The following is a 45,314-nucleotide window of genomic DNA, read 5'->3' as shown; positions in this document are numbered from 1 at the left end:
GCCGCAGCGGGGAAGGCCGCGGCGAGCGCGCCCGCGGCGGCGGCCGCCGCGAGGGTTCGGCGGCTGAATCTCGGTGGGTTCCAAGGGGTCACGCGAGGCTCCTTCGACTCGGGGTGAGCATCGTCAACGGGCAGTCTAAGCAGGTCGATCGATTACGGTCAATGGATTGCCGTAATCTCGGACCAATTTTTTTCATGACTTGACATAACCTCGTTTCCGGTCGTAACCTGAGCGCCCAACCATCGAGTCCGATCGATACGCCGGACACGGGTGTCCGCGTGAAGGGACTGCAAGCGTGACCACTGAACAACCCCCTCGGCAGGCGGTCAGCCGCCGCAACCTCATGAAGGCCGGCGGCCTCGGCCTGGCCGCCGCGCCCGCCCTCGCCGCCTGCGGCCGCGGCTTCGGCGGCGGCGGAGACGACGACTCCGGCGACGGCGTCACCCTCAACATGGTCTGGTGGGGCGACGCCACCCGGGCCGAGAAGACCCAGGCCGCCCTCGACCTCTTCAGGGAGCAGAACGAAGGCGTCACGATCGAGGTCGAATACCAGGACTCCGGCCCCTACCAGGACAAACTCGCCACCCGTTTCGCCGCCGGCGACCCGCCCGACCTCATGGCCATGCGCATGGACTCCCTCCGCGAGTACGCCGACCGCGACGCCCTCCTCGACCTCAACGAGTACGCCGACGACCTCGACCTCTCCGGGCTCAGCGACAACGCCGCGACCATCGCCGAGGTCGGCGAGAGCGTCTACGGCGTCCCCGCCGGCCTCAACACCGTCGGCTTCGTCGTCCGCCAGGACTTCGCCGACCAGTACGGCGTCCCGATCCCCGACGGGAACACCTGGTCCTGGGACGACCTGGCCGCCTTCGCGAAAGCGATCAGCGACGCCAGCGGCGGCGAGGTCTACGGCACCGGCTTCGAAGCCCAGACCCTCGCCAACATCCTCGTCTTCACCCGCCAGCGGGGCGAGAACTTCTTCACCGAGGACGACCAGCTCGGCGTCACCGCCGCCACCGTCCAGGCCTGGTTCGAACTCATCAACGGCATGCGGGACGACGGCGGCTTCCCGCCCGCGGGCTTCTTCGAGAACATCGGCGGCTCGCCCGACCAGTCCTACATCGCGCAGGGCAAACTCGCCTCGCAGATCATCCCCACCAACAACTTCCTCGGCTACAACGAGGCCTGCGGCGGCACCCTCGTCCTGCTGCGCATGCCCGGCGAGACCCAGGGGGTGCGCCGCGGACAGTCCGTCGACTGCCCCCACCTGTGGTCGGTCGCCGCGGCCTCCAAGCACCCCGAAGAGGCCCTGAAGCTCCTCGACTTCCTGCTCAACGACCCCGAGGCGTCCCTCGCCACGGGCACCACCCGCGGCGTCCCCGCCAATGCCGAAGTGGCAGAGGAGATCAAGGCCTCGCTGGAACCGGACGACCAGGCCGCCACCGACTTCCTCATCGCGCTCCAGGGCGAGGACCTGCCGCGCTCGCTCCTGTACCCGCCCGGCGGCAGCGCCGTCTTCGACTTCCTCGACGCGCTCGCCGTCGAGGTCGAGTTCGGGCGCATCAGCCCGGCCGACGCCGCGGCGCAGTTCATCGAGCAGGCCGAAGGGGCCATCGCAGAGTGAGCACCGAGACCGCCGTCATGCCGGAGGCGGACGTGCCGCCGGCCCCGGAGCAAGGGCGCCTCTCCGCGGGGCGCTCCCGGGGCCGGCGGGCGCGGCGAGACCGCGCCGGCTACCTGTTCCTGCTGCCGTGGTTCATCGGCATGCTGTTCACCGTCGTCCCGTTCTTCGCGTCGCTGTACCTGGCGTTCACGGACTACAACCTCCTGAATCCTCCGAAGTGGATCGGGTTCGAGAACTTCACGGCCATGTTCCGGGATTCCGTGCTGCTCAAGTCGTTGCAGGTCACGTTCGTCTACACGTTCGTATCGGTGCCGCTGTCACTGGCGGCGGCGCTGGGCGTGGCGATGATCCTGAACAAGGGCATCAGGGCGCTCCCGGTCTACCGGGCCGTGTTCTACCTGCCCTCGCTGCTCGGCGCGAGCGTCGCGGTCGTCCTGCTGTGGCGCTACGTGTTCGGACTGGACGGGATCGTGAACGCGTTCCTCGGCTGGTTCGGCGTGCCTGCGATCGCGTGGACTTCGGACCCCGACTACGCGCTGACGACGCTGATCATCCTGCACGTTTGGACGTTCGGCTCGCCCATGGTCATCTTCCTTGCGGGCCTTCGGCAGATCCCGGTCATGTACTACGAGGCGGCCGCGGTCGACGGGGCCTCGCGCTGGCGCCGGTTCCGCTCGATCACGCTGCCGCTCTTGAGCCCGATCATCTTCTTCAACCTGATCCAGTCGCTCATCGCCTCGTTCCAGACGTTCACTCAGGGCTTCGTGATGAACGACGGCGGCGGCGGTCCGGCGAACTCCACATTGTTCTACAACCTGTACCTCTACCAGCAGGGATTCAACCAGTTCAACATGGGCTACGCCTCGGCGATGGCCTGGACCCTCCTGGTGATCATCGCCGCGTTCACCGCCCTGACGTTCTTCTCCGCGAAGTACTGGGTCAACTACGACAACTGAGGCCGCATAGATGTCAACGACCTTGCAATCGACGAAGGCGCGGCGCACCGACGACGACGCGCTGATCGAGCGGTTCGGTTCGAGCCGCAAGAGCCGCTTCGCCAGGCACCTCGTGCTGTGCGTCATCGGCCTGTTCCTGATGTACCCGCTGCTGTGGCTGGTGTCGAGCTCGCTCAAGCCGAACGGGCTGATCTTCTCGGACCTGGCGCTGTGGCCGGCCGAGTGGAGCCCGCAGAACTACTCCGGCGGCTGGACGGCCCTGGAGTACGACTTCGGGATCTACTTCTCGAACTCCATCGTGATCGTGGTGCTCAGCATCGTCGGGAACCTGTTCTCGTGCTCCCTTGCGGCGTACGGGTTCGCGCGGCTGAACTTCACCGGGCGCAAGCTCTTCTTCGCGCTCATGCTCGGGACGATGATGCTGCCGGGGCACGTGCTGCTCATCCCGCAGTACATCCTGTTCGCGAAGCTCGGCTGGCTCAACACCTACTACCCGCTGCTGGTGCCGAACTTCCTGGCCACCAACGCGTTCTACATCTTCCTGATGGTCCAGTTCATGCGCCAGCTCCCGCAGGAGCTCGACGACGCGGCCCGGATCGACGGGTGCGGGCCGTTCCGCACGTTCTGGAGCATCATCCTGCCGCTGTGCCGCCCGGCGTTCGCGACGACCGCGATCTTCACGTTCATCTCGGTGTGGAACGAGTTCTTCGGGCCGCTGCTCTACCTGACCGACCCCGAGCTGTACACGGTTCCCTTGGCGCTGCGGCAGTTCGTGGACTCCGAGGGGCAGTCGCAGTGGGGGCAGATGTTCGCGATGTCGGTCCTGTCGCTCGCCCCGATCATCGGGTTCTTCATCGCCGGACAGAAATACCTGGTCAAGGGCATCGCCACGACCGGGCTCAAATAGAGGGAACGCCTTGAACCACCCGACCCGCGCTCGCGTTGGCGCCCATCCGTTCCGGCTCGCCGACAACGGCGACGGCACGTACCGCAACCCGGTCCTCAACGCGGACTGGTCCGACCCGGACTGCGTTCGGGTCGGGGACGACTTCTACCTGACCGCTTCGAGTTTCCACCGGGTGCCGGGCCTGCCGGTCCTGCACAGCCGGGACCTCGTGAACTGGACGGTCATCGGGCACGCGCTCACGAGGCTCGTGCCGGAGCAGGACTTCCGGACCCCGCAACGCGGCGGCGGCGTGTGGGCACCTGCCTTGCGCCACCACGCGGGCCGCTTCTGGATCGTCTACCCCGATCCCGACCGCGGCCTGTTCGTCACGAGCGCGGAAGACCCGGCGGGGAAGTGGACCGAGCCGCTGCTGCTGAAGGGCGGCAAGGGACTCATCGATCCTTGTCCTTTGTGGGACGAGGACGGTTCGGCGTATTTGGTCCACGGCTGGGCGAAGAGCCGCGCCGGGATCAACAACCGGCTCACGGTGCACCGCATGAGCGCCGATGCGACGGAGCTCTTGGACGAGGGCACGGTCGTCATCGACGGCGATGAGCTTGAGGGGTACCGGACCCTCGAAGGCCCGAAGTTCTACCGGCGCGACGGCTGGTACTGGATCTTCGCGCCTGCGGGCGGGGTCTCGGAGGGCTGGCAGTCGGCGTTCCGGTCGCGGGACCCGTTCGGGCCCTATGAGGGTCGGATCGTGCTCGCACAGGGGGCGACGGAGATCAACGGCCCGCACCAGGGCGCCTGGGTCGACACCCCGGACGGCGCGGACTGGTTCCTGCACTTCCAGGACAAGGGATTCCTGGGGCGGGTCGTCCATCTCCAGCCGATGAGCTGGAGCGAAGACGGCTGGCCGGTGATCGGGGAGGGTGGCGAGCCGGTTCTGGAGCACGCCAAGCCGATCGGGAGTGTGGTGGTTGCGGCGCCGGCGACGAGTGACGACTTCGCAGAGGGCTTCGGACACCAGTGGGCCTGGCAGGCGAACCCGAAACCGCATTGGATTGATGATGTCGGCGCGGGCGCGGATGTGGATGCCGATCCGGCTTTCGGTGGCGGCTTGCGGCTCAACTGCGTGCCCGGCCCGCAGGATCTTCGGTTCCTGCCGAACCTGCTCGGGCAACGACTCCCCTCCGACGACTTCCGCGCCGAAGTCACGATGCGGCTCGACGGCGCCGAGCTCGGCGACCGCGCCGGTCTTGCGGTCGTCGGCGATACCTACGCGTGGATCGGCCTGGAGCGTAACGAGATCGGGACCGCACTCGTGTATCGGACCGCCGAAGACGGCGCCGAGACCGAAGCGGCCGAACCGGTAGCGATCGAGGGCCCGGTGACGCTTACAGTCGAGGTCGAGCCCGGCGGCTTGTGCCGCTTCACCGCCGCGCAGCACGGAGGCGACTCCGAACGCGCGGGAAGGCGGATTCAAAACCCGTACAGTGTGGGTTCGAATCCCACCCGGGCTACCGACGCAGTCCGCAGCGAGCCGTTCCAGGCTACCGCGGGGCGCTGGGTCGGAGCCGCACTCGGATTGTTCGCGAGCAGTGGAGGCGCAACAGTGGTCGGCGCGCCGACCACGGGCGCGACCGTGCCCTCTGGCGTCTCCGTGAGCGCTGGCGCTCCCGGCACGCCTTCGACCTCGCCAATCGGCTCTGCTGTGTTCGGGCCCTTCATCGTTGAGGCGCGATCGGGTGACCATGGATGAGCAGCTCACACTTGTCCAGACGCACCCGCTGAGCCTCGGGGGGCGGACTGTTGCCGAGTACGTGTGGCGACCGCACCTGCCGAGCCTGTTGTCGCCGCGTCCATACCTGCACCCGGTGCGGACTTTGGCCGGGACCGAGGTCACCGAGGCCATGCCTCCCGACCACCTCCACCACCTGGGCGCGAGCCTGGCCGTCCCGGATGTCGGGGGTGTCAACTTCTGGGGTGGGCGAACCTACGTGCGCGGCAAGGGTTCCGTGCCGCTTCCGAACCATGGCGTGCAGCGTCACCACCGGTGGGAGGCGCGGACCGATGCGGTCCTGGCGCAGGAGCTCCACTGGGTCGGGCCCGATGGCGCGGTGGTCCTTCGCGAGCGGCGTCGGATCGCCGCGCGGCCGGTGGACGACCGGGCGTGGGCGTTGGACTTCCGGTTCGCGTTGCACAGCGCCGCGGCCGGGCCGTTGGAGTTTTCGAGTCCGGGGGCGAAGGGCCGCAGCGGGGCCGGGTACGGGGGGTTCTTCTGGCGGGCGCGGCGGGGGCTGCGGAGTGTGCGCATTCTCGGGCCCGGTGCCGAGGGCGCGGCGGGGCTGCACGGGTCGCGGGGGCGGTGGGTCGCGTTGAGTGCGAGCGGGCCCGATCCGTGGACGCTCGTGTTCATCGACGTTGCGGCGCAGGGTGATCCGTGGTTCGTGCGCGGCGACGACTATGTCGGTGTGGGTGCGTCGCTGGCGTGGTCGGAGGGGTTCGCGGTCGCGCCGGGGGAGGGGCCGCGGCGTCGGATCGTCACCGTGGTCGCGGACGGCGCGCTCGGGCCCGGTGAGGCCGGGGACCTGGCGGCGGCGGTGACCGCGGGGTCTACGGAGCGCGGCCATGGATCGTAGGTCCCATAAGATTGGTGATCTTCGATCCGGTGGCGCGCGAGCGGCGCCGGGACCGGCCGTTCTATCGGGAGGCGCAATGGAGCACTCCGGCACCGCCACGGTCGCCGAGCGGCCCGAGGCCCTGCTGTTGCAGGTCGACGGCCGCGAGGTCGCCAGCTACGTGTGGCGCTCGCGCCTGCCCGCCTCGACCGCGCCGCGGCCGTTCCTGCACCCGGTGCGCACCCTCGCCGGCACCCTCGTGACCGATGCGCGCCCGCACTCGCACACCCATCAGCTGGGCATCAGCATCGCCGCTCCCGACATCGGCGGCCGCAACTTCTGGGGCGGCCGCACGTTCGTCGCCGGGCACGGGCCCGCCTGGCTCGACGATCACGGTGCGCAGCGCCACCGCCGCTGGCTGCGGCACACCGAGTCCGAGCTCGCGCACACCCTCAACTGGGTCGACCGGGACGGTTCGGCGCTCCTGGCCGAGCGCCGGGTCATCTCATGCGGCCCCCTCTCCCCTGAAGCCTGGGTACTCCAGGTGCGGACGAGGCTACAGAACGCCACCGACAATCCGCTCCAGATCCGCAGCCCCGCGGCGCTGGGCCGGGTCGGGGCCGGGTACGGCGGGTTCTTCTGGCGCGGGCCCGCCCGGACCGAGCGGGTGCGGGTGCTCAGTCCCGGCGGCACCGGGGTGCGGGCCGTGCACGGGACGACCGCGGCGTGGGTCGCCGTCGCGGGGGCCGACGCCGAAGGCCGGGACTGGACCGTCGTGTTCGCGCCCGCCGACGCGGAGACCGCCGGCGACCGCTGGTTCGTGCGCGCCCGCGACTACCTCGGCGTGGGCTCGTCGCTCACCTGGGACCGTCCACTGGTGCTGGAGCCGGGCGAGTCCCTGGCCCGGCATATCCTCGCTGTCGTGGCAGACGGAACCCTCACCGAAGACGCGGCCGCCGCGCTCGCCGACCGAGCCCGGCCCGCGCCGTGACCGGGGATCCGGCCCGGCAGGAGCGCCTGCGCGAACTCAACCTTGGCCTGGTGTTCCGGCAGGTCCTCGCCGCAGAGGGCCCCGTCTCGCGCACCGAGCTCGCCGCCGCCACCGGCCTGACGCGGCCCACGATCACCCGCATCGTCGAAGAGCTCATCGCCGGGCGCCTCGTCGCCGAGACCGGCGCGACCCCCGACGGGCGGGCCGGGCGGCCCCGCGTCGGACTCACCTTGTCGCGCACCGGACCCGCGGGCCTGGGCCTGGACATCCGCACCGACGGCCTGGCCGCGTGCGTGGTCGACCTGGCCGGGACGGTCCGCCACCTCGCGTTCGCGCCGCTCGCCGACGCCGACGCGCCCGCGGTCCTCGACCGGTTGGCGCTCATGGCGACCGAGGCCGTCGCCGCCGCCAAGGCCGAGGGCCTCTCGGTCGTGACCGCGACGCTCGCCGTCCCCGGGCCGGTCGACGGCGGCATCGTGCGCACCGCGCCCGCGCTCGGCTGGCGCGGCGTCGACGCCGGGGCGCTGCTGCGCGAGCGCATCGAGGGCCTCGCCACCGCCGTCGACAACGAGGCGAACCTCGCCGCCCGCGCCGAACTCCATGCCTCCCGTTCCGTCCCCGAGCACTTCGTTTATGTCTCAGGCGGACTCGACATCGGGGCCGGGCTCATCATCGGCGGCCGGCTCATGCGCGGCTCCCACGGCTGGGGCGGCGAGCTCGGGCACGTCACCGTCGACCCCGAGGGCAAGCCGTGCCGGTGCGGGTCGCGCGGGTGCCTCCAGACCTACGCGAGCCTCGCCGCGATCCTCGGCGACGAACCCGTCCCCGCCGACCTCACCGCCGACGCCGCGGTCCTGGCCTGGGCCGACGCCGGCCGACCCGAGACCCTCGCGGCCCTCGACGCCGCCGCGAGCGCCCTCGGCGTCGCGCTCTCGGGCACGCTCAACCTCCTCGACATCGACACCGTGCTTCTCGGCGGCAGCTTCGCGCTGCTCTCGTCGTGGCTCGTTTCGGGCGTGGAAGCCGAACTGGCGCAACGGGTCCTGTCCGCCGCCTGGGCGCCGATCACGGTGCGCCCGGCGACCCTCGGTCCCGACGCGGCCGCGATCGGCGCGGCCCTCGCCGTCGTCGACCGCGTCAGCGCCGACCCCGCCGCCTGGATCGCCGCCAACCGCTAGAGCGCGCTCAGGCCGCGCCCTTGAACGGCCCTTCCATTGCGGCCCACTGGAGGAGCATCACGGTCTTCGCGTCCGAGATCTGCCCGGTGCGGACCATCTCGAGCGCCTCGGTGAACGGCAGCTCGACGACGATGATGTCCTCGCCCTCCTCGGCGACGCCCGCCCGGTCGGCGAGGGTCGCCGAGCCGTCGTACGGGGCCGCGAAGCAGTGCAGGCGCTCGGTCACCGACCCCGGGCTCATGTACGAGGCGAACACGAGGTGCGGCTCGCCGATGTCGAGGCCGGTCTCCTCGGCGGCCTCGCGGCGGATCGCCTCCTCGGGCGCGTCGCCGTCGAGCAGGCCCGCGGGGACTTCGAGGAGCATCCCGTCGGGGTGCTCGTTCACGTACGCGGGCAGGCGGAACTGCTGCGTGAGCACGACCGTGCCGCGGTCGGCGTCGTAGAGGAGGACGGCCGCGCCGTCGCCGCGGTCGTAGGTCTCGCGCGACTCGCGGGTCCAGCGGCCGTTCGCGTGGCGGTAGTCGAAGGTGGTCTTGCGCAGGACGTACCAGTCGCTGGAGAGCAGCTCGACGTCGACGATGCGCACGTCGGGGTTGCCGGTCAGGTCGCGTCCCTGCCGGTCGAGCCCGGTGCGGCCGCGCCCGTCCGGGGTGTCGATCCCTGCGGTCATCTCGGCTCCTCGATATGTTCGAGTTTGTCAATACATGTTCGATAATGATGATATCATGGCCCGCTGAAAACGGCGCCCGCGAAGCCTCGGCCGGCCCGCGGATCGCCGCGAACGGACCTCCCGGCAGGCCCCGAAACCCGCTACCATCAGCCGAAACCGAAGGAGGTGGTGCAATGGCGCACCGACCCGACCCTGCGATCGACGGCCCCGGACACGGCACCCTCTCGATCGCGAGCATCCTCGCCGAGACTGCGCGTCGCCGACCCGACGCCCCCGCCCTCCACTTCATGGGCCAGGCCATTCCCTATGGGCCCCTTTGGGAGCAGACCCGCGCGTACGCGGGCGCGCTGGCCGCCCGCGGGATCGGGCCCGGCTCGCGGGTGGCGATCGGCATCCCGAACGTCCCGGACTTCCCCCGCGTCTACTACGCCGCGCTCGCGCTCGGCGCGGTCGTCGTCCCGATCCACCTGCTGTTCAAGGCCGACGAGATCGCGTTCGTGCTCGAAGACAGCGGCGCCGACCTGTACGTGGCCGCCGCGCCGCTCCTCGCCGAGGCCGCCCCGGCGGCCGCGCGAGCGGGCGTCCCGCTCGTCACCGTGCTCGCCCCCGAGGGCCTCGAAGCCGGAGGCTCCCCGGTCGCCCGGCTCGAAGCCGAAGCGGCGCAAGCCGAACCGATCGAGCGCCACACCCCGGTGAACCCGCTCGCCGCCGCGACCATCCTCTACACCTCGGGCACCACCGGCACCCCGAAGGGCGCGGTCGGCTCCCACCTGGCGATCGTCGAGCAGGTCCACACGCTGCTGCTCGACTCGCTCGACGTGCGGCCCGACGACGTCATCTACGGCGGCCTCCCGTTCTTCCACACCTTCGGGCAGACCGTGGTCCTCAACCTCGCGTTCCGGCGCGGCGCCTCGATCATCCTGCTGCCGCGCTTCGACCCCGACGAGGCGCTCGCGCTCCTGGTGCGCCACAAGGGGACCGTGTTCGCCGCCGTCCCGACCAACTACGCCGCGCTGCTGGAGGCCGCGGGCCGCTCGCCCGAGCGCCCGCCGCTGCGCTGGGCGGTCTCCGGCGGCGCCCCGCTGCCGGGCGCGCTGCTCGAAGCGTTCGAGGGGACCTTCGGCGCGCCGGTCCTGGAGGGCTACGGGCTGACCGAGACGTCGCCGGTCGCGACCATCGGCCGGTTCGGCGACCCCGTCAGGCCCGGCACCGTCGGGCCCGCGCTGTGGGGCGCGGACGTCGCCGTCGCCGACCCTGAGGTGGACGACCGGACGGTGCTCCTGCCCGAGCCGGGGGCGCTCGGCGAGATCGTCGTCCGCGGCCACAACCTCATGAAGGGCTACCTCGGCCGCCCCGACGCCACGGAGGCGGCCGTCGTCGAGGGGTGGTTCCGCACCGGCGACCTCGGCACGGTCGACGCCGAGGGCGTCGCGCGGATCGTGGACCGCAAGAAGGACATGATCATCCGCAACGGCTACAACGTGTACCCGACCGAGGTCGAGGCCGTGCTCGCACGCTACCCGGGCGTGTCGGTCGCGGCGGTCTTCGGCGTCCCGCACGACCTGCACGGCCAGGAGGTGCACGCCTGCGTCGTCGCGACCGAGGGCGCCGACATCGACGCGGCCGCGGTGGTCGCGTTCATGAAGGAGAAGGTCGCGGCCTTCAAGTACCCGCGGTTCGTGCACGTGGTGGACGCACTCCCGCTCGGCCCGAGCGGGAAGGTGCTCAAGCGCGAACTCGTGCAGCGGTACGCGCCTTAGGGAACGGGCTTGATGGCGGCGCGGGTCCTGTCGGCTTGCGCCGCTTCGGCGTTCATTCGGGGACGTAGAGGGTGATGGTCTCGGCGACGAGCGCGGGCTTGGCGGCGCCCTCGATCTCGACGGTCACGCGGTACCCGGCGCGCACGCCGCGCGCGGTCGCCTCGGCGGAGGCGAGTTCGACGACGGCCCGGACGCGGGCGCCGACGGGGACCGGCTGGAGGAACCGGAGCCGGTCGAGGCCGTAGTTGACGGACATCGCCAGGCCGTCGATCGCGATGAGGCCCTTGATGAGCGAGGGCAGGAGCGACAGGGTCAGGAACCCGTGCGCGATGGGCCCGCCGAACGGCCCGGCGGCCGCGCGCTCAGGGTCGGTGTGGATCCACTGGCGGTCGCCGGTGACCTCGGCGAACGCGTCGACGCGGGCTTGGTCGATCTCCAGCCACTCGCCGGTCGCCTTGGCGCCCAGCGAGTTCGCCAGATCGCTCGGCGAAGCCGCCTCGATCCGTCCGCCCGCGCCGTCCGTCCCGGTGATGTCCACGCGACCTCCTCGTCGTCCCGCCCGCTCGGCCGGACCCAGCGTACCGACTGTGGGAAGTTCCACAGAAGGATGCACTCAGTGCATCGTTGCATTTAGTGTAGGCGGCATGGCCCCAGCCACCGGACCCGTCGACCGCCGCGCCGCCCTCAAGGCGAAGAGCCGCCGCGCCATCCTCGACGCCGCCGCCGACCTCATGACCAGGCGACGCAGCGCCGGCTTCTCCGTCGACGAACTCGCCGCCGCCGCCGACGTCTCCCGCCGCACCGTCTTCAACCACTTCGCCACCCTCGAAGACGTCGTCACCGAAGTCTCCGGGCACATGCTCGTCGAAGTCGTCGACCGCATGTCCGCCCAGGCTGCCAGCGCCGACCGCGAACCCGACACCGTCCTCGCCGACCTCGTCGCCACCTCCTCCGGCGACCGCCTCGTCCCCGTCGTCGTCGAACTCTTCGAGATCCTCGGCGGCGGCGGCCCCCAGCCGAGCAACCGCGAAGCCGTCCTCATGCAGCGCGCCTTCAACCTCTTCACCGAGCGCATGACCGCCGCCATGACCGGCCGCCACCCCGAGGTCGACCCCCTCGCCGTCCGGCTCCTCGTCGCCGCGTTCTGCGGCGGCCTCCTCGGCTTCGTCCACCTGTGGATCGAGGAGACCGGCGCCGCCGACACCCCCGCCTCCCGGCGGGTCTGGGACCGCTTCGTCGCCCGCGTCACCGACGTCCTGCGCGAACCGCGCACCTGAGCTCCGAACACCCGTCACCACGACCAGGAGACCACCATGGCCGAATTCCTCTACCGCGTCGGGCGCTGGTGCGCCCGCCGCGCCAAGACCGTCATCGCCGCATGGATACTCGTGCTCGCGGCCGCCGCGGCCGCATTCATCCTCTTCGGAGGGACACTGGCGAGCACGGTCTCCATCCCCGGCACCGCGACCGAGGAGGTCACCGACCACCTCGCCGACTCGCTCCCCGACGCCTCGGGCGGCACCGGCAGCATCGTGGTCGCCACTGAGAACGGCGAGGCCTTCACCGCCGAGCAGCAGGCCGCGATCTCGGCCCTGATCGCCGAAGCAGACGACGTCGACGGCGTCGCCGCGGTCGTCGACCCCTTCGCCACCGAGGCGCAGCGCGCCGACCAGCAGGCCCAGATCGACGAGGGCCGCACCCAGATCGAGACCGGGCTCGCCCAGGCCGACCAGGGCCGCACCGGGATCGAGGCCGCGCGCGCCGAGCTCGACGCGTCCCAAGCGCAGCTCGACGCCGCCCGCGAGCAGTTCGGCGAGTCGGCCGACCTCGCCGCCCAGCAGGCGCAACTCGACGCCGGGTACGCCGAACTCGACGCGCAGCAGGCCGAACTCGAAGCCGGCGCGGCCGAGCTCGCCGTCCAGTCCCTCGCCCTCGAAGAGGGCGCGACGCTCCTCGAACTCGCCGCCGACGCGCGGCTCGTCTCCTCCGACGGCTCCGCCGCCATCGTCACCGTCTCCTTCGAGGAGACCCAGATGGAGGTCACGCCGGAGACCAAGGAAGACGTCCGCCAGATCTTCGAGGACTCCCCTGTAGACGGAGTCGAGGTCGACTACTCCTCCGAGATGCAGGACTCCGTCCCCGCCATCGCGGGCGTCAGCGAGGTCATCGGCCTCGTCGTCGCCGCCGTCGTTCTCGTCCTCATCCTCGGCACGTTCCTCGGTGCCGTCCTGCCGCTGGCGACCGCCCTGGTCGCCGTCGGCATCGGCGCGCTCGCCAGCATGGCCCTGTCGGGCGCGGTCGAGATGACCTCGGTGACCCCGATCCTCGGCCTCATGCTCGGCCTCGCCGTCGGCATCGACTACTCGCTGTTCATCGTCAACCGCCACCGCCGCCAGCTCAAGGACGGCTACGAGGTCGACGAGTCGATCGCGCTGGCGACCGGCACGTCGGGCAACGCGGTCGTCTTCGCCGGTGCGACCGTGCTGATCGCCTTGGTGGCGTTGAACATCACCGGGATCCCGTTCCTCGGGCTCATGGGCTCGATCGGCGCGTTCTGCATCGCGATCGCGGTGCTGGTGGCGATCACGTTCATCCCGGCGCTGCTGCGCCTGGTCGGCCTGAAGATCCTCTCCAGGCGCGAGCGGACCGCCCGCGAATCGCACGGTACGGCCGAGCGCAAGCCGGACCCGCAGCCGATGCACACCGGCCGCGCCGTGCTGCGCGTCCTCCTCGGCATCGGCGCCCTTGTCGCCGTTGCCGTTCCGGCGATGGACCTGCGGCTCAACCTGCCCGACGGGTCGTCGGAGCAGCACGACACCACGCAGTACCAGGCGTACGCGACGATCGCCGACCGCTTCGGCGAGGGCCAGAACGGCTCCCTGCTCGTGGTCGCCGACCTCGCCGACGCCCCCGACGACGCGGGCTCGCTCGCGGCGCAGGTCGCGGTCGCCGAAGCCGTCGCGGGCGAGGACGACGTGGTCGCCGTGGCGCCCATCGGGACCTCCGAGGACGGCAAGACCATGGCGTTCCAGGTGATCCCGGAGGAGGGCCCGACGAGCGAGTCCACTGAGGACCTCGTGCACGCACTGCGCGGCCTGTCGGTGGACGGCATCGAGGAGATCGGCGTCGCGGGCTCGGCCAGCGGCAACATCGACATCTCCGAGATCCTCGCCGACGCGCTCCCGATCTACCTCGCGGTGGTCGTGGGCCTGTCGCTGATCATCCTCATCCTGGTGTTCCGCTCGATCCTCGTCCCGGTCCTCGCGACGCTGGGCTTCATCCTCAGCTACTTCGCGGCCCTCGGCGGGGTCGTGGCGATCTACCAGTGGGGCTGGCTCGCCGACGTCTTCGGCGTCGACACCCCGGGCCCGATCCTGAACTTCCTGCCGACGCTCCTGGTCGGCATCCTGTTCGGGCTCGCGATGGACTACATGCTGTTCATCGGCTCGGGCATGCGCGAGGCGTACGCGCACGGCGCCCCGGCGCGCCAGTCGGTGGTGCTCGGCGTCCGCGCCGGCCGCTCGGTGGTCACGGCCGCCGCGATCATCATGATGGCGGTCTTCGGCGGGTTCGTGTTCTCCCACTCGACGATGATCCGGCCCATCGGCTTCGCGCTCGCCTTCGGCGTGCTCGTCGACGCGTTCCTGGTCCGGATGCTCATCATCCCCGCGCTCATGCACATCGTGGGCGACAAGGCGTGGTGGCTTCCGAAGTGGCTCGACCGTATCCTCCCCGACGTCGACGTGGAAGGCGCCGCCCTGGAGCGGCGCCACCCCCACGTCGAGAAAGCGGAGGACTAGCTCCCTGCGGCCCCCTCGCCTTCGGGCGAGGGGGCTTTCCAGTCCGGGTTCCGCCCGAGCACCGCCAGCAGCTGCTCCATGGGCCCGGAGTCGGCCACCGGCATGACGGCGGGAGCGAAGGGCGCGTACGGCCCGCTCCGGGCCGGCCCGGTCAAGGGCACCTCGAAGGCCAAGGGCAGCACGGCCTCCAGCAACTCCGCGTCGAATCGAGGCGGCCGCCCGATGGTGATGCCGACGTCCCACGAATGCACCACGTAGTCGATGAAGTGGAACCCCAGCGCGGTCGCCCCGGGCACCCGCACCTCCTGATCGGCCCCGGCCAGCAGCGACCACTCCCGCTCAGTGGCCCCTTCGGACGCGAACGCCGCCACGACCTGCGCCGCGGACTCCGCGAACGCCGAAGCAGTGGAAGGCACTTCCTCCCAGACCCGCAGCGCGAACGCCTCCCCGCGGGCCGCCGAAGCGAACCCCAGGTTCTGCGCGGTCATGTGGGCGAGCAGCCGGTCGAGGTCCCACCCCGCGCACGGCGTGGGGAGGTCGAAGCGCTCGACCCGGTCGACGAGGTCCACGGCGGTCGCCATGGCCGTGCGGTGAAATGCGAGGAGTCCGGTCATGATCGGGATCATAGGGCCTCCGCGCCGGGCCCGATATGATGCCGGGCGGCGCCCCGTCCCGACGGGCGGGACGCCGAGCACCTGAAGGAGTCCGATATCAGTTCCGAGACCGACCGCCTGGTCGCGTTCAGCACCCAACTACGTACTGTCCACCAAAGCCTCCGCCGGGCCCTCGACCTGGCCCGCCGCTCGATCGACGGCGAATTCGACGAGGTCGGCCAAGACCTCCTCATCTACTGCCGCGGCTTCTGCGCCGCCCTCAGCGGCCACCACCAGAGCGAGGACCGCGGCCTCTTCCCCGAGATCACCGCCGCCCACCCCGAGCTCGCCCCCGTGATCGCCAACCTCGTCCGCGACCACAACATGCTCGAACACCTCCTGGGTGGCTTCGCCGCCGCCATCGACACCGGCGCCGACGACGACACCCTCCACCGCCACCTCGACGGCATCAGCGCGGTCATGGAGACCCACTTCGGCTACGAAGAGCGCCAACTCCTCACCGTCCTCGACACCCTCGCCCTCGGCGACGACCCGAAGACCCTGCTGGGGGACCTGGCCTAGCCGGCTGGGTGGGGCCGTGGGCTCCGAAAATCGGGAGGGCCCGGTGGGCCCGCGGGTCCGATCGTTGGGCGGCCCCGGTCATCCCCGGGGCCTGTGTGTTGTTGCGGGCGGCCGGCCTCGTCAGGTCGGCCGCCCGCGTGCTCCGCGCGGAGCGGGTGCTGTCGGCGGGGACCCGGTGCGCGGGTGGCTTCCCGTGCTCGGGCCTCGGTATGGCGACGTTCGCGAAATCCCCTCTGTCGCCGCCATCCCGCCGATAGCGGATGACGTTTTTGCTATCTACTACAACAGGTAGGGGTCCCAAGTGTCGAATGCGAAGAATCTACTTGTGGATAACTTTTCAGAATGCCTGGTCATCGCCGGGTTAGCCGAAGGTGGTGGCCAGGGCTGCCCAGATTATGGGGTTGTCTTTGGGGTGGCCTTTGGATTCCCAGGCGGCGGCTTTGGTTCGTTGCCAGGCGTTGAGGGCGGCGACGGGGTCGGGGGAGTCGTGGGCGGTGTTGACGGCGGCGATGGCTTCGGGGAGGAGCGGGGGTGTGGGGGTGGGGGAGAAGCGGCGGAGGCCTTCGTCGGTGGGGAGGGTCCAGCGGGTGGCAGTGACGTAGCGGGCGCCGGCGTGGAGGGCGGCCGCGACCAGGCCGACCGGTTCGGCGAAGCGGACCTCGCCGCCGCTTTCGCAGGCGATGAGGGCGACTCGGTTGGGCATCGACCAGCCGTTGACGGCACCGGGGCGGTGGCCCAGGAGGATGTCTGCCGCAGTGAGGGGGCGGTGGCCGTTCACTACTGCGGCGCGGCCAGTCGTCGTCGGGCCGCAGCTCAGGTGGAGGCGGGCGTCGAGGCCGTGTTTTGCGATGGTCACGTGGCCCACGTAGAGGAAGCGCGCGGCGTCGGTGAGGAGGGGTTCTATCTTGTCTCGGTCTAGGTCGGTTCTTCTGAATGCCTCTCCATTGAAGGGGAGGCGGTCTTTTAGGGAATCGATCAGTCTTGACAGATCTGAGTCAGGAATGGCCTCGTCGAGGACCGCGCCTAGGTCTCGGCCTGCTCCCGGGACCTTCGGGTCGAGGACTGCGACCACGGGGCCGGCGGGGTTCCACTCGGACTTGCGGCGTTCAGGGGCGTTGCGGACCGTCGCCGGGGGGAGGATCGAGACGTCGGCGTTGGTCACGAAGCGCTCGCCCTCGTCGACTCGCAATGACTCCCAAGGGACTTGGGAGGTTGATGGAGAGGGCTGGATTCGGACGTGCGGGCGCAGTCCCTGTTCCAGGAGGGCGTTCAGTTCCATCGCCAGTTGGTAGGGGATCAGGGATCGTGCGAGTGCTGTCGAGAGGCCCGCTTCGCGTTCGGGGTCCGCGAAGGGGCCGGTCAGCGAGCGTTCAAGGGCCTGGTCGACCGTCTCGCCCGGCAGGGGTGTCGGGAGCGCCTCGGCGAGTGCGTCGAGCGCCGGCTGGACCCGGCCCGCCTCCACCATGATGTTCTGGATCGCCCCGAGGTCGTGCTCCCACCGCCACGAGTAGAACAGCCCGTCGGCGTCGACCAGTTTGAGCTGCACGGTCGGTCGGTTCACCATGTGTCGATCACCTTGTCGGATCGGATCGGGAAACCGTAGCGCCGTTCGGTCTCCTGGATCCACGGTTCCAGTTGGGGCTCGCGGTATGGGTTGACCCGGAGTCTTGGCGGCAGCGCGAAGCGCGCCGCTGGGAAGTCTCCCGACGTGCCGGTTACCAGGGCGGATGCGGTGAAGGAGAGCATTTCTCCTTCGCTGGGCTCCAGCATGAACGGTTCGGGGTCGTCGGGCAGCGGGTCGAAGTCGAGGGGTGAAGCCGAGTGGAGGGAGACGGTCGCGCTCATGTGCTCCAGAAGTTCGGAGACCAGCGCGCCATCACGCAGCGCCGCCGCCAGACTCAGCGCGTGGGCCATCGCCGGGATCGCCACGGTTGCCGCCCAGCGCTCGCGGGCCCGGCCGGGCGCGAAGCCGTGGCGGATCGCGTCGGTCGCGAGGGCGGAAGGGAGCGAGAGGTCGAAGGCCCGGCGCAGGAGCTTCTGCCGCTTGCCCTCGGTCCGCGCCGCCGCAGCCTGGTCGGCCACCGCGAACGACCTGCGCATGTCGATGCGCGCCAGGTGATATCGCGCCCCGGTCGCCTCGTAGATCTGCCACGCTTCCAGATACGTCCGCTCGGCCTGCGCATAGTCGCCTGCGGCAGCTTGCAGGTCGCCTTGGACCGCAAGGGCTTCCGCCAGCATCGTCACGTGGCCCGCCCGACGCAGCGCCTCGATCGCCGGTCCGAGGAGGTCCCGGGTCAGGTCGAGTTCGCCCGCTTGGAACGCCGCGTGCGCGCGGCTGTAGCGCAGCTCCGCGGCCCGCAACGGCTGCTCGTTGCGGTCGAGGGCCTCCTCAGCAGCGGCGAGGAGGCGCCGGCCCTCGTCGACGTCGCCCGCGCGCATCGCGGCCCGGCCCTGGTTCGCGACCGCGAGCGCGGCCGAGACCGCGTCGCCCGAGGCGGTGTGGATCTGCTCGGCGAGGCGCAGGTACGTCATCGCAGTCTCGTGGTCGTTGAGCGCCTGGGCGATCAGCGCGAGATTCGAGTACGGGTGCCCGGTCAGCCGCGGGTCGCGCGCGGCGGCCAGGTCCAGGGTGCGCTTCGCCGCGACCTCGGCCTCCTCCCAGCGTTCGAGGCCGATGAACAGCACGCTGCGGGAGTTGTGCAGCGACACCGCGAGCAGCCCCTCGTCGCCCTCGTCGCCCTCGACGGGGTCGCCGATGATCGCCAGCGCCCCGTCGAGGTCGGCCAGGGCGTCGTCGAGGCGGCCGAGGAGTTGGAGCGTCTGGGCGCGGTTGACGAGGACCGACGCGCGGACCGCGACCGTCCCGAACCGGTCGCCCGCTTCCCCCTCCGCCGCAATGCAAGCGGCGAGCGCCTGCTCGGCGAGTTGCAGCGCCGCGGCGGTGTCGCCCTGGCCCTCGGCGATCGACGCGAGGTTGCCGAGCGCCCGCGCCCGGCAGTCCAGCCCGGCCGCATCGACGTCGTCGGCGTACGTCTCCGGCAGCGCCTCATGCAGTAGCGCAACCGCTTCGGCGTTCCGCCCCTCGCTCGCAAAGCGGGCCGCCTGGTTGTTCAACTCGCGGAAGCGGGCCCAGCGGGGGCCGCTGGACTCCTTGCCGCGCACGCCGATCACGTCGTCGTTCATGCCGCGGCCCTCTCAGTGAGCGTCGCATCGGGGGCCGACAGGCGGTCCCTTGCGAACGCGATGATCGCCTCGCGGTCCTCGTCGGGGGAGTCGCCCGGGACCGCGAACCTCGGTGCGTACACCCTGACCTGGCCGCGAAGGCGCATCGCGAAGTCCGGCGGGGCCGGGGCCTCGCCGGTGAACGCGCCCGCGCCGCGGTCGAGGTGGAGTGGGATCTCGACGGTGTCGAACAGGCCGATCAGCGGCACGGGCTCGGCACCGGGCGCCGCCGGGGCGGTCACCGTGATCACCCATGCGCCGGAACGCTGCCCGAACTGCCAGGTCGCCTCGCCCGCCGCGTCGAGCAGGCCGTGCGGGACCAGGGCCCAGTCGATCGGGTCGCTGCCGCTCGCGACGGCCAGGTCGGGGGCCTCGCCTCCGGCCGCCAGCGCCCAGTCCTCGGGCCGGGTCCGCACATTGGCGTGGAGCTCGACGCCGAAGGTCTCGGCCAGATCGGTGAGTCTTTCCTGGAGCGTCGCTACTGATTCGGCTAGGGCCGGATCGGTTCCCAGTACCGGCAGGTCGCCCAGGTCGAGCCCGGCGAGGGCCCTTTCCACGGCGTCCTCGTCGTCCAAGAGGTGGTCGAGTGCGGCCGTGCGCCAAGCGGTCTCGGCCCGCAGGAGCCCGCCCGGGAGGGCCGGGACGGCCGCCGCGTGCGAACCGGGCCACCACGCTCCGGCCCAGTGCAGGTGCGCCAGGTCGCGGGCGGCGTCGAGGACGGGCGACTCCCATTCGGTCGCAACCGATTCCGCGTCGCCGAGGATCGCGGCCGCCGTGTCGGGCCCGTAGACCTCCCACAGCCAGTCGGCGGCCCGCGCGTCGAAGATCTCAGCGGCCGGGTGGGCGTGCCGGTCGAGGACGTCCCAGAACAGCAGGGCCCCACGGGCTTCGACGAGCGCGGTCCGCTCCGGGCGCGGCGGGCGCGCGCCGACCCGGATCGCAGTGGCGGTCCGTTCGACCGCGAAGCCGGTCATGTCCGGTCCTCCTCGCGCTCAAGGGAACGCTTGAGCCGGTCGCGCTGGTCCATGACGACCGAGCGCAGCGCCCCGTCGAGCAGGTCCCACACCTCGTCGGCCCCGGTCGCCTCGCCGCGCAGCTCGCGGCCGTGCAACCGGACCCACAGACGCCGCAGGTAGGCGCCCCGGGTGCCGCGCACCTCGACGCTGATCGCGGTCGCGTCGGGCAGGCGCAGAACACGGTGCACATAGGACTCGCGGCGCCACCGGTTGAGCAGGCGCGCGTTGGCGTCCGTGCCCGATTCGGCCGCCTCGGCGCCGAGTCCGGCGCTGGCGTCGCGGCCCAGGGCCATCGCGACGCGGCTCGGCTCCTCGGCGAGCTGCCAAGGGGCCGCCGAGCGCTTGATCTCGCCGGTGACCAGGGACGGGATGTCGTTCATCGACTCGCGCTGGAACCAGGTCGTGAACGCCGCGAACAGACGCTCCATGATGGACCGGTCGAAGGGCTTGGGGAGACCGCGCTTCGAGGCCCGCTCGCCCAGTTCGGGGGCCGCAGGGCGCTCCCGGGAGGTGAGCCCGTAGTCGTGGGCGACGCCGGGACTGTCGAGGCCGGCGGCCTCGGCGGTGCCGACCGCCGTGTCCGCCAAGGCCTTCCACAGGCGCGGGTCGGGGGCGGTCGCGCAGTCGTCGAGGAACGCGACCAGGCCCGGGTTCGGCCCCGGCTGGGGAGCCTCGGGCCGGTGCGACCAGGCGTCGTGCAGCAGCCCGGAGAGCTCGGCGGTGCGGGCCGGGTCGGTGAGGAAGCGGCGCAGGCGGTCCACCGACACCTCGCCGCGCTCGGCGTGGACGTCGCCGACCGCGGCGGCCGCGATGTCGGCCGCGTCCGCCAGCGGGGCGGGGTCGCCGTGGAGGTGCGCGAGTTCGAAGCAGCGCTGGAAGTACAGGTCCTGCGGGTGGCCCTCGGTGATGCCGGCGCGGCGGCGGGCGCGCTTGACGAGCTGGAACCAGGCGGCGGTCGCGGCGAGCGCCGGGCCGGCGTCGAGGATCGCCTGGCGGAGGGCGTCGACGTGCTCGATGGCGACGACGCCGCCGGAGAACCGCGGGTTCTGGGCCGGGCGGAGCACGAGCGGGTCGAGCAGGAGCTTCACGGTGCGCGCGAGGGGCCGCCCGGAGGCGTTGCTCAAGGGCGCCACGGCATCGCCGAGCTGGGACCAGGCGTCGGCGACGAGCATGCCCCGCGGGACGGCCGCCGAGGCCGCGAGGCCATGGACCATGCCGCGAAGTGTAGTCGAGCCGTACGAATTCCGGCGAAACCTGTGATCGGTAGGGGCCCGCGCGGGGCGACGCTGACTGCGTCGCCCACCCAGCACAAGGAGGCCCCGATGTTCCAAGACTTCCGCGCGGCCAACCCGCTCCCGGCCCACTCGCAGCTGGTCAGCTCCCCGTACGGCACCCCTGACCACCCGCTCGTCCCCAAGCGCCGCGGTCGCGGCCGCGGCTTCGGCATGTTCTTCGGGATGGTCGCGCTCACCGCGGGCGTCTTCGCGGTCGCGAACCTCGGGGAGTTCCTCACCTCGTCCGGCCCGGACGTCGTGCTGCGCGGCGGCATCGCGTTCTCGGCCGACGGTCTCGCGCTGGTGCCGTACGAGCGGACCGGCTCCGGCGGGCTCATCGACGAGATGCGCAGCGACATGTTCGAGGCCCGCCTCGCCGCCGTCGACCTCGCCTCCGGCGAGACGCGCTGGGACGTCAAGCTCGCCGGCGAACTCGAATGGGACGCCGCCGCCCTCGCCGCGGGCGCCGAGTACGCGTACCTCGCGACCGAGGACGGCCTCCAGATCCGCGACCTCGACGACGGCGCCCTCGTCACCGACGACGTCCCCGGGCTCGAATACGCCGGTTCCGGCACGGCCGCATACGGATTCGACCCCGCGGCGGGCATTATCGCGCTCGACGTCGACGGCGGCTTCCACTCCATCGCCCTCGACACGCTCGAAGCGGTCCCCGCCGACCCGGCCGTCGCCGAGGCCTGGACCGGCCGCCTCTTCGCCGAAGGCGCCTACCCCGAGTTCGGGGGCATGACCTCCACCAGCGCCTCGATCGGCGAGGAGCGCACCCTGAACGTCGAGCAGGCCGCCGCGGCCGGACTCGGCAGCACGCTCGCGGTCGAGGACGGCGGGGACCGGCGCGCCCTCGGCACCCGCGTCTACTACGAGGCCGGGATCGTCCTCGACCAGACGACCGTATCCGACGCGTGGGACATCGACGTCGACCAGCTGATCTCCGGGATGCTCAGCGACCCGGAGTCGGCCGCCGAACTCGCGTTCCCCGCCGCCCCGGCCGCGGGCGCCGCGAGCGGCCACGCGCTCATCGAGCACCGGACCGCACCCGGCGGCGAGGACTTCACGCTCACCGTCGTCGACCTCGACACCGGCCAGGCCACCGCCTCGCTCGCCACCGCGGACCACTTGGGCCGCAGCATGACCGGCCCCGGCGGCTACACCGTCGTCATCGCCGCCCCCGCCGAGGGGATCTTCCAGAGCGACCTCGTCATCGTCGCCCCCGACGGCTCGGTCGACCGCGCCGTCTTCGGCGAGTTCGACCTCCTCGGCGAACCCGACCTCGACTGAAACCTGTGATCGGTAGCCGCCGGTCCGACCCGAGACTGAATGCACAGTCCCCCAGAAAGGAACACCGCAATGTTCAAGGCCATCAACGTCATCGTCATCATCGCCGGCCTCATCGCCACCGCGGTCTACGTCCTCGTCGGCCTCACCGGCCAGGGCCCCGTCCCGTGGGTCAACGGCTGGATGGCCGGCCCGATCCTCCTCCTGTCGATCCTCCCGTTCACCGCCACGCTCGGCCGCCTCGCCGACGGACCGCTGCGCGAGCTGAAGGGCATGGTGCCCAAGGGCTTCGAGAACACCCCGGTCGCGATCGGCACCGTCGTCCAGGTCTCCCGCACCGGCCTGTCGGTCAACGACCAGCCGCAGCTGGAGATCCTCTTCGACGTCGACACCATGGACGGCCAGTCGTTCCGGGCCGTCGCCCGCAGCCTCGTCGACATCACCGAGCTCGCCGCCGTCGTCCCCGGCGCGATGCTCCCGGTCCGCTACCGGCCCGGCAGCACCGACGGCCGCGTCGTCATCGCCGTCGACGCCCCGCAGGCCGAGATGCAGGCCGCGTTCGACCGGGTCCGGCTCGCGAAGGGCCTGGTCACGCCCCGCCAGCTCCAGATCGCCGAGCAGGGCGTCGAGGGCCGCGCGGTCGTCCTCGGCCTCACCCCCACCGGCGACATCCAGGGCGACCGGGCCGTCATGGACATCGACCTGCGCATCACCCGCCCCGACGGGTCCGTGTTCGACCTCAAGCAGCGCAAGCCGATGGACGCCAGCGCCGTCCCCCAGGTCCAGCCGGGCATGGTCGTGCGGGTCCGGTACCTGCCGCACGACGAGTCCGAAGTGGTCATCCTGACCGCGCTCGCGCCCTGAACCGCCCCGCCGGACCCGGCCCCCGCAGCCGGGTCCGGTACGGGCGGAAACGCCCCTTACCTGCGTCTCAGCCTTCGCACCGGCACGGCCGCACCACGGCCCGTGTCAGTCCCGCCGGGTATCCTCGCGGGAGTCCCGCGCCCCATCGCGGCCCCATCCCCCCACAGCCCCGATCGAGTGAGTAGGACCCGTGCACGCTCCCGTTTGGCTCGCCGTCGACCTCGGCACCACCCACACAGTCGCCGTCATCGGCCGCGGCGGGCAGGAACCCCGCTCACTGCTGTTCGACGGCTCCCCGCTCCTCGCCTCCGGCGTGTTCCTCGACGCCGACGGGGCCCTCCACACCGGCCGCGACGCCCAGCGCCTCGCCGCCGCCGACCCCGGACGGTTCGAGCCGCATCCCAAGCGCCGCATCGACGACGGCACCGTCCTCCTCGGCGACCGCGAACTGCCCGTCGAGGAGGTCCTCGCCACCGGCCTGCGCCGCGTCGCCGAAGAGGCCGCCGCCTCCGGCATGCGCCCCACCGACACCGTCCTCACCTACCCCGCTGACTGGGGCCCGGTCCGCCGCGCCCGCCTCGAAGCGGCCGCCGACCTCGCCGGGATGGGCCGGGTCCGGCTCCTGCCCGAGCCGATCGCCGCCGCCACCTACTGCGCCGAGGTCCTCGGCCAGGAGGTCCCGCTCGGCGGCACCGTCGCGATCTTCGACTTCGGCGGCGGCACCTTCGACGTCGCCGTCGTCCGCCGCGACGAGCAGGGGCTGCGCACCCTCGCGTTCGGCGGCCTCGACGACCTCGGCGGGCTCGACATCGACATGGCGCTCGCCGCCCACCTCGGCCGCGTCATCGCCGGGCGCGACCCGCAGCTGTGGAAGCGCCTCAGCGAGCCCGAGACGACCGCCGATCTGCGTGACCGCCTCGCGTTCTGGGGCGAGGTGCGCGCCGCCAAGGAGATGCTCTCGCGCACCTCTACTGCGCCCGTGGGACTCCCGGGCCACAACCCGATGGGCCTGCACCTCACGCGCGACGAGCTGACCAGCCTCGCCGACCCGCTCGTCGCCCGCGCGGTCGACGAGACCCGCCGCACCGTCGAACGCGCCGGCGTCGACCCCGCCCAGCTCAGCGCGCTCCTGCTCGTCGGCGGCTCCAGCCGCATGCCCCTGGTCGCGACCCGCCTCCACTCCCGGCTCGGCATCGCCCCGTCCGTGCCCGAGCAGCCCGAACTCCCGGTCGCCTTCGGCGCTCTGCAGCACGCCACGACCGCGCCCGAGATCACCACGCCGCCCGCGACCACCCCGGTGACGCAGGTCGGCTACGCGCCCTACCCGGTCCCGAGCCCCGCCGGAAGTCTGCCGCCGCAACCGGTCACGTCGCAGCCGCGCCCGCAGTTCGGGCCCTCGCAGCCGACCCCGGCCGGGCCCTACCCGCCGCCGGCCGGGACCCCGCATAGTCTCCCGTTCCGCCCGACCATCCACACTGGACCATTGCCGACCGCGGGCTCCATCCAGAAGCAGGCGCGGCGGTGGGTCGCCGCCTCGATCACCTCCTCGGTCGTCATGGCGGTCGTGATCATCCTCGTCATCGCGATGTCCCGCGGGGACGTGCCGGGCCTGTTCGAGGACCTCACCTCCGGCGACCTGCTCGACGGGATCACCGGCGACGCCGCCACCGACGGCACCGCGCTCGAAGTCGTCCACGAGCAGTCGCTCACCAGCGCCGGAGCCGCCGCGGTGGCGGTCGGCGGCGGGATCGCCGTCGTCACCGACGTCGTCGGCGGCAAGCTCCTGGCCAACGCCTACGACTCGGCCGGGACAGCACTGTGGACGAACGAGTACGAGCTGGAGCCGGCCGAGACGTTCCTCATGATCGTCGGGAACGTCCTCGTCATCGACGCCAAGGGATCGGCCGTCGACGAGGGCCAGGACATGCGCGCCGCGGTCAGCCTCGACACCGGCGAGTTCCTGTGGAAGCAGCCGTGGACGATCGACCGCAACGACCTCGCGTTCTACGGCACCGACGTGCTGGTCGAGGAGCGCACCGGCATGGACGACAACGCCGTCATCCGCATCGACCTCACCACCGGCGACGAGGTGTGGAAGAAGACGGGCCCCAGCGGCCTGTTCATGATCGACGAGTACCGCATCCGCGCCGAGACCGTCTGGAACGACGGCGGCGAGTACGCGGGCGCGGTCTCGCCGAACTCGTACTCGCTGTACGACAACCTCGCCGCCGCGAACCGCGTCGTCGACCTCGACCCGTACGAGGGCACCGCCGTGGTCCGCGACGCGAGTGACGGCGGGTCGATCACCTCCGGCGACCTGCCCATCGACTCCGAGAAGTGGACCGCCTTCGACGGCCTCGCGGTCGGCAAGGTCTCCGAGGAGGCCTCCCCGGGCCGCGCCGTCCTCGCCGGATACTCCCTTGAGGACCTCGGCGAGGTGTGGAGCCTCCCGTTCGAAGCGGGCGACACCATCACGCAGGTCAAGCCGTGCGGGCAGCACCTCGTCTGCGCCGCGATCGAGAACTCCACGGCCGAGACGTACGAGACCGTCGCCGTCGACACGCAGAGCGGCACTGAGGCGTGGACGCTGCCCTCGATCGACTGGGCCGTCGAGGAGAACTGGTACACCTCGCCCACCGGGATCGTCCACGGCGACCAGACCTTCGACACCGTCTCCGAAGCGAGAGTCGTCGACTTCGAAGGGAAGATCACCCAGGGCGAGGACCAGCCGTACTCGGCCGTCCTCGCCGCCAAGGGCGGCCGCGCCGTGGTCGAGAACGTCGGCTACGACGGCATGAGCACCGACTGGGAGGTCTTCGTCCTCGACCTCGCCACCGGCGACCGCACCCCGGTGCAGGGCACCGGAGCCGAACTGTTCGAGCACGCCGTGATCGACGGCGACCTCGTCGCCGTCCACACCGGCGACGGCCGCGCGCTCATCCTCGCCGCATCCGGGCTCGGGTGATCACTCCCGCGGCGGGTCACTCCCGCGGGGCGACAAGGACTTTCGGGGACTTCGACTGGAGCTCCTCCAGTCGCGGGGCCGGGATGTCCGGGTCGACGATGACCGCGTCGAAGGCCGCCACCGGCGCGAGCTGGTAGAGGCCGCGGCGCTGGAACTTGGTGTGGTCCACCAGGAGCACCCGCTTGTCGCAGGCCTCCATCAAGGCGCGCTTGACCGCCACGGTCTCCGGCGACTGGTGGTAGCAGCTGCCGCGCGTGATCGCCGTCGTCGAGGCGAACAGCACGTCCGCGTGCAGGCTCGAAACCGAGTCCACAGTGCGCAGACCGAGGAACGCGTCGTACGCCGGGTAGTACGTGCCGCCCAAGGAGATCAGCTCGATCCCCGGGCTCCCGGCCAGGGTCTGGATCACCGGCCCGAAGTACGTGATCACCGTGAGCGGCGCGCGCTCGGGCAGCAGCTCGGCGAGGGCGAGCGCGGTCGTGCTCTCGTCCAAGAGGATCGACTGCCCCGGTTTGACCAGGCGCAGCGCCGCCCGTGCGATCGTCTCCTTCGCTTCGGCCATGGCGCCCATGCGGTGCCGCACGTCGCCGTGGAACGCCGTCGACGGCTGCGCGGTCGCCCCGCCGCGCACTTTCCGCAGCCAGCCCTCGCGCTGGAGGTAGTCGAGGTCGCGGCGGATCGTCATGGTCGTGACGCCGAGGTCGGCGGCGAGCTGCTCGATGCGGACGAAGCCCTCGTCGACCACCCTGGTCCTGATCAGTTCGCGCCGGGCGCGCGGGGCGCGGCCCCCCTCGCCTGCGGGATCGGGTTCCGGCGCCATCTCGACCTCTGTTCGTTCCGTGTGAAGTGAACAATCCCCGCCGTCGCGGCGGACGGCGGGACCGGGCCGCGTGAGCAGCGTTTCCCGGTATCCCGCGTGACGGGGATCGACCTTCGTGGTGTGCGACTGGAGACCTTCTTAACACATCAATGCGTTCCCTTTCAACACCGGGAGTGTTCGATTCTCGCGCGGTAGTGACATCCGGGGCGGTGCGGGTTTACGGTCACGCTTGTCACAGCAACCCCTCCCGCTAGGGAACCGACAAAGGAGTCGTCGATGAAGAGACTCGCAGCCGCCCTCACCGGCGTGCTCGCCCTGGCCGCCCTCGCGGCCTGCGCCGAGGAGCCCGGCGACGCCGGGGGAGACGGCGGCGCCGGCACGGTCGCCTTCCTCATGCCCGACCTCGCCTCGACCCGCTACGAGCAGTACGACGCCCCGCTCTTCGAGCAGAAGATGGCCGAGCTCTGCGCCGACTGCGAGGTCATCTACCAGAACGCCGACTCCGACGCCGCTCTCCAGCAGCAGCAGGCGAACTCGGCGATCGCGCAAGGAGCCGAGGTGCTCGTGATCGACCCGGTCGACTCCACGGCCGCGGCCACGATCGTGCAGACCGCGCAGTCCCAGGGCGTCAAGGTCGTCGCCTACGACCGTCCCATCCCCGACAAGCCCGCCGACTTCTACATCTCCTTCGACAACGAGGCCATCGGGGAGGCGATCGGGCAGTCGCTCGTCGACCACCTCGACGCCACGGGCGCCGAAGGCGGCATCCTCCAGGTCAACGGCTCGCCGACCGACGCCGCGGCCGGACTCATCAAGCAGGGCATCCACAACGCGGTCGACGACTCCGGGTACGAGCTGCTCGCCGAGTACGACACCCCCGACTGGGCGCCCGAGGACGCGCAGCAGTGGGTCAGCGGCCAGATCGCCCAGTTCGACGGGCAGATCGCGGGCGTCGTCGCCGCGAACGACGGCACCGGCGGCGGCGCGATCGCCGCGTTCAAGGCCGCCGACGCCGACGTCCCGCCGGTCACCGGGAACGACGCCGAGCTGGCCGCGATCCAGCGGATCGTCGCCGGCGACCAGTACAACACCATCTCCAAGCCGATCCGGATCGTCGCCGAGGCCGCCGCCGAGGTCGCGTACCAGCTCATGCAGGGCGAGGAGCCCGAGGCGACGCACGACCTGTTCGACACCCCGTCGCAGCTGTTCGAGCCGACCGTGGTCACCCAGGAGAACCTCGCCGAGGTGATCTTCGGCCCCGACGGCGTGCTCGCGCCCGAGGACGTCTGCACGACCGAGTACGCCGACGCCTGCGCCGCGCTCGGCATCTCGTAACCGCTTGTCGCTGAAGGAATCCGACCATGACTGATCCAGAGTCCCCGGTGCTGTCGCTGCGGGGGATCTCCAAGAGCTTCGGTGCGGTCGCCGCCCTCGCCGACGTCGACCTCGACGTCGGCGAGGGGGAGGTCGTCGCGATCGTCGGCGACAACGGCGCCGGGAAGTCCACGCTCGTGAAGGTCCTCGCGGGCGTCCACCCGCCCGACGCCGGCGCGATCCGCTTCGAGGGCAGGGAAGTGCGGCTCGAATCGCCGACGCAGGTCCACGCCCTCGGCATCGCGACCGTGTTCCAGGACCTCGCGCTGTGCGAGAACCTCGACGTGAAGGCGAACCTGTTCCTCGGCCGCGAGCTGCGGCCGTTCCTCCTCGACGACGTCGCGATGGAGAAGCGCTCCTGGGAGCTGCTGCGCCAGCTCTCCGCGAAGATCCCGACCCTGAGCGTGCCGATCGCGTCCCTCTCGGGCGGGCAGCGCCAGACCGTCGCGATCGCGCGCTCGCTCCTGGGCGACCCGAAGGTCGTCATCCTCGACGAGCCGACCGCGGCCCTCGGCGTGGCCCAGACCGCCGAAGTGCTCAACCTCGTGGAACGTTTGCGGGACAAGGGACTCGGCGTGGTCATGATCAGCCACAACATGGAGGACGTGCGGGCCGTCGCCGACCGCGTCGCCGTCCTGCGCCTGGGCCGCAACAACGGCGTCTTCGACGCCCGCACCGTATCCACTGAGGACATCATCGCGGCGATCACGGGCGCCGCCGACAACGTGGTGGCGCAGCGGGCCTCCCGCACCGCGTCCAAGGAGGCCCGATGAACGCCCCGACCCCGACCCTCGACCTCCAGGACGAGCGGCTCGTCGCCCCGCAGACCCTCGGCGACTCCGTCCGCGCCGCCGTCCGCCGCGTCCGCGACGGCGACCTGGGGATGCTCCCGGTGTTCGGCGGCATCGTCGTCATCTGGACGGTCTTCCAGCTCCTCAACCGCACGTTCCTGTCCAGCACGAACCTGGTCAACCTGTCGTTCGACATCGTGCCGGTCGGGTTCCTCGCCCTCGGCATCGTGTGCGTGCTGCTCGTCGGCCAGATCGACCTGTCGGTCGGCTCGGTCAGCGGCGTCGCCGCCGCCGTCACGGCCCTCGTCATGGTCACCTACGAGCAGCCGGTGTGGCTCGCGATCCTCGCGGCCGTCGCCAGCGGGTGCCTCATCGGCTTCGTGTACGCGCAGGGCTTCAACCGGTTCGCCGTGCCCAGCTTCGTGATGACCCTCGCCGGGCTCCTCGCGTTCCTCGGCGTCCAGCTGTGGCTCCTGCGCGGGCAGAACGCCATCAACCTGCCGTACGACTCCGACCTGGTGCAGTTCGCGCAGCTGTGGTTCATGCCCGCGTGGATGTCGTACCTCTTCGCTACCGTTGCCGCCGCGGGGTTCTTCGCGACGAGCCTGGTCGGGGCGAGGACGCGCAAGCGGGCCGGACTGTCCGCCCCGGCGACGGGCCTGCTCGTCTTCCGCGCGGCCCTGGTCCTCGCGGCGCTCGGGTTCACCGTGTACTACCTCAACCGCACCCGCGGCGTCGCCTGGATGTTCGTGCTGTTCGTCGTCGTGGTCCTGGTGATGCACTACGTGCTGTCGCGCACCAAGTTCGGGCGCTCCATCTACGCGGTCGGCGGGAACCCCGAGGCCGCGCGCCGCGCCGGCATCAATGTGAAGTCGGTGTACGCGTGGACGTTCGTGATGTGCTCGACCCTCGCGGCGATCGGCGGCGTACTCGCCGCCGCCCGCCTCGCGGCGGCCACGCAGAGCACCGGCACCGGCGACGTCAACCTGAACGCGATCGCAGCGGCCGTCATCGGCGGCACCAGCCTCTTCGGCGGGCGCGGCTCGGCGTTCTCGGCGCTCCTGGGCATCGTCGTCATCCAGTCGATCTCCAGCGGCCTGACGCTGCTCAACCTCGACTCGTCGTACCGGTTCATGATCACCGGCGCGGTCCTGGTCCTCGCCGTCGCGCTCGACTCCTTCGCGCGGCGCTCGCGCCAAGCCCACGGGAGAGGATGACGCCATGACCGCCATCTCGATCGACGCGGGCACCACCGCGATCAAGGCCGTCGCCCACGCCGGCGACGGCACCGAACTCGCCGTCGCCCGCCGCTCCGTCGCCGTCGAACGCCCCCGGCCCGGCTGGGCCGAGCAGGACATGGCCGACGTCTGGCGCGCCACCGCCGAAGCGGTCCGCGACGTGGCCGCGGCCCTTCCCGAACCGCCGCAGCGCATCGCGCTCACCGCGCAGGGCGACGGCTGCTGGCTCGTCGACGCCCAGGGCGAACCGACCGGCCCGGCCGTCCTGTGGTCCGACGGCCGCGCCGCCGACATCGTGGACCGCTGGCGGGACGAGGGACGACTCGCCGAGGCGTTCCGCGCCAACGGGTCGCTGACGTTCCCGGGCCTGCCGAACGCGGTCCTCGCCTGGCTCGACGCGCACGACCCCGACCGACTCGACCGCTCGCACGCCGCGCTCACCTGCGGCGGATGGGTGTTCCACAACCTGACGGGCCTGTTCGCGGCCGACGAGTCCGACGCCTCCGCGCCGTTCCTCGACCCCGCGACCCGCGACTACTCGCCGCGCCTCGTCGAGCTGTTCGGCCTCTCCCGGGCCGCCCGCCTCCTCCCGCAGGTCCTCGGCGACGGCCGACGCGCCGCCGCACTCCGCCCCGAGGCCGCCGCCGCGCTCGGACTCCCGGCCGGACTCCCGGTCGTCATGGCGCCCTACGACGTCGCGTCCACCGCGATCGGCGCCGGAGCCGCCACGGCGGGCACGGGCTGCGCGATCCTCGGGACCACCCTGTGCACCGAGATCGTACGCGCGGGGACCGACACTTCCGGCGAACCCGCAGGTCTGACGGTCGCGCTCGACTCGGCCGGGCAGTGGCTCCGCGTCTACCCGACCCTCGCCGGGACCGAGGTGATCGACTGGGCCACCGCGATGCTCGGCCTCGACTCCCCGGAGGCCCTCGGCGACCTCGCCGCGCAGGCGCCGCCAGGCGCCGGCGGCCTCGTCTTCCTCCCGTACCTCTCCCCGGCCGGCGAGCGGGCCCCGTTCCTCGACACCGCCGCCCGCGGCACGTTCTGGGGCCTCACCCTCGAACACGGCCGCGAGCACCTCGCCCGCGCCGTCTTCGAGGGCCTGACCCTCACCATCAAGGACTGCCTCGCCGCCTCCGGCGCCGACGTCGGCGAACTGCGCGTGTGCGGCGGCGGCGCCTCCAGCGACTTCTGGTGCCGGATGATCGCCGACGCCACCGGCGTCCCGGTCGCCCGCACCGCCGACACCGAGATCGGCGCGAAGGGCGCGTTCCTGTCCGGGCTCGTCGCCACCGGCGATGAACCCGACTTGGCGACCGCCGCCGCGAAGTACGTGCGCACCGGCGACCGGTTCGAACCCGAAGGCCCCGAACCGTATTCGCGCCTGTACGGCGAATTCCTGGACCTGCGCGAGATCGCGCGGGCCGGCTGGCGGCGGCAGCGTGGCTGACCGGATCTGGATCGGCGCCGACCTGGGCACGCAGAGCGTCCGGGTCCTCGCCGTCGACGGCGCCGGGACCGTCCTCGGCCGCGGCACCTGCCCGCTCACCGGGAGGCGCAATCGCGCCGGCCACGAGCAGGACCCCGAGGAATGGTGGACCGCGTTCACCGCCGCCTCGCGAGCCGCCACCGAAGGGCTCGACGCGACCCGCATCGGCGGCGTCGCGATCGACGGCACCTCCGGCACGGTCCTCCTCGCCGACGCCGAAGGCCGCCCGCTCACGCCCGGCCTCATGTACGACGACGCCCGCGCGACCGCGGAAGCATTGCGCGTCAACGAGACCGGCGCCGCCGTGTGGGACCGTCTCGGCTACCGGCGCATGCAGCCGGGCTGGGCCCTCCCCAAGGTCCTCCGGCTGGCGGAGCGGACGACGATTCCGGGCGGAACCAGGCTGCTCCACCAGCCGGACCTCATCACCTGGCGCCTCGCGGGCCGCCAACTCGCTTCAGACGCGAGCCACGCGCTCAAGACAGGGTACGACCTCGTCGAAGAGCGCTGGCCCGAGGACGTCCTCGCGCAACTGGGAATCCCCTTGGCGCTCATGCCGGACGTGGTCCGCCCCGGCACCGTCCTCGGCGAAGTCGGCACCGCGGGAGCGGCGGCCTCCGGCATCCCCGCCGGGACGCCGATCGTCGCGGGCATGACCGACGGCTGCGCGGCCCAGCTCGCGGGCGGCGCCCTGAGCCCCGGCTCCTGGAACGCCGTCCTCGGCACCACGCTCGTCCTCAAAGGCGTCTCGGAGCACCTGGTCCGCGACCCGGGCGGCGTCGTCTACTGCCACCGCGGCCCCGCCGGGACCTGGCTGCCCGGCGGCGCGTCCTCCAGCGGCGCGGGGGCGCTCACACGCCTCCTGCCCGGCGCCGACCTCGACAAGCTCACCGCCGAAGCCGCCACGCGCGAACCCGGCCCGGTCGTCTACCCGCTCGCGGGAGAACGCGGCGAGCGGTTCCCTTTCGCCGCAGCCGATCTCGAACCGTTCACGCTCGGCGAGGCCCGCGACGACGCCGACGTGTTCCACGGCGTCCTCACCGGCCTCGCCTGCGTCGAGCGCCTCTGCTTCGACTACCTCGACCACCTCGGCGCCCCCACCGGCGGCACCCTCGCCTTCACCGGCGGCGGCTCCGCCAACCGGTACTGGTCGCAGCTGCGCGCCGACCTCCTCGGACGCCCCGCCGTCCTCCCCGAGCACGCCGAATCCGCGGTCGGCATGGCCGTCCTCGCCGCCGCCACCGAGTCGTCCCCAGTGGACGCCGCGGCCGCGATGGTGCGCACCGGGACCGAGATCGAACCGGACCCGTCCCGGCACCGCGCGCTCACCGGGCTCTACCTCGACTTCATCGACCATCTCCATGAGCGGGGCCGGATCGACCGGCCGTTCGCCGCCCATGTCCACCGGAGGGCCGAACACTGACCGACATCGTGATGGTGCGCCACGGCGAGACCGTCTGGCACGCCGAGAACCGGTACACCGGGACTACCGACGTGGCCCTCACCGACCGCGGCCGCGACCAGGCCCGCAGCCTCGCCGGATGGGCCGCGACCGCCGGCCTCGCCGCCGTCTGGTCCTCGGACCTGACGCGCGCCGTCGAGACCCTCGCGCCCGCCGCCGCCTCCGCGGACCTCGTTCCGCGCCAGGACGACCGGCTCCGCGAGGTCGCCTTCGGCGACGGCGAGGGCCTCACCGGCGCCGAGATGCGCGAGCGGTTCCCCGCGCAGTACGCGGCCTTCGAACGCGACCCGGTCGGCGCCCACCTGCCCGGCGGCGAGCACCCCGCCGACGCCGTCGCCCGCGCGAGCGCGTGCCTCGACGAGATCGCCGCCGCCCACGAGGGCGGCCGCGTCCTCGTCGTGTGGCACTCGACGCTCATGCGGCTGGTGCTGTGCGACTGGCTCGGCATCCCGCTGTCGGAGTACCGGCGGCGACTCCCCATGGTGCGCAACGTCGGCCTCACCGAAGTGCGCGTCGGCGGCGGGCGCCGCTCGCTGCTCCAGTTCAACACCCCCGTCTGGACCGATGAGGAGGACCACCGATGACAGTGAACGTACTCGCGGCGGGCGACAATTTCGTCCTGCCCGGCCTGCTCGCCGCCGCACTGCGCGAGCACGTCGACGCCGACCTCGACATCACCGAGCTCGCCCTGGACTGGCCCGACGTCCCGTTCGGGCCCGTCGCCGAGGTCATCGAGGCCTCCGGGACCGAGGACGCGATCATCGAAGCGCTGCAAGGCGTCCGGATCTGCCTCACCCAGATGGCCCCGATCACCGCACGCGTCCTCGACGCCTGTCCCGACCTCGAATTCGTCGCCGTCGGCCGCGGCGGCCCCGTCAACGTCAACCTCGAAGCCGCCGCGAAGCACGGCGTCGCCGTCTCCAGCGCGCCCGGCCGCAACGCCACCGCGACCGCCGAGCACACCATCGCGCTCATGCTCGCCGCGATGCGCCGCATCCCGCAGGTCCACGGCGACCTCGCCGCGGGGAAGTGGCGCGGCGACTACTACCGCTACGACTCGGTCGGCCTCGAACTCGAAGGCCGCACCGTCGGCCTCATCGGCTACGGCGCCATCGGCAACCGCGTCGCCCGCATCGCCGGTGGCTTCGGCGCCCGCGTCGCCGTCCACGACCCGTACGTCGACCCCGCCGCCTTCGCCGGGATCGCCGAACCGCTCGACCTGCCCGACCTCCTCGCGCAGGCCGACGTCCTGTCGCTCCACGCCAGGCTCACCCCCGACACGCAGGGCATGATCGGCGCCGCCCAGATCGCCGCGATGCCGCAAGGGTCGGTCCTCGTCAACTGCGCCCGCGGCGGCCTCGTCGACTACGACGCCGTCTGCGACGCCCTCGACACCGGCCGCCTCTTCGCCGCCGCCTTCGACGTCTACCCCGAAGAACCCATCCCCGCCGGCTCCCGCCTGCTCCGCACCGAAGGCATCGTCATGACCCCGCACCTCGCGGGCGCCAGCCGCGAGACCGCCCACAACGCCGCCCGCATCACCGCCGCCGAGACCGCCCGCTTCCTGAAAGGCGAACCGCTCCTGCACCGACAGAACTGAGCGGCGGCTGACCGGATCGTTCCGGTCGCCGCCGGGATCGTGCCTGTCGCCCGAGGCTTTCGGGCGACAGAATCGACTCATGCAGAACGCGCTGATCGTCATCGACGTCCAAGAGTCCTTCCGGCAGCGGCCCAACTGGGCCGTCACCTCCGACCCCGACGTCGCCCAGAAGGTGGCCCGCCTCGTCGACCACGCCCGCGCCGCGGGCGACCTGGTCGTGTGGGTCCTCCACCACGAGCCCGGCACCGGCAACGTCTTCGACCCCGCGCTCGGGTACTGCACCTACATCGAGGGCCTCGAACCCGAAGCGGGCGAACCCGAACTCGCCAAGACCTCGCACAACGCGTTCACCACGACGAATCTGCACCAGATCCTCACCCAGCGCGGCGTCGGCCTGGTCCGCATCAGCGGCATCCGCACCGAGCAGTGCTGCGAGACCACCGCCCGGGTCGCCTCCGACCTCGGCTTCGACGTTGAATTCGTCATCGACGCGACCGCGACCCACCCGATCCCGCACTGGCAGGGCGACTACGACCGGCCGGTCGAGGAGATCCTCGCCGACCCGCTCACCCTCCAGACCGCCGACGTGATCGCCAGGACCGAGTACGCGCTGGCGGGCCGCTTCGCGACGATCGTTACGGTGGACGAAGTGACCGCGCGCTGACCGGATCGGGAGGCCCTGCATGACCCGCGTCGTCTTCCTGCTGGTGCAGCAGCTGCACCTGCTCGACCTGGCCGGCCCGGCCCAGGTCTTCTCGACCGCCGCCGACCTCGGCCTGGGCTACCGGTCCAGCTACGTCGCCGACCGCGAGGACGTCACGACCGCGCAGGGCCTCCCGCTGCGCGCGAGCACCGACTGGCCCGACCTCGGGCCCGGGGACCTGCTGCTCGTCCCCGGCTGGCGCTCCCCGAAGACCGCGGGCGGCCCGCGCCTCACCGAAGCCCAAGTGGCCCAGGTGATCGCGCACCACGAGCGGGGCGGCACCGTCGGCAGCGTCTGCTCGGGCGCGTTCGCGCTCGGCCAGGCCGGGCTCCTCGAAGGCCGCCGCTGCACCACCCACCACGAGCTGCAAGACGAACTGGCGCAGCGCCATCCGGGCGCGTTCGTCGAGCGTGACCGCCTCTTCGTCACCGACGACCGGGTCGTCACCTCCGCGGGGATCGCCAGCGGCATCGACCTCGCGCTGCACCTGGTCGCCGTCCGCCACGGCCCCGCCGTCGCCGCGCGCATCGCCCGCAGCATGGTCGTCTACGCCCGCCGCGGCGGCGACGCCGCCCAGGACAGCGCCATGCTCCGCCACCGCTCGCACCTCTCGGACGCCGTCCACCAGGTCCAGGACCTCATCGACGTGCGCTTCGCCGAGCCGCTGCGCCTCGCCGACCTCGCCTCCGCGGCAGGCGTCAGCGAACGCACCCTCACCCGCCGCTTCGTCGACGCGACCGGCATGACGCCCCTGCGCTACCAGTCGACGCTCCGCCTCGAACGCGCCGAACACCTGATAGCCCAAGGCAGTCCGGCCGAGTCCGCGGCCCACGCGGTCGGCTTCAGCGACGCGCGGATGCTGCGGCGCCTGCGGGCGGGCGCGGCGTGAGACAGCGACAGCGTCCCGGGACCCCTCAGCCCGGGACGCTGTCGCCCCCTCTCGGAATGAAGCCTTTAGGGCACCGTGTACCCGGCGGTGCGGAGCAGCTCGTACCACTCGGGCCGCGTCAGCGGCACGTCCGAGCCGAGCGCCGACGCCGCCACCCGCTCCGGGTTGGTGGTGCCGATGACGACCTGCATGTTCGCCGGGTGGCGGGTGATCCACGCGACCGCGATCGCGATCGGCGGGACCCCGTACTTCGCGGCGAGGCGCTCGATCGAGGCGTTCAGCTCCGGGTACTTCGCGGAGCCGAGGAACGGCCCGTCGAAGAACCCGGCCTGGAACGGCGACCACGCCTGGAGCGTGATGTCGTGCAGGCGGCAGTAGTCCACGATGCCGTCGTCGCGTGCCACCGACTGGTCGAGGCCCTGCATGTTCGCGGCCACGCCCTGCGCGATGAGCGGCGCGTGCGTGACCGACAGCTGCACCTGGTTCGCCACGATCGGCCGGTTCACGTACTTGCGCAGCAGGGCGAGCTGCCCGGCCGTGTGGTTCGAGACGCCGAACGCGCGGACCTTCCCGGCCGCGGCGAGGTCGTCGAACGCGCGGGCGACCTCCTCGGGCTCGACGAGCGCGTCGGGCCGGTGCAGCAGCAGGATGTCGAGGTAGTCGGTGTCCAGCGCGGCAAGGGACTCGTCGACCGACTCGACGATGTGCTCGTACGAGAAGTCGAAGTACGGTCCGGGGTGCATGATCCCGGTCTTGGTCTGGATGACCAGGCGCTCCCGCTCGGACGGCCTGAGGCGCATGGCCTCCGCGAAGCGGCGCTCGCAGCCGTGGCGGCCGGACCCGTACAGGTCGGCGTGGTCCACGAAGGTGATCCCGGCGTCGATCGCGGCGCCGACGAGGGCGCGCACCTCCTCGTCGGTCTTCTCCTGGATGCGCATGAGGCCGAGCACCACGTTCGGGGCGGTGATGTCGGTGCCGGGCATGGTGAAGGTCTTCATCGGTGTCTCCTCGGCGTGGGTCAGGCGGCGGACAGGCGGGCGACCTGGTCCTCGTTCAGCACGAGATCGGCCGCGCCGGCCGAGTCGCGGATGCTCTCGGGGCGCGAGGCGCCCGGGATGGGGACGACGACGGGCGCGAGCGCGAGCTGCCACGCCAGGACCACCCGGTAGACGCTGGTGCCGGTCTCGTTCGCGACCTCGTTGAACACGGCGTGGCGGCTGCCGAGCTCGGGGGCGCTCTTGATGCCGCCCAAGGGGCTCCACGGCAGGAACGCGACGCCGATCTTCGCGCAGTGCTCCAGTTCGCCCTCGCTGGAGCGGAACCGCGGCGAGAACTGGTTCTGCACCGACGCGAGGCGCCCGCCGAGGATCTCGTTCGCCTCGTCGATCTGCGCGACGCTCGCGTTCGAGATGCCCGCGAGTTCGATGACGCCCTCGTCGAGCAGGTCGCGGATCGCGCCGACGGAGTCGGCGTACGGGACCTGCGGGTCGGGGCGGTGGAACTGGTAGAGGCCGATGGCCTCGACGCCGAGGCGCTGCGCGGAGGCCTTCACGGCCTCCTTCAGGTACTCGGGGCGGCCGTCCTGGGTCCAGGAGCCGTCGCCGGGGCGCAGGTGCCCGCCCTTGGTCGCGACCAGGACGTCGGCGGCGCCGGGCCCGTACTCCTTGAGCGCCTTGGCGATCAGGGTCTCGTTGTGGCCGACCTCGTTCGCGTCGCGGTGGTAGGCGTCGGCGGTGTCGATGAGCGTCACGCCCGAGTCGAGGGCCGCGTGGATCGCCGCGATCGACCGGGCCTCATCGGGCCGCCCTTCGATCGACATCGGCATCCCGCCGAGCCCGATGGCCGAGACCTGCCGGTTCCCGATGGTGCGCTGCTGCATTGGTGCACTCCTTGCGGCTGGGCGGGACGCGGCGCCGCGCGCCCGCCGGCTGGCGGATGTCCAGGTCGATGCTAGGGAGCGCTAATCTAGAAGTCCAACAACTGACGCTTCTGAGATTGAGAACCCGAGGGAATGATTCATGGACCTGCGGCAGATGGAGTACCTGGTCGCGCTCGCCGATGAGAGGCACTTCACACGCGCGGCGGAGCTGACCGGGATCTCGCAGTCCGGATTGTCGGCGGCCATCCGCAGTCTTGAGGACGAGCTCGGCACGGCCCTGTTCACGCGCACCACGCGCCGGGTCGAGCCCACCGAGGCCGGGTTCGCGCTGCTGCCGTACGCGCGCATGATGCTGGAGCAGGCCGCGGGCGCCCGCGACGCCGTCGTCAAGGCCAGCCGCGCCGTCTCCGGGTCCCTGTCGATCGGCGCGGAGCAGTGCCTCGGCCTGGTCGACGTCAACTCCCTGCTCGACCGCTTCCACCGCCGCCACCCGCGCGTCGAGACCATGTTCACGCAGTGCGGCTCGCACGACCTGCTCGGCATGCTCCGCGCCGGCGAACTCGACGTCGCGTTCGTCGCCACCGACCGGCACCTGAGCACCCTGCCGCACCGCGAGATCGGCCGCGAGCCGCTCGTGGTCGTCACCCCGCCCGACCACCCTCTCGCCGCGCGCGCCACCGGTTCTCGTGGTGCCGTCCCGTGGGAGGCCCTCGACGACCAGGACTTCGTCGACTTCGGCGCGGCCTGGGGCGTGCGCACCCTGAACGAGTCGGTGTTCGCCGCGCGCGGCTCCCGGCGGCGCGTGCGCTGCACCGTCAACGACGTGCACACCCTTCTCGACCTCGTCAACCGGGGCCTCGGCATCGCCGTCGTCCCGCGCCACGTCGCCGCCAAGCCGCAGGCCGCCGCGCTGCGCGTCCTGCCGCTCGCCGACGAGGACGTGCCGCAGTGGACCGTCTCGGTCGTCTCCACCGCGTGGGACCAGGCCGACTCCCCGGCCGCCCACCTCCTCGAACTCCTCAACCCCCTCCCCAACGCGGCGCCGGCCGAACCCGTCCGGCTCCCCGCCTGAAAAATCTCCTGCGAATTTCCGCCGAGGATGTCGAAACCCGCCGCCCGGCTCCGTCGTCCCGGGTGAAGATCCGGAAGAGCCGGACCCGCGACCAGGAGGTCACCGTGAAGTACGTCATCCTCATCCACTCCAACCCGCAGCCGTGGGGCCACCCGTCCGGGGACTTCATCCCCGAGAACCAGGCGCTTCCCGCCGAGGTGCGCGAGCACCTCAACGCCGAGTTCGAGCGGCTGCTCACCGAGATGAGCGAGAACGGCGAACTCGTCCACGGCGAGGCCCTCGCCGACCCGAGCACGTCGACGCTCTACCGCTGGAGCGGCGGCGAACCGCTCGCCACCGACGGCCCGTACTCGGAGTACAAGGAGCACCTCGCCGGGTTCTTCCTCATCGACGTCTCCGGACCCGAACGCGCCCAGGAGATCGCGCGCGCCTTCTCCGGCCCCGGCGAGACCGTCGAACTGCGACCGGCGATGTGGCCCGGCGGCGAGGAGCACTGATGGACTCCGGTCTTGAGGACGTGTGGAGGCGCGAGTCGCCGCACGTCCTCGGGGCGCTGGTGCGCCGCTACGGCCACTTCGACGCCTGCGAGGACGCCGTCCAGGAAGCCCTCCTCTCCGCCGCGATCCACTGGCCCCGCGAGGGCCTGCCCGCCAACCCCCGCGGCTGGCTGATCCGCGCCGCCTCCCGCCGCCTCGTCGACGCCCTGCGCTCCGACCACGCCAGGGCCGACCGCGAGACCGCCGCGAACCGACCTGACCCAAGTGAACCACCGGCCACCGACAGTGACGATTCGCTGCATGTCCTCCTCCTGTGCTGCCACCCGTCCCTGACCCCCGCCTCCCAAGTGGCCCTGACCCTCCGGGCCGTCGGCGGCCTCACCACCGAGCAGATCGCCGCGGCGTTCCTCGTCCCCCTCGCCACCATGGGCCAGCGCATCAGCCGCGCCAAGGCCCGGCTCCAGGCCGCGGGCGCCCGCCTCGGCGACGTCACCCGCGCCGACCTCCCCGCCCGCGTCGAATCGGCCCGGCAGGTCCTCTACCTGGTCTTCAACGAGGGCTACACGGCCACCGGCGGCACCGACCTCCTCGACGTCCCGCTCACGACCGAGGCGATCCGCCTCGCCCGCGACCTCCACGGCCGCCTCCCCAGCGACACCGAGACCGCCGGCCTCCTCGCCCTCATGCTCCTGACCGAGGCCCGCCGCCCCGCCCGCACCGACGCCCGCGGCGACCTGGTCCCGCTCGCCGACCAGGACCGGACCCGCTGGGACGCCGCGCTCATCGCCGAAGGCGTGCGCCTGATCGAGCGTGCCCTCCCGTCAGGTCCGGTGGGGCCCTTCCAACTCCAGGCCGCGATCGCCGCCGTCCACGACGAGGCCGCGGCCTACGCCGACACCGACTGGCCCCAGATCGCCGAGCTCTACCGGATGCTCGACGCCCTCGCGCCCGGCCCGGTCGTCACCATGAACCGCGCCGTCGCGGTCGCGATGACCGAGGGCCCCGCCGCCGCCCTGGCGATGCTCGACCCGCTCCTGAAGGATCCCGCCCTCGCGCGGGCCCACCGCCTCCGCGCCGTCAGGGCCCACCTCCTCGAACGGGCCGGGCGCCTCCCGGAGGCGCGCGACGCCTTCGGCGAGGCCGCCCGCCTCGCCACCAGCACGCCGGAGCAGCGGTACCTGCGCCGGAAGGCCGCCGCGATCAAAGAGTGACCGCACGGCGACCGTTCGTCGCTCGTTCGGCGCACCATCGAAGCCGTCCGGCGCAACCGCCTTGCCCCACAGGCCAGTTAAATCGACAATATTCAATGTCTAAGCATCGTTCCATCGTCCCCCTCATGACGACCACGGCCCTCACTCCGGGAACCGTCGACGCCGACTGATGCGCCGCACCGCATCCCAAGGAGGGCAGCATGCCCGGCATCCGCCGCCGCATCCGACCGCTCATCGCCACCCTGTCCGCACTCGCCGTCGCCGCCGCGACCGCCGTCGCGCTCCTGGTCGCCAGTCCCGCGTACGCCCAGACCTGCAACGGCTACGTCGGACTGACCTTCGACGACGGCCCGAACCCCGGCACCACGACCAGCCTGCTCAACGCGCTCACCTCGAACGGCCTGCGCGCCACCATGTTCAACACCGGCCAGCGGGCCGCGTCCAACCCCGGGCTCGTCGCGGCCCAGGTCAGCGCGGGCATGTGGGTCGCGAACCACTCCTACACCCACCCGCACATGACCCAGATGTCCTCGTCCCAGATGGCCCAGGAGATCTCCAGCACCCAGCAGGCGATCCAGCAGGCCGGCGGCGGCACCCCGGTCCTGTTCCGCCCGCCCTACGGGGAGACCAACTCCACCCTGAGATCCGTTGAGGCGCAGTACGGCCTGACCGAGGTCCTGTGGTCCGTCGACTCCCAGGACTGGAACGGCGCCAGCACCGCCCAGATCGTCGCGGCCGCGAACAACCTCCAGAACGGCGGCGTCATCCTCATGCACGACGCCTACCAGAACACCATCAACGCCATCCCGCAGATCGCCGCCAACCTGCGCGCCCGCGGCCTGTGCGCGGGGATGATCTCCCCGGCCACCGGCCAGGCCGTCGCCCCCGGCTCCTCGGGCGGCGGTGGCGGCGGTGGCGGCACCGGCACCGACCTGCTCCGCTCCAACTCCGCCGGCAAGTGCATCGACGTGCCCAGCGGCAACACCGCCAACGGCACCCGCGTCCAGCTCTACACCTGCTACGAGGGTGCGAACCAGCAGTTCACGGTCACCTCCGCGCAGGAGCTCCGCGTCCTCGGCAAGTGCCTGGAGCCCTCCGGCACCGCCAACGGCGCGCTCGCGCAGATCAGCACCTGTTCTGGTGCGAGCAACCAGAAGTGGACCTTCGGCTCCGACGGCACGGTCCGCAACACCGGCACCGGCCTCTGCCTCGACGTCTACAGCAGCGCCAACGGCGCCGCCGTCCAGCTCTACTCCTGCTGGACCGGCGCCAACCAGAAGTGGACCCGCGTCTAACCCCCTACCCCCGGTCCCGCGGCCCCGCCGCGGGACCGGCTCGCGTTCCGACTGGAGGGAACCAAGAAATCCGGGTGCCCGATCCGGTACGAAACGGGTGTGAGGTTGTGGGGTCCCCACAGTTCGCATCCGTTTCGTCCCATTCCTGGTTTGACAGCGCCCCGACACTCGACCTATGCACCCGCAACCCTCCGAGGCCCCCGGCTTCGCGCACCGGCCCGACCGCAAGGGCGGCAAGGTGCTCGCCGTCGTCCTGAGCACGGTCGGCTGGTTCGTGTGCTCGCTCGGCCTGGTCGTGTGGCACTTCTTCGCGAGCTTCTGCCTCGACTACGAGACCTGCCAAGAGGTCGACGACGGGGGACGGCGGACGCAGATCGTCTTCATCGTGATCCTGGCGACGCTCGCCGCGCTCGTGCTGCTCCCGTTCCTCCTCGGCATGCCGAAGACGGGCCTGGTCTACGCGGTCGTCGCCGTCGCGTTCGTGGTCTGCCTGTCGCGGCTCGACTTCGCCCGCGAGATCGCCGGCGACGTCCTGCACGACGATCCGCCGACCTACGAACTCGACCCGAACCAGTGCATCCCGCGCAGCGGCGGCGACTCCGAGTGCCCCGGCGGCTGACTCACCCCGCCCGGCCGCCGCGCATGACGCGCAGCAGCGCCGGCAGCCCGAGCGCCAGGCCCTCGCGCTCCTTCGCCGTCATCGCCCCGGCCCACGTCTCGTACCGCCCGTGCAGGACGTCGGCCGCGCCCCGGTGGAGCCGCCTGCCGGCGGCGGTGATCTCCAGGCGGTAGAGGCGCCGGTTGTCCGGGTCGCGCTCGCGCGTCAGCAGCCCCTCCGATTCGAGGTCGGCGACCAGGCGGCTGACGCTGCTCTTCTCCAGGCCGAGGCGCTCGGCGAGCTCGCGCTGCGACATCCCGTCGCGGTGGTCGAGCTCGTGGAGCGCGAGCAGCTGCGACATCGACAGCGCCCGGCCGGGCACCACGTGCTCCATGAGCGCGAACTCGGCGGTCCGCACGACGTCCATCAGCAGGTGGTGCAGGTGCTCCGCGCCGTGTCCCATCCTCGCCCCGATCTCAGAGTTGTGTCTTGCAACTATGTATCGTAGACTCACCAGAAAGTTGTAGAGTACAACTATTGGAGTCGAGTCATGCCGCACCAGCACCACCACGGCGCCATCGAGGGCCGCCACAGCCGCACCTACAACCGCCTGGCGCGCCTCTTCGCGAAGGCCCAGTACCGCCGCATCGCCGCCGACATCGCGGCCGCCGCCCCGGACGGCGCCGCGGTCCTCGACGTCGGCACCGGCCCGGGCCTGCTCCTGCGCAACCTCGCCGAACTCCGCCCCGACCTCCGCCTCGCCGGCGTCGACCTCTCGGCCGACATGATCGCCCACGCCGAGCGCAACCTCGCCGACCTCCCCGCCGCGCCCGACCTCCGCGCCGCCGACGTCGCCGCCCTCCCCTTCGACGACGCCGCCTTCGACCTCGTCGTCACCACCTACAGCTCCCACCACTGGTCCGACCCCGCCGCCGGCGCCGCCGAGATCACCCGCGCCCTCCGCCCCGGCGGCCGCCTCCTCAACTACGACTTCCCAAGGGCCCCATTCGAAGCCTTCAACACCCTCACCACTCCGCGCCGCACCCCCTTCCGCTCCCCGTGGACCCTCTTCATGAAGACGACCCGCCTCGAAGCCGCCAAGCCCTGACCGCAAACCAGGTGCAGCGGGCACCGAGGGTGTGCCACAGTCATTTGACCTGCACACGAACGGAACCGCGCGATGACCGACTCGAAGACGCTGACCCTGTGGCGCCCCTGCGGCCCCGCCGAGCTCGAACTCGTCCGCGCATCCGGTTGGAAGGCCTGGCCGCCGCGCCTGCCCGACCAGCCGATCTTCTACCCGGTCCTCAACGAGGACTACGCGGTGAAGATCGCGCGCGACTGGAACGCCCCGCGCGACGGCGTCGGCTACGTGACCCGCTTCGAGGTCGACCGGGACTTCGCCGAGCGCTACCCGGTCCAGCAGGCCGGCGGCCGCACCATCCTCGAACTCTGGGTCCCCGCCGAGGAACTCGACGAGTTCAACCGCCACATCGTCGGCAAGATCGAGGTCGTATCCGAGTTCCGCGCGAACGCGGCCTGAACGCGAAGGGGCCCAGACCATCTGGTCTGGGCCCCTTGCGTTTGCGCGGCTAGAGGAATTTCACGCCCTGGGCGAGGGGGAGCTGGCCGGAGTAGTTGACGGTGTTGGTGGCGCGGCGCATGTAGGCCTGCCAGGCGTCGGTGCCGGATTCGCGGCCGCCGCCGGTCTCCTTCTCTCCGCCGAAGGCGCCGCCGATCTCGGCGCCGGAGGTGCCGATGTTGACGTTGGCGATGCCGCAGTCGGAGCCGCTCGCGGAGAGGAAGCGCTCGGCCTCGGCCTGGTCCTGCGTGAAGATCGAGGACGAGAGCCCTTGGGGGACACCGTTCTGGAGGGCGATCGCCTCGTCGAGGTCGTCGTAGGCGAGGACGTAGAGGATCGGCGCGAACGTCTCCTCCTGGACCACGCCGGACTGGTCCGGCATCCGGACCACGGCGGGCTGCACATAGAACGCGTCGGGCGCCTCGTCGGCCAGGACGCGCGCGCCGCCCGCAACGACCTCGCCGCCCTCCGCGGCGGCCCGCGTCAGGGCCCGCTGCTGGGCTTCGAAAC

General features: G+C 71.8%; 42 protein-coding genes (1 of these 42 running past the window's edge). 30 read left to right on the top strand and 12 right to left on the bottom strand.

From position 1 onward, the window contains the following. Positions 1-295 precede the first annotated feature (295 nt). From DI269_RS03795 to DI269_RS03765, 7 genes are all read left to right on the top strand, one after another. Positions 296-1,627 (top strand): ABC transporter substrate-binding protein, encoded by a 1,332-nt coding sequence (locus DI269_RS03795; protein WP_198667116.1) that lies wholly within the window; start codon positions 296-298, stop codon positions 1,625-1,627. A gap of 17 nt (positions 1,628-1,644) precedes the next feature. Continuing rightward, positions 1,645-2,583, top strand: a complete 939-nt coding sequence (locus DI269_RS03790; protein WP_112133801.1) for a carbohydrate ABC transporter permease — start codon at positions 1,645-1,647, stop codon at positions 2,581-2,583. Positions 2,584-2,593: 10 nt separating this feature from the next. Beyond that, positions 2,594-3,490 carry a carbohydrate ABC transporter permease gene (locus DI269_RS03785; RefSeq protein ID WP_112133790.1) on the top strand — a complete coding sequence of 299 codons (897 nt, stop codon included), beginning with the start codon at positions 2,594-2,596 and terminating at the stop codon, positions 3,488-3,490. Between the two features lie 10 nt (positions 3,491-3,500). Next, positions 3,501-5,234 carry a glycoside hydrolase family 43 protein gene (locus tag DI269_RS03780; protein WP_112133789.1) on the top strand — a complete coding sequence of 578 codons (1,734 nt, stop codon included), beginning with the start codon at positions 3,501-3,503 and terminating at the stop codon, positions 5,232-5,234. Beyond that, positions 5,227-6,114, top strand: a complete 888-nt coding sequence (locus DI269_RS03775) for a DUF6807 domain-containing protein (protein ID WP_112133800.1) — start codon at positions 5,227-5,229, stop codon at positions 6,112-6,114. Before DI269_RS03780 ends, DI269_RS03775 begins: the two co-directional genes overlap by 8 nt. A 76-nt stretch (positions 6,115-6,190) precedes the next feature. Next, the gene (locus DI269_RS03770) at positions 6,191-7,084 is read left to right on the top strand and encodes a DUF6807 domain-containing protein (RefSeq protein ID WP_112133788.1); all 894 of its coding nucleotides are present in this window, start codon (positions 6,191-6,193) and stop codon (positions 7,082-7,084) included. Next, the gene (locus DI269_RS03765; RefSeq protein WP_112133787.1) at positions 7,081-8,262 is read left to right on the top strand and encodes an ROK family transcriptional regulator; all 1,182 of its coding nucleotides are present in this window, start codon (positions 7,081-7,083) and stop codon (positions 8,260-8,262) included. Before DI269_RS03770 ends, DI269_RS03765 begins: the two co-directional genes overlap by 4 nt. A 7-nt stretch (positions 8,263-8,269) precedes the next feature. On the opposite strand, the gene DI269_RS03760 is transcribed toward DI269_RS03765, so the two are convergent. Continuing rightward, positions 8,270-8,932 carry an NUDIX domain-containing protein gene (locus tag DI269_RS03760; RefSeq protein WP_112133786.1) on the bottom strand — a complete coding sequence of 221 codons (663 nt, stop codon included), beginning with the start codon at positions 8,930-8,932 and terminating at the stop codon, positions 8,270-8,272. Between the two features lie 173 nt (positions 8,933-9,105). Between DI269_RS03760 and DI269_RS03755 the strand changes: the two genes are divergently transcribed. Continuing rightward, positions 9,106-10,692 (top strand): AMP-binding protein, encoded by a 1,587-nt coding sequence (locus DI269_RS03755; RefSeq protein WP_112133785.1) that lies wholly within the window; start codon positions 9,106-9,108, stop codon positions 10,690-10,692. A 52-nt stretch (positions 10,693-10,744) separates the two neighbouring features. On the opposite strand, the gene DI269_RS03750 is transcribed toward DI269_RS03755, so the two are convergent. Continuing rightward, a complete protein-coding gene (locus tag DI269_RS03750; RefSeq protein ID WP_408612261.1) occupies positions 10,745-11,224 on the bottom strand; it encodes a MaoC family dehydratase in 480 nt (159 codons plus the stop codon). A 112-nt stretch (positions 11,225-11,336) separates the two neighbouring features. On the opposite strand from DI269_RS03750, the gene DI269_RS26765 reads away from it, so the two are divergent. Both DI269_RS26765 and DI269_RS03740 read left to right on the top strand, forming a co-directional pair. Further along, positions 11,337-11,969, top strand: coding sequence for a TetR/AcrR family transcriptional regulator (locus tag DI269_RS26765; protein ID WP_198667113.1), 633 nt, complete (start codon positions 11,337-11,339; stop codon positions 11,967-11,969). A 36-nt stretch (positions 11,970-12,005) separates the two neighbouring features. Next, positions 12,006-14,492, top strand: coding sequence for an MMPL family transporter (locus DI269_RS03740; protein ID WP_112133784.1), 2,487 nt, complete (start codon positions 12,006-12,008; stop codon positions 14,490-14,492). Here DI269_RS03740 and DI269_RS03735 read toward each other — a convergent pair. After that, complete coding sequence (locus DI269_RS03735) at positions 14,489-15,106, bottom strand: TIGR03086 family metal-binding protein (protein ID WP_157974746.1); 618 nt, start codon at positions 15,104-15,106, stop codon at positions 14,489-14,491. The genes DI269_RS03740 and DI269_RS03735 overlap by 4 nt on opposite strands. A gap of 81 nt (positions 15,107-15,187) precedes the next feature. Between DI269_RS03735 and DI269_RS03730 the strand changes: the two genes are divergently transcribed. Next, complete coding sequence (locus DI269_RS03730; RefSeq protein WP_198667118.1) at positions 15,188-15,667, top strand: hemerythrin domain-containing protein; 480 nt, start codon at positions 15,188-15,190, stop codon at positions 15,665-15,667. A 361-nt stretch (positions 15,668-16,028) separates the two neighbouring features. Here the strand turns inward: DI269_RS03730 and DI269_RS03725 are convergent, their stop codons facing one another. The 4 genes from DI269_RS03725 to DI269_RS03710 are packed head-to-tail and all read right to left on the bottom strand — an operon-like array spanning position 16,029 to position 21,119. Beyond that, positions 16,029-17,231: a CHAT domain-containing protein gene (locus DI269_RS03725; protein WP_112133781.1), complete on the bottom strand. Its 1,203-nt coding sequence runs from the start codon at positions 17,229-17,231 to the stop codon at positions 16,029-16,031. Then, the gene (locus DI269_RS03720; RefSeq protein WP_112133780.1) at positions 17,225-18,850 is read right to left on the bottom strand and encodes a tetratricopeptide repeat protein; all 1,626 of its coding nucleotides are present in this window, start codon (positions 18,848-18,850) and stop codon (positions 17,225-17,227) included. Before DI269_RS03720 ends, DI269_RS03725 begins: the two co-directional genes overlap by 7 nt. Further along, positions 18,847-19,863 (bottom strand): hypothetical protein, encoded by a 1,017-nt coding sequence (locus tag DI269_RS03715; RefSeq protein WP_112133779.1) that lies wholly within the window; start codon positions 19,861-19,863, stop codon positions 18,847-18,849. Before DI269_RS03715 ends, DI269_RS03720 begins: the two co-directional genes overlap by 4 nt. Further along, complete coding sequence (locus tag DI269_RS03710) at positions 19,860-21,119, bottom strand: hypothetical protein (protein WP_112133778.1); 1,260 nt, start codon at positions 21,117-21,119, stop codon at positions 19,860-19,862. The genes DI269_RS03715 and DI269_RS03710 overlap by 4 nt, the downstream gene beginning before the upstream one ends. Before the next feature lie 108 nt (positions 21,120-21,227). On the opposite strand from DI269_RS03710, the gene DI269_RS03705 reads away from it, so the two are divergent. The 3 genes from DI269_RS03705 to DI269_RS03695 all read left to right on the top strand — a co-directional run bounded on the left by DI269_RS03705 (position 21,228) and on the right by DI269_RS03695 (position 26,301). Continuing rightward, the gene (locus tag DI269_RS03705; protein ID WP_112133777.1) at positions 21,228-22,475 is read left to right on the top strand and encodes a PA2928 family protein; all 1,248 of its coding nucleotides are present in this window, start codon (positions 21,228-21,230) and stop codon (positions 22,473-22,475) included. Between the two features lie 69 nt (positions 22,476-22,544). Next, positions 22,545-23,336: a hypothetical protein gene (locus tag DI269_RS03700; protein ID WP_112133776.1), complete on the top strand. Its 792-nt coding sequence runs from the start codon at positions 22,545-22,547 to the stop codon at positions 23,334-23,336. Between the two features lie 190 nt (positions 23,337-23,526). Next, positions 23,527-26,301, top strand: a complete 2,775-nt coding sequence (locus DI269_RS03695; protein ID WP_112133775.1) for an Hsp70 family protein — start codon at positions 23,527-23,529, stop codon at positions 26,299-26,301. 16 nt (positions 26,302-26,317) lie between these two features. Here the strand turns inward: DI269_RS03695 and DI269_RS03690 are convergent, their stop codons facing one another. Next, positions 26,318-27,121: a DeoR/GlpR family DNA-binding transcription regulator gene (locus DI269_RS03690; protein ID WP_112133774.1), complete on the bottom strand. Its 804-nt coding sequence runs from the start codon at positions 27,119-27,121 to the stop codon at positions 26,318-26,320. Positions 27,122-27,397: 276 nt separating this feature from the next. Between DI269_RS03690 and DI269_RS03685 the strand changes: the two genes are divergently transcribed. The 9 genes from DI269_RS03685 to DI269_RS03645 all read left to right on the top strand — a co-directional run bounded on the left by DI269_RS03685 (position 27,398) and on the right by DI269_RS03645 (position 36,670). After that, the gene (locus tag DI269_RS03685; protein ID WP_112133773.1) at positions 27,398-28,456 is read left to right on the top strand and encodes a substrate-binding domain-containing protein; all 1,059 of its coding nucleotides are present in this window, start codon (positions 27,398-27,400) and stop codon (positions 28,454-28,456) included. 26 nt (positions 28,457-28,482) lie between these two features. Then, the gene (locus DI269_RS03680; protein ID WP_112133772.1) at positions 28,483-29,268 is read left to right on the top strand and encodes an ATP-binding cassette domain-containing protein; all 786 of its coding nucleotides are present in this window, start codon (positions 28,483-28,485) and stop codon (positions 29,266-29,268) included. After that, on the top strand, positions 29,265-30,503 hold the full coding sequence (locus tag DI269_RS03675; RefSeq protein WP_112133771.1) for a sugar ABC transporter permease: 1,239 nt from the start codon (positions 29,265-29,267) through the stop codon (positions 30,501-30,503). The genes DI269_RS03680 and DI269_RS03675 overlap by 4 nt, the downstream gene beginning before the upstream one ends. A 4-nt stretch (positions 30,504-30,507) precedes the next feature. Continuing rightward, positions 30,508-31,977 (top strand): FGGY family carbohydrate kinase, encoded by a 1,470-nt coding sequence (locus tag DI269_RS03670; protein ID WP_112133770.1) that lies wholly within the window; start codon positions 30,508-30,510, stop codon positions 31,975-31,977. Next, positions 31,970-33,439: an FGGY-family carbohydrate kinase gene (locus tag DI269_RS03665; RefSeq protein ID WP_112133769.1), complete on the top strand. Its 1,470-nt coding sequence runs from the start codon at positions 31,970-31,972 to the stop codon at positions 33,437-33,439. Before DI269_RS03670 ends, DI269_RS03665 begins: the two co-directional genes overlap by 8 nt. A gap of 11 nt (positions 33,440-33,450) precedes the next feature. Then, positions 33,451-34,062, top strand: coding sequence for a histidine phosphatase family protein (locus DI269_RS03660; RefSeq protein ID WP_112133768.1), 612 nt, complete (start codon positions 33,451-33,453; stop codon positions 34,060-34,062). Continuing rightward, positions 34,059-35,078, top strand: coding sequence for a 2-hydroxyacid dehydrogenase (locus DI269_RS03655; RefSeq protein WP_112133767.1), 1,020 nt, complete (start codon positions 34,059-34,061; stop codon positions 35,076-35,078). The genes DI269_RS03660 and DI269_RS03655 overlap by 4 nt, the downstream gene beginning before the upstream one ends. Before the next feature lie 79 nt (positions 35,079-35,157). After that, the gene (locus tag DI269_RS03650; RefSeq protein WP_112133766.1) at positions 35,158-35,742 is read left to right on the top strand and encodes a cysteine hydrolase family protein; all 585 of its coding nucleotides are present in this window, start codon (positions 35,158-35,160) and stop codon (positions 35,740-35,742) included. Between the two features lie 19 nt (positions 35,743-35,761). Then, positions 35,762-36,670, top strand: a complete 909-nt coding sequence (locus DI269_RS03645) for a GlxA family transcriptional regulator (protein WP_112133765.1) — start codon at positions 35,762-35,764, stop codon at positions 36,668-36,670. A 65-nt stretch (positions 36,671-36,735) separates the two neighbouring features. Here the strand turns inward: DI269_RS03645 and DI269_RS03640 are convergent, their stop codons facing one another. Continuing rightward, positions 36,736-37,668: an aldo/keto reductase gene (locus DI269_RS03640; RefSeq protein WP_112133764.1), complete on the bottom strand. Its 933-nt coding sequence runs from the start codon at positions 37,666-37,668 to the stop codon at positions 36,736-36,738. 20 nt (positions 37,669-37,688) lie between these two features. Then, positions 37,689-38,549, bottom strand: a complete 861-nt coding sequence (locus DI269_RS03635) for an aldo/keto reductase (RefSeq protein ID WP_112133763.1) — start codon at positions 38,547-38,549, stop codon at positions 37,689-37,691. Between the two features lie 139 nt (positions 38,550-38,688). Between DI269_RS03635 and DI269_RS03630 the strand changes: the two genes are divergently transcribed. From DI269_RS03630 to DI269_RS03610, 5 genes are all read left to right on the top strand, one after another. Then, complete coding sequence (locus DI269_RS03630; RefSeq protein WP_198667112.1) at positions 38,689-39,621, top strand: LysR family transcriptional regulator; 933 nt, start codon at positions 38,689-38,691, stop codon at positions 39,619-39,621. 104 nt (positions 39,622-39,725) lie between these two features. Continuing rightward, entirely contained in the window at positions 39,726-40,118 is a 393-nt protein-coding gene (locus DI269_RS03625) for a YciI family protein (protein WP_112133796.1), read from the top strand. Further along, entirely contained in the window at positions 40,118-41,329 is a 1,212-nt protein-coding gene (locus DI269_RS03620) for an RNA polymerase sigma factor (RefSeq protein WP_112133762.1), read from the top strand. The genes DI269_RS03625 and DI269_RS03620 overlap by 1 nt, the downstream gene beginning before the upstream one ends. 200 nt (positions 41,330-41,529) lie before the next feature. After that, positions 41,530-42,624 carry a polysaccharide deacetylase family protein gene (locus DI269_RS03615; protein WP_112133761.1) on the top strand — a complete coding sequence of 365 codons (1,095 nt, stop codon included), beginning with the start codon at positions 41,530-41,532 and terminating at the stop codon, positions 42,622-42,624. Positions 42,625-42,799: 175 nt separating this feature from the next. Beyond that, positions 42,800-43,243: a hypothetical protein gene (locus DI269_RS03610; protein WP_112133760.1), complete on the top strand. Its 444-nt coding sequence runs from the start codon at positions 42,800-42,802 to the stop codon at positions 43,241-43,243. A 1-nt stretch (position 43,244) separates the two neighbouring features. On the opposite strand, the gene DI269_RS03605 is transcribed toward DI269_RS03610, so the two are convergent. Next, the gene (locus DI269_RS03605; protein WP_112133759.1) at positions 43,245-43,685 is read right to left on the bottom strand and encodes a MarR family winged helix-turn-helix transcriptional regulator; all 441 of its coding nucleotides are present in this window, start codon (positions 43,683-43,685) and stop codon (positions 43,245-43,247) included. An 87-nt stretch (positions 43,686-43,772) separates the two neighbouring features. On the opposite strand from DI269_RS03605, the gene DI269_RS03600 reads away from it, so the two are divergent. Both DI269_RS03600 and DI269_RS03595 read left to right on the top strand, forming a co-directional pair. Next, a complete protein-coding gene (locus DI269_RS03600) occupies positions 43,773-44,330 on the top strand; it encodes a class I SAM-dependent methyltransferase (protein WP_112133758.1) in 558 nt (185 codons plus the stop codon). A gap of 72 nt (positions 44,331-44,402) precedes the next feature. After that, positions 44,403-44,765, top strand: a complete 363-nt coding sequence (locus DI269_RS03595; RefSeq protein WP_112133757.1) for an ADP-ribosylation/crystallin J1 — start codon at positions 44,403-44,405, stop codon at positions 44,763-44,765. Positions 44,766-44,814: 49 nt separating this feature from the next. Here DI269_RS03595 and amaB read toward each other — a convergent pair whose 3' ends face one another. Next, a protein-coding gene (gene amaB / locus DI269_RS03590; RefSeq protein ID WP_112133756.1) for an L-piperidine-6-carboxylate dehydrogenase crosses the window boundary here: on the bottom strand, positions 44,815-45,314 show its end. Its footprint extends 1,033 nt past the window's final position; only the last 500 of its 1,533 coding nucleotides appear in the window; the start codon falls outside the window, past its right edge; its stop codon occupies positions 44,815-44,817.

It is taken from the genome of Glycomyces dulcitolivorans, from assembly GCF_003265355.1.
In the GTDB taxonomy this organism is placed as follows: domain Bacteria; phylum Actinomycetota; class Actinomycetes; order Mycobacteriales; family Micromonosporaceae; genus Glycomyces; species Glycomyces dulcitolivorans.
The sequence above is the reverse complement of the archived record's forward strand: the minus strand, read 5'-3'. Positions and strand labels throughout refer to the sequence as shown.

Excerpts from the sequence above, each read along its gene's own strand:
- DI269_RS03615 (WP_112133761.1), top strand. The coding sequence starts at position 41,530 with ATGCCCGGCATCCGCCGCCGCATCCGACCGCTCATCGCCACCCTGTCC.
- DI269_RS03740 (WP_112133784.1), top strand. The coding sequence starts at position 12,006 with ATGGCCGAATTCCTCTACCGCGTCGGGCGCTGGTGCGCCCGCCGCGCC.
- DI269_RS03630 (WP_198667112.1), top strand. The coding sequence starts at position 38,689 with ATGGACCTGCGGCAGATGGAGTACCTGGTCGCGCTCGCCGATGAGAGG.
- DI269_RS03610 (WP_112133760.1), top strand. The coding sequence starts at position 42,800 with ATGCACCCGCAACCCTCCGAGGCCCCCGGCTTCGCGCACCGGCCCGAC.
- DI269_RS03675 (WP_112133771.1), top strand. The coding sequence starts at position 29,265 with ATGAACGCCCCGACCCCGACCCTCGACCTCCAGGACGAGCGGCTCGTC.
- DI269_RS03670 (WP_112133770.1), top strand. The coding sequence starts at position 30,508 with ATGACCGCCATCTCGATCGACGCGGGCACCACCGCGATCAAGGCCGTC.
- DI269_RS03645 (WP_112133765.1), top strand. The coding sequence starts at position 35,762 with ATGACCCGCGTCGTCTTCCTGCTGGTGCAGCAGCTGCACCTGCTCGAC.
- DI269_RS03735 (WP_157974746.1), bottom strand. The coding sequence starts at position 15,106 with ATGACCGGACTCCTCGCATTTCACCGCACGGCCATGGCGACCGCCGTG.
- DI269_RS03640 (WP_112133764.1), bottom strand. The coding sequence starts at position 37,668 with ATGAAGACCTTCACCATGCCCGGCACCGACATCACCGCCCCGAACGTG.
- DI269_RS03770 (WP_112133788.1), top strand. The coding sequence starts at position 6,191 with ATGGAGCACTCCGGCACCGCCACGGTCGCCGAGCGGCCCGAGGCCCTG.
- DI269_RS03620 (WP_112133762.1), top strand. The coding sequence starts at position 40,118 with ATGGACTCCGGTCTTGAGGACGTGTGGAGGCGCGAGTCGCCGCACGTC.
- DI269_RS03760 (WP_112133786.1), bottom strand. The coding sequence starts at position 8,932 with ATGACCGCAGGGATCGACACCCCGGACGGGCGCGGCCGCACCGGGCTC.
- DI269_RS03650 (WP_112133766.1), top strand. The coding sequence starts at position 35,158 with ATGCAGAACGCGCTGATCGTCATCGACGTCCAAGAGTCCTTCCGGCAG.
- DI269_RS03605 (WP_112133759.1), bottom strand. The coding sequence starts at position 43,685 with ATGGGACACGGCGCGGAGCACCTGCACCACCTGCTGATGGACGTCGTG.
- DI269_RS03690 (WP_112133774.1), bottom strand. The coding sequence starts at position 27,121 with ATGGCGCCGGAACCCGATCCCGCAGGCGAGGGGGGCCGCGCCCCGCGC.
- DI269_RS03680 (WP_112133772.1), top strand. The coding sequence starts at position 28,483 with ATGACTGATCCAGAGTCCCCGGTGCTGTCGCTGCGGGGGATCTCCAAG.
- DI269_RS03655 (WP_112133767.1), top strand. The coding sequence starts at position 34,059 with ATGACAGTGAACGTACTCGCGGCGGGCGACAATTTCGTCCTGCCCGGC.
- DI269_RS03685 (WP_112133773.1), top strand. The coding sequence starts at position 27,398 with ATGAAGAGACTCGCAGCCGCCCTCACCGGCGTGCTCGCCCTGGCCGCC.
- DI269_RS26765 (WP_198667113.1), top strand. The coding sequence starts at position 11,337 with ATGGCCCCAGCCACCGGACCCGTCGACCGCCGCGCCGCCCTCAAGGCG.
- DI269_RS03600 (WP_112133758.1), top strand. The coding sequence starts at position 43,773 with ATGCCGCACCAGCACCACCACGGCGCCATCGAGGGCCGCCACAGCCGC.
- DI269_RS03775 (WP_112133800.1), top strand. The coding sequence starts at position 5,227 with ATGGATGAGCAGCTCACACTTGTCCAGACGCACCCGCTGAGCCTCGGG.
- DI269_RS03755 (WP_112133785.1), top strand. The coding sequence starts at position 9,106 with ATGGCGCACCGACCCGACCCTGCGATCGACGGCCCCGGACACGGCACC.
- DI269_RS03785 (WP_112133790.1), top strand. The coding sequence starts at position 2,594 with ATGTCAACGACCTTGCAATCGACGAAGGCGCGGCGCACCGACGACGAC.
- DI269_RS03705 (WP_112133777.1), top strand. The coding sequence starts at position 21,228 with ATGTTCCAAGACTTCCGCGCGGCCAACCCGCTCCCGGCCCACTCGCAG.
- DI269_RS03725 (WP_112133781.1), bottom strand. The coding sequence starts at position 17,231 with ATGGTGAACCGACCGACCGTGCAGCTCAAACTGGTCGACGCCGACGGG.
- DI269_RS03710 (WP_112133778.1), bottom strand. The coding sequence starts at position 21,119 with ATGGTCCATGGCCTCGCGGCCTCGGCGGCCGTCCCGCGGGGCATGCTC.
- DI269_RS03790 (WP_112133801.1), top strand. The coding sequence starts at position 1,645 with ATGCCGGAGGCGGACGTGCCGCCGGCCCCGGAGCAAGGGCGCCTCTCC.
- DI269_RS03715 (WP_112133779.1), bottom strand. The coding sequence starts at position 19,863 with ATGACCGGCTTCGCGGTCGAACGGACCGCCACTGCGATCCGGGTCGGC.
- DI269_RS03720 (WP_112133780.1), bottom strand. The coding sequence starts at position 18,850 with ATGAACGACGACGTGATCGGCGTGCGCGGCAAGGAGTCCAGCGGCCCC.
- DI269_RS03595 (WP_112133757.1), top strand. The coding sequence starts at position 44,403 with ATGACCGACTCGAAGACGCTGACCCTGTGGCGCCCCTGCGGCCCCGCC.
- DI269_RS03700 (WP_112133776.1), top strand. The coding sequence starts at position 22,545 with ATGTTCAAGGCCATCAACGTCATCGTCATCATCGCCGGCCTCATCGCC.
- DI269_RS03660 (WP_112133768.1), top strand. The coding sequence starts at position 33,451 with ATGGTGCGCCACGGCGAGACCGTCTGGCACGCCGAGAACCGGTACACC.
- DI269_RS03635 (WP_112133763.1), bottom strand. The coding sequence starts at position 38,549 with ATGCAGCAGCGCACCATCGGGAACCGGCAGGTCTCGGCCATCGGGCTC.